Genomic DNA, 57250 nt, shown 5'->3' with positions numbered 1-57250 from the left:
CTTCGTCGCGTCCTTTGCAATGTCGATGGGATTCGCCGTGACACGCGTGGCGACGCGCAGGAAGTTGCCGTCTACGGCGGGGCGCGGCGCACCGTAGGCAAACGATGCGATCGCGCTCGCTGTATAGCGACCGATGCCGGGAAGGGCGAGCAGCGCGTCGAAGTCATTTGGCAGGACGCCGCCATGCTCTGCGACGATCACCTGCGCCGCGCGTTTGAGGTTGCGCGCGCGGCTGTAGTAGCCAAGCCCCTGCCAGAGCTTCATGAGCGCATCGTCATCCACGGCGGCGAGGTCGCGGACGCTCGGCAGTGCATCGAGGAATCGCAGATAGTAGGCGCGCACGACGGCGGCGCGCGTCTGTTGGAGCATGATCTCGGAGATCCAGACGTGATACGGCGTCGGTTCGTCGCGCCACGGCAGGTCGCGCACGTCGGGGGCGGATTTGCGCCACGCAAGCAGTGTATTGCAGAGGGCGGGAAAGATGGAATCACCCGACCACGGTAAAATTTTCATTAAAAAGCTCTCCTTTTCGTCTCGATTTTACTATGTCTGTGTGAAACATGGATGAAGAAGCGGGCTTTTCTTTACAAAAGGCGGGCTTTGTACTATGATAGCAGATAACAAATTATATTGATGGAGTGATTTCACATGTTGGATATGAAATTCGTGCGCGAGAATCTGCCTGCGGTGCAGGAAATGCTGAAGAACCGCTGCAATTCTCTCGATCTCTCGTCGTTCACGGCGCTTGAGGAGAGCCGCCGCACGATTTTGCAGGATGTCGAGGAGAAGAAGGCGCGCCGCAATGCCGTCTCGAAGGAGATCGGCGTGCGCAAGAAGGCGGGTGAGAGTGCAGACGATGTGGTCGCGGAGATGCGCGTTCTCGGCGATGAGATCACGGCGCTCGACGAGGATCTGCGCGAGGTGGAGGCGAAGCTGCGCGACCTCCTGCTGCAGATTCCGAATATGCCGAAAGCCGACGTGCCGATCGGCAAGGATGATACGGAGAATCCCGAGGTGCGCCGCTGGGGCACGCCGCGCACATTTGACTTCGAGCCGCAGGCACATTGGGACATCGGCGAGAGACTCGGCGTGCTCGATGCGGAGCGCGCGGCAAAGGTCACGGGTGCGCGATTCACGTTCTACAAGGGACTCGGAGCGCGCCTTGAGCGCGCGTGCATCAACTTCATGATGGATCTCCACGCGGAGAAGCACGGCTATACGGAGATGCTTGCGCCGTACATCGTCAACGCCGACAGCATGGTCGGGACGGGGCAGCTGCCGAAGTTCGCGGCGGATATGTTCAAGCTCGAAGGGCTCGATTACTACCTCGTGCCGACGGCAGAGGTGCCGACGACGAACTATCACCGCGACGAGATTCTGGACGCGGAGCAGCTGCCCGAATACTATACGTCCTATACAGCGTGCTTCCGCGCAGAGGCGGGGAGTGCGGGACGTGACACGCGCGGGCTGATCCGTCAACATCAGTTCAACAAGGTGGAGCTGATCAAATTTGTCACGCCCGAGACGAGCTGGGACGAGCTCGAGACGATGGTGGAGGCGGCGGAGGATGTGTTGAAAACGCTCGAACTGCCGTATCGCGTTGTGCAGCTCTGCACGGGCGACATGAGCTTTACCTCGGCAAAGACCTATGATATCGAGGTCTGGATGCCTGCGCAGGATAAATACCGTGAGATCTCGTCCTGCTCGAACTGCACGGACTATCAGGCGCGCCGCGCAAATATCAAGTATCGTCCTGAGCGTGGGGCAAAGCCGGCGTTCCTCCACACGCTGAACGGCTCGGGCGTTGCCGTCGGCCGCACGGTTGCGGCAATCCTCGAGAACAATCAGCAGGCAGACGGCTCCGTCCTCGTGCCGAAGGCGCTCGTCCCGTATATGGGCGGCGTCACGGTCATTCGATGAAGCGCCTCGTCGTCGGCATCACGGGCGCGAGCGGCAGTATCTATGCCCTCCGCCTGATCGATGTACTGCGTGCGCAGGGCATTGAGGTGCACGCAGTCGTTACAGCGAGCGGGCTGCGCGTCTTGGACTACGAATGCGGCGTTGCGGAGGCGGAGCTCACGCGGCGCGTTGATGTTCTCTACCCGAATGCGGATGTGGGCGCGGCGATTGCGAGCGGCTCGTTTCGTATGGACGCAATGGTCGTCCTGCCCTGCTCGATGAAGACCGCGGGCGCAATTGCCCACGGCGTGACGGATGATCTCCTCACGCGTGCGGCGGACGTGACGCTGAAGGAGGGGCGGCGGCTCCTCCTCGTGCCGCGCGAGACGCCCATGCACGAGATTCATCTCGAGAACCTGCTGCGGCTTGCACGCGCGGGCGCGGTCATCATGCCCGCAGCACCGGGCTTTTATCATCGTCCTGAGACACTGGACGATCTTGTCAACATGATGGTGGGAAAGATACTCGACCGCCTCGGCATCGAGGCGGAGCTTTTCACACGTTGGAGGTAACGCAATGAGATTCCAAAACAAAACGCTTGCGGCATTTGCGCTCGTCGGCGCACTCGTACTGCCCGCTGCGGTGCATGCAGCGCCGAGCTCAGACGACAATGCGATGGAGATGCACATGGGCTCAGCGGAGGCAAAGGACAAGAAGGCGGAGATCCAGATGGACTATCTGGAGCATCGCGGCGAGCGGCGCTATATCGACCTCTATAACATACACGCCTTCCGCCAGTACAAAGAGATGCATGGGATGTCGCTCCACTGGGGCGTGACCGTCTCGCGTGCCGTCGGCTCATGGGCGGAGAAGGACACGCCCGACGTGCGCCTCGACTCGTCTGCGGTCGGTGCGGGTCCTGCTTACATGATACGTTGGACGAAGCCGCTCGGATCGAAATGGGAGGCATCCCTTGACGCGACGGGCGCTGTCCTCGTCTACAACGACATGCACCCCGCGCATACACGCAACTACGGCTTCATGTGGCGTATCGGCCCGCGTGTGACGTACAAATTCAATGACCGCAACGCGCTCAGCGTCGCCTACCTCGGTCATCACGTCTCGAACGGTCAGCGCACGCGCAACCCCGGCTACAACGGTGTGGGCTTCTCCATCGGCTATCGTTATTCATATTAAAGGGAAAATTTGTGGCAAAGAAATATTACGCCGTAAAGCGTGGGCGCAAAACGGGGCTGTTCACCGTCTGGGGGGAGTGTGCGGCGCAGGTACAGGGCTTTCAGGGCGCAGTCTACAAGGGCTTTATGACGGAAGCAGAGGCTCGTGACTGGCTTGCGGGAGAGGGCGGTGCATCTCGTGCGAACGTGGGCACGCTGTGTATAGGGAAAAAGAGTGCAGCCCCTGCGCCCGCAGAGTCGATTGATGCAGACTATATCATCCACACGGATGGCTCTTGCCTCAGAAATCCCGGGGGCGCGGGCGGCTGGGCTGCCGTCATTGAGACTGTCGCAACGGGCGCGGTCACGGAGAAGAGCGGCGGCGACCCAGAGACGACGAACAACCGCATGGAGCTGACGGCGGCGCTCGAGGCGCTGTCTGCCGTGCCCGAGGGCGCGCGCATCGCGCTCTTTACGGACAGTCAGTATCTGAAGAACGCCTTTACGAAGTTCTGGCTGCCCGCGTGGAAGAAGCGCGGTTGGAAGAAGGCGGACGGCGAACCCGTGCTCAATCAGGATCTTTGGATGCAGCTCGATGCGGCATTTGCCGCGCGCCGCGTCCGGTTCCACTGGGTCAAGGGACACGCGGGCAACGAGCGCAACGAGCGCTGCGATGAACTCGCACGCGCGGAGGCGGAGAAGCTTTCTCGATAAATAAATGAAGGATAGGAGGGAATCAATGCAGCGCATATTTGAGCTGGTGGGGCACATTGTCCTCACGCATCTTGCGAACATCGGCCGCATCACCCTCCTCTACGGGGAGACCATGCGGCAGGTCACCCAGCGCCTGCGCGTGCGCAGCATCGTCTACCAGATGGCGCATCTCGGTGCGGACTCCCTCCTCATCGTCGGACTCACCCTCCTCTTTACGGGCGTCGTGCTGACCCTCCAGATCGCACACGAGTTCATCCGCTACGGCGCGCAGAGCACCATCGGCGCCGTCATCGCCATCGGCATCGGGCGTGAGCTCGGCCCCGTTCTCGTCGGCGTCGTCTGTGCGGGGCGTGTCGGTGCGGCAATCACGGCGGAGGTATCCACCATGAAGGTCACAGAGCAGATCGACGCCCTGCGCGTTATGGCGGTCAGTCCCGTGAACTACCTCATCGTGCCGCGCATGCTCGCGTGCATGATCGTCGTGCCCATCCTCACCGTCTTTGGCGATGTGATCGGCGTTCTCGGCGGCTATATCACAGCCGTGCATTACTCGGGCATCTCGCCCTACACATTCACGCACTCCATCACGCAGTTCGCCGAGATCTACGACATGACGGGCGGGCTCATCAAGGCGATCTTCTTCGGCAATGTCATCGCTGTCCTCGGCTGCCACTACGGACTGAATGCGCCGAATGGCGCGGAGGGCGTCGGCAAAGCTACCATGCAGACCGTCGTCACCTCCATCATCGTCATCTTCATCCTGAACGCCGTCCTGACGTTCTTCCTTTTTTAGACGGAGGGCGCCATGATACGACTGAACAACGTCCACAAGCGATTTGGGGACAAGGAAGCGCTCAAGGGCATCAGCCTGACGATCGAAAAAGGGGAGACCATCGCCATCATCGGCGGTTCCGGCTCGGGCAAATCCACCCTCCTGCGCCTGATGATCGGACTCGATCGACCTAGCGCAGGAGAAATCTACATCGGTGCGGACAATATTGCGGCGATGACGGAGAACGCCCTTGACCGCGTGCGTCTGCGCATGGGCATGGTCTTCCAGTACTCTGCACTCTTTGACTCCATGACCGTCGGCGAGAACGTCGCCTTCGGGCTGCGTGAGCACACAATGAAGACCGACGAGGAGATCGCGCGCATTGTCGCGGAGAAACTTGCGCTTGTCGGCCTGCCCGATGCGGCAGCACTCATGCCGCAGGAACTCTCAGGCGGCATGAAAAAGCGCGTGGGGCTCGCGCGTGCGATTGCAACAGACCCCGAGATCATCTTCTACGACGAGCCAAGCTCGGGGCTTGACCCCATCATGACAGCAAAGATTGACGAACTCATCATCGACATGCAGCGAAAACTCGACGTGACCTCCGTCGTGGTCACACACGATATGGCGAGCGCAAGCCGCATCGCTGACCGCATTGCGATGATTTACGACGGGAAACTCATCGCCGTGGACACGGCAGAGCGCTTTCAGGATATAAAAGACGAGCGCGTACAGGCATTTTTCCGTACGCTGCACCAGCGAAGGGAGGCAGGGGCATGAGTGCTGAGGCAAAGGTCGGCGCATTTACACTCGGAGGCGCGGCGCTCCTCATTGCCGTCGTCATGTTCTTTGGCGGACTGCGGCTCGGCGGCGGGCATGACTATACGATCTATGCGGGCTTCGGGCGCGCCGTCGGGCTGAACCCCGAGGCGCAGGTGCTCCTCTCGGGCGTTCCCGTCGGGCACGTCGAGGAGGTCGTGAACGACGGCACGGGGGTCACCGTCTCCCTCGTCATTCAGGACGGTGTGAAGATTCCGCGTGGCTCCTCCGTCACCATTGGGCAGCCCGGCATCATGGGGGACAAATTCGTCATCATCACGCCGTCTGCGAGCACGGACTTCTACACAGGCGGCGACTACCTCTATGGTACGGACGAGATGGGCATGGACGCCATGTTCACCGAGCTGAACAAGATGATTATTCAGGTCGAGGCAATGCTCACGTCGATCAACAACATCGTCGGCGCACCGGGCTTCCAGACTTCGATGGTACAGCTCGTCGTCAACATGGAGCATATGACGGCACACCTCGACGGGCTGACTGCGACCCTCGAGCAGATGGCGGCGGAGAATCGCGGCAATCTGCACGAAATGCTTGCCAATATGAACACCATGTCGGCAAACCTCGCGCAGACCACGGCGAGCGTCGAGCGCATCATGACGAACCTCGAGACCGTCGGTGCTGACCCCCAAACCGCAGAGAATATGAAAAAGACGCTCACGAATATCACGGAGACCTCCGAGCGTATGCTGCGGATCGCAGAGGGAATAGAGGCGGTCGCGGGAGACAAGCAGACGCAGGAGGATGCACGCGCGCTCATTCACAACGCGCGCACAATGTCGGACAAAGCGAACGGACTCATGGGACGTCTGCAGAACGTCAAGGTCACGCCAAAGGTCGATGCCATGTACAGCGGTAAGGCGGACGACTGGCGCACGAACTTCAACCTCGATGTCGGCGAAAATAAAGGGCTGTATGCGACCTTCGGCGTGGACGACATCGGCGGCGGCGATAAATTCAACGCACAGGTCGGCACGCGCGGTACCTCATTTGGGGCGCGTGCGGGTGTCGTCGCGGGCGCGGCAGGCGTCGGCGTCGACGCCTATGCGGGCGAGAAATTCAAATTCTCCGCCGATGCCTACGACCCGAACGATCCTACCCTCCGTTTGCGCGCGCAGTACCAACTGCGCGGCGGCACCTACCTCTTCGGCGAGTGGAACGACGTGAACAGCTCGAAAAAGCGCGCATTCTATACGGGCGTGCGGCAGGAGTTTTGATTGACGGGCGGTAGAATATATGTATAATATAATGATAGGGATGAACATCACATGGGATGAAGCAAAAAACCTCTCCAATCAAAAGAAACATGGCGTATCTTTTGAAGAAGCGGAGACGGTTTTCTACGATGATGAAGCCCTCTTAAAGTATGATGAAATGCACTCTCAGGAAGAAGAGCGATTCGTCATGATGGGGATGAGTAAAGCAAGCCGTGTACTGGTTGTTTGTCATTGTTATCGTATGGGGGACGTGCTTCGCCTCATATCAGCTCGAAAAGCAACCAAGAGAGAGGAAAGCCAGTATTGGGAACGTCTTTAGGAGGGATATGTTATGAAAGAAGAATATGATTTCTCGGATGCGATAAAAAATCCCTATACCAAACGTCTCAGACAACAGATCACGATCAATATCAATAACGAAGCGGTAGCCTACTTCAAGGCGCAGTCCGCAGAGGTTGGAATTCCCTACCAGACGCTCATCAACCTCTATCTGTCCGATTGTGCGGCTCAGGGACGAAAATTACATATGTCATGGCAGTAAAAAAACCTCATGGAACAATGTGTGTTGTTTCATGAGGTTTTTTCTTTGTTGATTTTCTATGACAGCCTCTCGGCTGTCTTTTTTATTGGTTAAATTTCGGCTTTCGTCCCTCAAGGAACGCCGTCACCGCCTCGCGGTGGTCGGCGGATGCGCCCGCCTTTGCGAGGTTCTCCGCCTCGATGCGGCTGTACGCCATGTAGTCACGGTAGAACACCTCGTAGTAGAGCTGTTTCTGCAGTGCGAGTGCGTTGAGCGGGCGGCGCAGCAGTTTTTCGGCGAACGCCTGCGTCTCTTCCTCGAGCTTGCCGTCGGGGGCAAGCCGCGTCGTCAACCCTAGACGGAATGCCTCCTTGCCGTAGATGCGCGGACTCAGTGCCATCAGCTCGATCGTCTTCGCGAGTCCGACGATCTGTTTCAGATGGTAGATGCAGCCCGTATCGCCCGGCAGCCCGACACTGGAGAACGCTGTGAGCAGACAGCTCTCCTCTGTCATGATGCGGAAATCAGCGCCAAGCGCGATGCCGCAGCCCGCACCCGCCGCTGCGCCGTTCACCATCGCGATGACGGGCTTCGAGCAGCGACGCAGGGCGAGCGATGCCTGGCTCGTCAGGATCGAGAGTTCGTAGCTGATGAAGTCGAATGACGCCATCTCCTTGATGTCACCGCCTGCAGAGAAATTCTTGCCCGCGCCCGTGATGATGATGACTTTGACGGACTCATCCGCCTCACAGTACTCGACCGTTGCAATTAGATCGTGGAACATCGTAGCATCGAGTGCATTGTTCGATGCAGGGCGATCCATCGTGATCCGCGCGATCCCGTCTTGAATATTTAGTTTAATATGCGCATACATTCGGATACCTCCTTTTAGCAAAACTTAGAGGCTGAACCCCACCTAGATTTTTCAAAATGTTATGTCTGCTGTTATGTTACTTCATTTATCCTCGTAATACAAGCAAAATTATTTTTCAGCAACCACCTCGCTGTTGTCGATGGCGAAGTCGAGGAGTAGGCCGATGAGTTCGTTGCGCGAGCGTCCTGTCTCGTCAGCGAGTGCGTCAAGTCGATTGATAATATCTTCCCGAACGCGGATGGACAGGGTCTTGTGCCCGTCCTCTCCGCGTTTTCTTTTGGTTATCATCAGTTTTGTGTTCATATGTATCACCTCATCATTAGTGTATCTATGAGGCACTACAAAATATATGTTGGACGTGATGATGTAAAACCTGTCTATAATTCATTTAAGTTTAGATATAAAACATACGATATAGTGTGTGTAAAAATGTGTTATAAAATATGTTATAAAGTGAAAGGTGAAATGATGGAGATACATCCTGCTGTACAAGGGGGCGCCGAGCAAGGAAGCGCACGCGTCGGCAGGGGACAGGGAACGTCTCTACCCAACCATGTTTTCCAAGAGGTGCTCGATGCGGCTGGCAGCCGCACACGATTTTCCTCACACGCAAAGACGCGCATTGAGCAGCGCGGTGTTCGTCTGACGGCAGACGACCTGACGCGCCTTGATGATGCCATCGACCGCATGGCGGCAAAGGGCGTGCGTGATGCACTCGTCTACTTGAGCCGAGGGCTCGCGATGGTCGTCTCGGTCAAGAACCGCACCGTTATCACCGCGCTCGACGAGGCAAGTGCAAAGGAAAATATCTTTACCAATATTGATAGTGCTGCAATTTTATAGGTTTTCTGAGGGAGAGATTTATTATGATGCGTTCGTTGTTTTCAGGAGTGTCTGGGCTAAAAGGTCATCAGACCCGCATGGATGTCATTGGACACAACATCTCTAATATCAACACGGTTGGTTATAAAGCAAGTCGTGTCACTTTTGCAGATACGCTTTATCAGACGAGCTCTGGTGCATCTGCACCTACCGGCAATCTGGGCGGCATCAATCCAAAGCAGATTGGTCTTGGTATGAACGTTGCCTCCATTGACACAATCTTTTCCGATGCGAGTGCACAGGGAACTGGGAAAAACACCGATGTTGCGCTTTCAGGCAACGGTCTCTTCATCATGAAGAACAGCACGGGGACTTATTATACGCGCGATGGTGCATTTGAGTTCGATGCAGAGGGTAATTATGTTTTGCCCGGCAATGGTTCATTTGTACAGGGGTGGATGGCACGAGAGAACGGCGAACTGGTGACGACGGAGCAGCCTGGAAATATCACCATCAAGGCGGGCAAGAGTATGCAGCCCCAGATGACTACGGCGGCAAGCTACCTGAATAATCTCAATGCGGATACGAAAGGCTATGAGATTGCAAGCATTGTTGCGAAATATAAGGACGGGACGCAGAAGTCTCTCGGAACATATACAGAGAGTTCGGTTGGCGAGATGTCTCTTGGCATGACAGGCACGACGAAACCGATTCCGCTGGAAGATGGTGTTGCAGATTATCCATTTAAGACAACAGATACTGTTACACTCACGGGCACACCTGTGAAGGGGAAAGCGCTGTTTTCGTCGACAGTTACCTCTGTTGAGGCCAATGGGGCGAATGTCAAAGTGACCTATGAGGGCGATAAATCCTCTGTTTATGGGATTACCGACAGCTCGGGGAATCCCATTTCTGTCACACATACAACTGGAACGCATGCAATCGGTGATGTATCTACAATTTCTGGAACGATAGCATCGGCAGGGGTAAAAGCCTCAGGCTCAAACCCGGGAGCAACAGAATTGACGCTTGCTACGGCAACGATTGGCGGACAAACGTTTACGAACGTGAAAATCACTGTTCCAAACCCTAAGGATTTTACATATGCGGATGGACAGACAGTGAACTTTTCACTGGTGAAGAAAAAAATAGAAGCTGACGCTGGAGCGAAAATCCATACGCCCAATACATATAGTGATGGTACGGTGCTGGATGCCAATGAAGCAACGACGGGGGCTCCCTTCACAGTTACGGAGAAGAATCAGCGTTATATCTATAAGGGGCGCGTTAATGGCAGTGAGGGGACGATTCAATCGGTTACTCGAAAATCAAAACAACCGACAGAAGTTACTCTCACCATGAAGGACGGGCAGGTCTTTACGGGCGCGGTCAATGGCGAGTACAAGGTCGGCGGGATGTACTACCCGCCCTCGGTGACAACCTTCACCGTCTACGACAGTCTCGGCGGCGCACACAGCATCCCGCTTGTCTTCCGCAAGGTAGGTGCGAACGAGTGGGATATGAGCCTTGCAGGCAGTGATACGTACAGCTATAAGGAAGCGAATGGGATGGAGGTCAGTGCAAGTCTTACGAAGACGCGCTTGAAATTTGACCAGACGGGACGCTATGTGAGCGGCGATGCGACGGTTTCTCTTACTTACAAGCGTGAGGGGGCGGAGGAGCCGAAGTCGCATAAAGTCACGGTCAGCCTTGGTGCACTTACACAGTACAGCGGCAGCAGCACGATTAAGGCGGAGACAGATGGAAATGCCGAGGGCGTTCTGAAGAACGTCACAATTGACAATACAGGAACCATCACGGGCGTTTATTCGAATGGTAAGATCAAGGCGGAGGCACAGATTGCAATCGCGCAGTTCAACAACGCCTCAGGTCTCACACGCATTGGAGGAAACTTCTATCAGCAGTCGAATAACTCCGGTGCAGCGAATGTGAAAACGGCCTCGGATCTTGGCTGTACGATTACACCGTCGGCGCTCGAAATGTCAAATGTCGATATTGCCGATCAGTTCTCGGATATGATTGTTACGCAGCGTGGATTCCAGGCAAATTCGAAGACCATCACGGTTGGAGACGAAATGCTCGAAACGTTGATTGGTATGAAGCGGTAAAATCTACACTTTGCGAGCCGTCGCCCTCACACGGGCGGCGGCTCTTTTGCACCTAACGATAAATTTATTTGAAAAAAAACAGGGGAACTGATACAATGAGAGAACCTGTCAATACGATTTCATGGTGTTGACTATGTTTGGAGCAGCCCGCCGTTCGGATATATCCCGTCAGCGGTCGAGGAGGAAATGGCTTTGAAGAATAGGGGACGTTTTGCGGCGCGACTGGTACGGACTCTGGCTCTGACCGCCGCCGTCGGACTTTTTACGGGGACGGCATCGGCACAGACAATGCAGGTGGATCTCTCGCGCAGCGTGCAGATGGCGCTCGAGAATAACCGTACGATCAAGCAGGCGCTGACGGATGTGGATGCGGCGCACGCCGCGCTCGCGCAGGCGAACCGATCGATGGGGCCTACGCTGACATGGTCGGCGACGGCGAACCGCATTGGCGGCGAGGCGTACGCGCAGGCGCGCATGACGGGCAAAAATTACGACTATAACTACGGCAATACGGGCACGATCTCGATGCCGGTCTATAACGCGTCGCTGAACGCACAGCGCAAATCTGCGCGCTACGGGCTGAACTCGGCGGACTTTGCGCTCGAGCAGACGAAGCAGTCGATCCGCCTGACGGCGACGACGGATTATTTCAATATCCTGCAGGCGCGTAATCTGGTGAAGGTGCGTGAGGATACGGTGGCGACGCTGCAGGCGCATCTCGCGGATGTGAACGCGCAGTTCCGTGTGGGTACGGTGGCGCGTGCGGACGTGCTCGCCTCGGAGGTGGAGCTGGCGAATGCGCAGCAGAATCTGACGACAGCGCGAAACAACTATGAGGTCGCTGTGGCAACGCTGAACAATGTGATCGGTGTGCCGACGGATACGACGCTCACGATCAACGATGAACTGCGCTATGCGGGCTATACGCTCTCTCTGGATGACTGCACGGACTACGGGCTGCTCTACCGCGCGGATGGTGCGGCGGCGGTCTATGCGGTAAAGCAGGCAGAGGAGGGCGTGCGCGCGGCAAAGGCGGGCTATCATCCGACGGTGAATGCGGCGGCAACGCGCTCGATTGCGGGCGAGCACCCCTTCAAGGACGACCATACGAGCAGCAATACGTGGTCGGCGGGTGTGAGCGCGTCGTGGAATATCTTTGACAACGGTGTGACGGCGGCGCAGGTCGATGCGGCAAAGGCGACGCTCCGCAAGGCGGAGGAGGCGCTCGCAGCGACGGATGAGCAGATTCGTCTTGATGTGCGTACGGCGTATCTGAATCTGCGTGCGGCGGAGCAGAATATCAAGACGACGGAGAAGGCCGTGCAGCAGGCAGAGGAGGACTACAACATCGCACGCGTCCGCTACAATGCGGGCGTGGGGACGAATCTTGAGGTGATGCGTGCCTCAGACAATCTGACGACGGCACGCATGAACTACTCAACGGCGCTCTACAGTTACAATACGGGCAAGGCGAGCCTTGACAATGCGATGGGCGTGCCCGTTGATCTCGATGCTGTGCGGTATCGTGCGGCGGAGGAGGACGGTGCGCGTGCAAAGGAGGCGCGTGCGGCGGCACAGCTGCATGACGATGTGCTCTTTGCAACGCCGGAGGATGCCAAGGTGCGCCCGACTGCAGAACGTGCACCTGCGGATGCCGGTGCTGCTGCGGCGGCACGCGTACAGGCGGCGAATGCCGCATACGAGGCAGAGATGAACAAATAAGAGGTTTGCTATGAGACGGAAGGCGTATATCGGGGCGGCGGTGATCGCCGCGGTCCTCGTCTGCGCAGCAGTTCTCATCCATATCGTACGCGCTCAGGCATTCATGGCTGAGGCGGGACAGATGGCAGAGCGTCTCGTGGCGCAGAAGCTGGGAACGGCTGTGCACATCGGTGCGGTGGAGATCCGTTCTCTGCACGAATTGAAAATGGACGATGTCGTAATCTACGATAAGCAGGCGGAGGTTGTGCTCCGTGCCGATGAGGCACGGGTGACGCTTCGTCTGCTTTCTTTGCTTTCATCGCCCGAAACATCGATTGACGAGATCCTGCTCACGGGCGCGCATGCGGACATTGTGCAGCGCGCGGACGGCTCGTGGAATTATGATGATATCGGCGCGGACGACAGTCAGCCGAGCACGTTCGAGGGGCGCATCCGCACGGAGGGCGGTTCGGCGACCATTGTGACAGATAGTCGCACGTACGAGCTGACGGAGATTGCGGGGGCAGTGGAGATCGACCGCAGCGATGTCTCCTATGAGGCGACGGGAGCCCTTTCGGGGGTACCTCTGCGTGTGCGCGGCGCGTATGTCGGCGGGAACCAGGAGCTCTATCTCAGTTCCTCAGATACGGATTTCATGCAGCTGCGTCACCTCCTGCCGGAAAACTCTCTGTCCGAGGAGTTGCAGCTCTCGTCTCTGCACGCAGATGCCGTGCGGATGGAACTGCATCGCGTGGACGGGGTGCTGACGCTGGACGGCCGCATCGACGGTATGCGCGGCGCGGCAGATGTTTACGGGACGCAGGTGCAGCTGGAGAGCTCAGCACTGCGCTTCAATGAGCGCGCAATTTTCGTTGCTGCGACAGTGGAGGCGGCGGAGCAGCGCGCGCGTGTGGACGGGACGATTCGGCTCGATACGGATGCACCTTATCTTGATCTCACTGTGCGTGCGCAGGATTTCGCCGTTGACCGCATTCTCGCGGACAGCCCCTATCAGGGGGCTGTGACGGCAGATCTTCACGTGAAGGGGACGCTTGCGGCGCCGATTGTCACGGGGAAACTGACGGCGGCGGAAGGGGCGGTGAACGGGGTCTCCTTCCGAAATGCGGCGGCGGATGCTGCCTATGCTGACGGCACAATTTCGTTCGAAAATCTGACGGCGGAGGCGTTCGGCGGGACGCTCTCGGGCACAGGTGTGTTTACTGCGGAGAAAAATACCTACACGGCGCATCTGACGGTCGACAATGTCGCACTTGCGGGGCTGCGCTCCCTCTCAGTGTCCCTGCCCGAGGGGCTGGACGGTACGCTGCACGCCGATCTTGGCATCGACGGGCAGATGGGGGAAGCTCTCACGGTTCTCGGCAGCGCCGCACTCTCGGACGGCGTGTACCGCAACATTCCCGTGGAGCGTGCGAATGTGTCCTTTATGCTGCGCGGGGACGATCTGACGATCGATTTCCTCAGTGCGAAGCTGCCGAATGAAACGGAGCTGGGGGTAGAGGGGCATATTATGCGCGGCTCTGCGCTCAATCTGCGCTTCTACGGCGCGCATGCCGATCTCGCGCTGCTGAACTATCTCGACGAACGCCTCAGCTTCTCTGGGCTTGCGGATTTCTCGGGCGAGGTTCACGGCGATATTCATGATCCGCAGGTCGATATGCAGGTCTCCGCGACGAATGGCGATCTCATGTATCAGCCGTTTGACAGCCTGCTTTTCCGTGCAGATGGCTCGCTCTCGGGCATCGGCATCTATGATTTTTCGATGGAGCGTGGCGGACGTGAGGTCTGGCTCGTGAACGGAACGATCGGCTTTACGGGCGAGCGGCGCATCGATCTTCAGATTGATACGATGGGCGCGCGCATGGAGGACGTGGCGGCGCTTGTTGCGCCCGATCAGCCGATCACGGGCAACATCGACAATATCATCAAGTTCACGGGCACGCTTGACAATCCGCATGCGGTCGGCTATGTTCACTTCTATCGCGGCAGCTATGCGGGCGCGGTGCTCTCAGGTATGGACGGCGACTACTTCCTCGATAACGGCATCATCCGCGTGCAGGTCTTCCACATCTATTCGCCGATGGTGGATATGGTGCTGAACGGCACAATCAGCGCACAGGGCGTGCTTGATTTCGATGCTGAGGTGCGCGATCTCGATATGAAGCGATTCGAGCACAAGCTGCCCTACGAGGTCTCGGGGCATGGCGTCTTCAACGGCAAGGTGGGGGGCACGATCTCCCATCCTATTTTCCGCGGGAAACTGAAGGCGGACGAGATCACGATGAACGGCGTGGAGCTGCGCGAGATTACCAGCTTTGTCCACTATGAGAACGGCATCATCGACATGGAGCGGACGGGCTTCCGTCAGGGGACGGAGGGCTCTGTGTCCGCGCGTCTGCGCTATGATACCGAGACGCGCGCCCTGCGCGGTACGATGAATATTGACAAAATGGATGTTACGGCGCTGCTCGCTCTTGCCAATCAGCAGGAGAGCCGCATTACGGGAACAATCACGAGTGCGGTGCAGCTCGGCGGTACGCTGGACAATCCGTCGATCGATCTGACGGGTGCAATCGAAGAGGGGGCGATTGCCTCCTATCCCGTGCGCGATGTTGCGCTTGACGTCTCGCTCGTGGATCGCGTGCTGACGCTCCGTAAGTTCTCGGGGGCGCAGGGGAGCGGTTCCTTCTCTGCTGTCGGTACGGCAGATTTTGACGGCGCGGCAAATGTGGACATTACGGCGACGGATATTGCGCTTGGGATGTTTACGCGCTTTGCAGGTACAGAGCAGGAGGTGACGGGTACGGTGTCGCTGACGGCGCATATCGGCGGGCAGACGCGGCAGCCGGAGGCGGATCTGAAGCTGACGGCGAAGAACGGCGGCACGAATGGCGCGACGTTCGATGAGCTGGCGGGAGAGGCGCAGCTGCGCGGCTCTGTGATCCGCCTGAATGAGCTGACGGTGACGAAGTATATCGACGGCATTGCCTACACGGCAAGTGCGCACGGCACGCTGCCCCTGCGTGCGCTCACAGCGGATCGCGATGAAACGCTGGATGCCTACGATCAGCTCGATCTGACGATTGCGCTCGACAATGCCGATCTCTCGCTCATTCCTGTGTTTTCCAATCAGGTGGAGTGGGCGCTCGGACGTACGGAGGGCAGTCTGAAGGTGCATGGGACGCTTTCCGCCCCTCGTCTTACGGGCAGTCTGCGCGTGACGGGCGGCGCGGTGAAGCTGCGCTATTTCGAGCATCCGCTGACGGATATGCAGCTGCGGATTGATGCGCTCGGCGAGAGCATTTCTGTGCGTGAGTGCACGGGCAAGATGGGCTCGGGCACCTATATGCTGACGGGGCGTACGGAGCTTTCGGGTACGGAGCTGCGCTCCTATGATTTCACATTCGTGATGAATGCGCTCGAGATCAAGACCTCGTTCTTTGAGGGACCTCTCAGCGGCACGCTGCGTCTGAATGAGGGCGAGTACTGGGGCGAGACCCTGCCAAAGCTCTCGGGAACGATTGACATCAACCGCGCGCTCGTCTCGATCCCGTCGATTCCTGAGACGGACGACGAGCTCCCGCACATCATCCTCGATGTGGGGCTGACGGTGGGTCGCTATGTGCATTTCTTCAGTCCGAACCTCTATGATATTCATCCGTCGGGCTCTGTGCATTTCGGCGGTACGACGCGTCACCCGCATACGACGGGCATGATTGGCGTGCGGCGCGGCGATACGGTGAGCTATCTGCGGACGGTGTTCAAGATCCGCGAGGGGACGGCCACGTTCAACCAGCCGGAGTCGTTCCTGCCGGAGATTGCGTTCTATGCGGAGGCACGTCTTACGCACACGCGCGTCTTCCTCTCGGCGCACGGGCCGCTCGACCATATGGATTTCCGCCTCGGATCGAGCCCGGAGATGTCTGAAGAGGAGATCATCCGCATGCTGACGCTGCGCAGTGCCTATCGGAGCGGCGAGGGAAACATTACAGCGGCGGATGTGCTCTCGATCGGTCTGCAGATGAGCATTCTCTCGGAGGTGGAGGACTCTGTGAAGAACTTCCTCCATCTCGATGTGCTTCGCCTCTCGAGTGGGAGCGGCGCGCTCTTTGAGACAAAGGATGACGAGGCGGTGCGGCAGAACGAGAACGAGTACAATGTCGAGATCGGAAAGTATTTCGGCGACCGCGTGCTCCTGCGCTATGTGCAGGGGCTCGGCGCTGCGTCGGATACGCATCGGATCGGCATTCAGTATGACTTCAATGACCGCTTCGGCATCTCGTATGACCGCGAGGGCTCGGATCAGCTCATCAGCGTCGAGGCACGGTTCAGGTTCTGATCCCGTCGTATTATGTTTTTGAAAAGGAGGTGTGCCCGTGTTTTCGGATTATGTAAAGAAGCTCGCCGACGTGCAGAAACTCACGCTGACAGAGGAGGGGGAACTCTGGCGCGCCTATAAGGAGCGCGGCGATGAGGCGGCGCGGCGGAGGATCATTGAGTCGTATCAGCCGCTCGTCTTCCGTGAGGTCATGCCCTATCGCGCGCTGCCCGCCGTGATGGATGCGGTGCAGGAGGGGACGATTGGTCTGATCGAAGCGGTGGAGCGCTATGATCCCAGGCGCGGCGTAGCGTTCAGCCTCTACGCTGTGCATCGCGTGCGCGGGCGCATTCTGGACTTTCTCCGCCGTGAGGGGCGGGTCGATCTGCCGTGCCTCGAGGCGGAGACGGAGGCGTACGAGACGGCGAAGGAGCTGCTCGTCGACGAGCGTCCATCAGTTGCGGAACTCGCGGAGCATCATGCGCTTGTCGGCGTGCTCGGCGCTGCGATGGAGCGCCTGCCTGCGCGGGAGCGCCTTGTGCTCGAGGGTGTGACGATCGGTGGCGCACGAGCGCAGACAATGGCGGAGTCGCTTGGCGTGACGCCGGCGCAGATCTACCGTCTGCAAAAAAACGGAATTCGTCGCATTCGCGGGATGCTCTCGCGCTTTATGCAGCATTGGTAGTTTCTTAGCACTTAGTACTACGTTTTAATTTTAACATCTTGAATCCATCCTATAGAGTGTAGTATAATTCCGAAAGGAGGTACGGTGATGGCCGCAGACCGCAGAGAGCGCGCGAAATCTATCCGTGCGGCACGGGACTGGCTTACGGGCGCAGAGCATGCGCTCGCGGGCGAAGACGATCTTGCGGGCGACCTGAAACTCATGCTTGCACGCGCAGAGCTTGCGCGTATTGCAGCGGATCGCCGTGCGCGTCTGAGACGCCTTGCCCTTTGGTTGCTGCCGACGGCTGCTGCGGCAGTTGGGCTCGCATACTTCGTGTGGGGCACACCGCCTGCAGAGGAGATGGCGATGCCGCCGCCCGTGCACCGCACGGAGCGGGATGTGCCCGTAGCTGCGGTGGATGCCGTGGAGGATGCAGCGCCGCTAACGAAGACAGCGCCCGCAGAGGCACTGTCGAAGGAGATGCCTGCGGCGGATGCGGAGCGCGTGCAGCCGCAGACACAGCCCGCCACTGCGACCGTGACTGCACAGGCATCTGTGCAGAGCGCAGCGCCCGCGCAGCGTCCGCAGATGCCCGATGCCGATATGCAGCGACTCATGCAGGTCGGCGGAAAAATTTTACGAGAGTAGTCGATCATTTCCCCGCATTGCGGTCGGATTGAAATAGTGCGCCAAGGCGCACATATCTAGGAGGTTTCGCCTTTGAACAGCAAGAGATATCAGAGACTCACACTCGCCGTCGCGCTTGGCGTCGGCGTGTCCGCCGCGGCGTTGCCACATGGCTTTGCCGCAGAGGAGGGGACTGCGCAGGAGAGTGCCGCTGTGGTGACAGAGGCACCCGTGCTGAGCGATGCTGCGCCATCTGCCGTAAGCAACACTGCGGACGCTCCGGTTGCGAATGCACCCGCGCTGACGACCACATCTGCGCCCACGTCCTCGGATGAGCGTGCTGCCGCGTGGGCGGCAAAGCGTCCCGCTGAGGATGAGATCACGAACTACCTTGCAGCGCAGGTGGGCAAGACGATTATGGAGATCAAGTTCAACGGTGCGACGGAGGCGACAGAAGGGGCGGCGCGCGCTGCACTCACGATGCACGTGGGTGACGCTGTGACCGAGGAGGGGCTGGTGAAGGATCGCGATGCGATCTACGCAACGGGCTATTTCTACGATCTCTATCCGACCTTTGAGCAGGTACCCGAGGGCGTTGTCCTGACTTACAATGTGCTCGAGAATCCAGAGCTCAAGGAAGTGAAGATTGAGGGCAACACGGTCGAATCCACGGAGTCTCTGATGGAGCTCATCACGGTCAAGAACGGTGAGCTGCTGAATTCGCGCACGCTGCAGGAGAATGTGCAGGCGATCCAGGAGAAGTACCGTGCGGATGGTTACATTCTTGCAAAGATCACGGATCTCAACATCGCGCAGGACGGCACGCTCACGATCAAGATCAGCGAGGGCACACTCGAGGGCTATAAGGTCAAGGGCAACAAAAAGACGAAGGAATACGTCATCCTGCATGAGATGCGTCAGAAGGTCGGTGAGCCGTTCAATGCAAATCAGGCGCGCCGCAGCATGCAGCGTGTCTACAACCTTGGCTTCTTCGAGGATGTCAATGTCAAGATGAACCCCGGCGTTGAGCCGAATGCGGTCGTCATGGAGATTGATGTCAAGGAGAAGCGCACGGGTTCGTTCGGCATCGGTGCAGGCTACTCAAGCGCTGACGGCATGGTTGGGACGCTGAGCGTCAGTGACACGAATTTCCGCGGGATGGGCGATACGATCAGCATCACCTATGAGATCAGCGGCGATGATACGGATGCGCGCGGCTATACGTTCATGTACCGCCGTCCATGGCTCGACAAGAAGGAGACGGCAGGTACGCTGCGCATCTACAACCGCACATATGAGTACGATGACTACGATGAGGACGGCAACCACAAGGAGTCGTTCATGCGCAAGTACTCGGGCGGTGAGGTGACGATCAGCCGTCCCATGAGCGAGTATTCGACGAATTTCGTCACGCTCCGCAACCGTCAGGACAAGTATGTGAAGCATACGGAGACGGGCAACGCGGGCAACCGCAGCAACAATACGGCTTGGATTAACAGCAATTTCGGCACAACGCGCAGCGTAACGTTCGAGCACGTGACGGATACGCGCGATAATGTCTACGAGCCGACGATGGGGGCGCGTGCCTCTCTCTCGGCAGAGTTCGCAGGTTTTGGTGGTGACTTCAACTACCAGAAGTACATTGCAGGGGATACCCACTACCTCAAGGCGGGGCGTTCGCAGGTCTTTGTTCTGCGCGGGCAGTACGGCATCAGCCGCGGCTCGATCTCGGAGTACAGCCAGTTCCGCATGGGCGGTCAGGATACGATCCGCGGCTACCGCGAGGATCAGTTCCGCGGGACACGCATGGCGCTCGCCTCGATTGAATACCGCTTCCCGATCGTGTCGAAGGTGACGGGCGCACTCTTTGCGGACTACGGTGGCGCATGGAGCGATGGCTTTACGCCGGAGAATATGTACGGGAGCATCGGCATCGGGCTCGGGCTCAACACGCCGATCGGTCCGCTGCGCCTTGACTACGGTCGTGGTTCGCAGGGCGGCCGCGTTCACTTCCGCGTCGGCGGCACGTTCTGATAATGCAGGCTCTTGTGCCTGGGCGCATCTGGGCGATCGCCCTCCTCATTTTTGCAGCTTTCGGGTGTTTTGCCCACACATATGCCGCAGAGTCCTCCCGCGTGGAGGAGACTGCGGCTATTGTTGTAGGTGAGCGGGAGATTCCCTCCATTGTGCGAGCGCGCATGGAGCGCACAGTTGCGGCAATCGCGGCAGAGCGTATGGAGGGGCGCGTGATTACGACGGTCTCTGCGTTGGAGGAGGCGGAGATCATCGGCACGGTCTTTGACCGTCTGCTCGTCGGCTACACGGTAACTGGGGTCGATGTGCGTCCTGCGCAACGGACGGAGGTCATAATCCACCTTGCACCGTGGGCGGATACGATCCAGGGTGTTCATGTACAGATGGCGGTGGAGGGCATGCCAGCCGCCGTTGAGGAGATTGTGCGCGCAGACCTTGCGGGTGTCAGCACGGTCTTTTCGGATGCTCTTGTGGGGCTGCCGCTTGCGGCGACGGACTGGGCGACGGGGGCGCTGAAACGCAGCTTGAACGCCTATATGGACGAACATCTGCCGGAGTTCCGCGCGGACTACGATATCGATGTCGATCAGACGGCACAGGTGCGTCTCACCGTCTATCCACGTCTGCCCGTTGTGCGGATCGTGGATCTCTCGATGCGTTCGGATACGATACCGAACGTGACGCTGCTCACGCAGCGCAGGGCGATGGAGACGGCGGCGAATCGCCTTGTCGGCGTGCCTGTCGCCTTTGTTGCGCGTCACTGTTCCGTGTTTGAACAGCAGCTGGCAGATAGTCTGGATGGCGCGGGAGGACTACGCCGACTCCATCTCACCTCACAGGTGACGATCACGCCGGGGGAGCGCATGGCGGTCATGAGCCGCACGGATACGATGCGCTATCGTCTTCGTCTGACGGGCTGGCTCGATATCGGGCGCACCTCGGAGAATCGCGGCTGGGATCGGCGCGACCTGCACGTGCGCCTGCATGCAGGACAGATGCTGAGTGCGCGCGATGAACTCTATGCGGAGACCGATGCCGCGCCCGAGGATGTGCGCTTTGACTGGCGCGTCGGCTATGCGCGTGAACTATTCCCGCATTTCACGGGTGATCTGCGCTACGATCTGCGCGATGACCGCCTCTCTGTCGCGGGGAGCTATGCGCTCCATCCGCGCTGGCTCGTGCGTTACGAGCAGTGGACGGATACGGGCGCATGGGAGTGGGAGCTGCGGTACAAGATGCATGATTTCCTCAGCGTTGCAGCGCTTGCAGACGGTCATGACAGGTGGCTACGTCTGATTGGAAATTTCTAGGGGGTGAAGTGGTGAAGCGTGTTTCGATTGTGGTTCCGGTCTACAACGAGGAGGACAATATTGCGCACTTTGTGCAGAGCGTGGAAAAGGTGATGGAAACGCTGCCCTATGCGTACGAGATCCTCTTTATCGACGACGGTTCCCGTGACCGCAGCCGCGAGATTCTGCGCGAAATGGGGGAGCGCGACCCGCATGTGCAGTCGATCTTCCTCGCGCGCAATGCGGGGCATCAGGTCGCGCTGACCTGCGGCACGGATCATGCAGACGGGGACGCGGTGATCACGATGGACGGCGATATGCAGCACCCGCCGGAGCTCCTGCCCGTCCTCCTTGCGAAGTGGGAGGCGGGCTATGAGATTGTTCAGACGGTGCGTCTGACGACGGAGGGCGCATCCATATTTAAGCGTCTTACGTCGAAATACTACTACCGCTTGCTCAACGCGATGACCGATGTGGAGATTCAGGAGGGGGGGTCGGATTTCCGCCTGATGGATCGCAAGGCGGTGCTTGCACTGCGCCGCTATCACGAGCACGCGCGCTTCATTCGCGGAATCGTGGGTGCGATGGGATTCCGCAAGACGAGCGTGGAGTTTGTCGCGCCGGAGCGCTTTGCGGGGCAGTCAAAGTTCTCCCTGCACAAGATGATCTCGTTCGCACTCGATGGCATTCTTGCCTACTCGGTGCAGCCGCTGCGCGCTGCCTTCTACGTGGGCATATGCTCGGCACTGCTCGCAGTTCTGCTCTTTCTCCATGTGCTCTATGAGACACTTCGTGGCGAGACAGTGGCGGGCTGGTCGACGATCGTTGTATGCAGTCTCTTCTTCGGCGGCATGCAGATGATGATGCTCGGTGTCTGCGGCGAGTATATTGCGCGCATTCTGCAAGAGGTAAAGAATCGTCCGCTCTATCTGATTTCGTCTGATAATCGGCGTATGGGGGAGCAAAGGGAGGAAGGCAATGAATGAGCGGTTGACGAGCGGCGTTGCGATCCTGTGCCTTGTTGTACTTTATTTCTGGGGCAACGGGGCACTCGCCGTGACGGCACCTGTCGAGGTGAACTACGCACAGACGGCGAAGGAGATGTTGGCAGCGGGAGATTACCTCTCCCCGCAGATCTACGGGAACTATTGGTACGATAAGCCGATCTTCTTCTATTGGGAGCTGATTGCAGCGTTCTCCGTCTTCGGCGTGACGGACTTTGCCGCACGCTTCTTCCCCGCGCTCTTCGCTGCGGCGGGGCTCGTCTTGACCTATGCCTTTGCGCGGCGGCTCTACGATGAGCGGACGGCGTTCTGGTCGGCGATCATCCTCGGGACGGGCGTTCTCTATTCGGTGCTCGCAAAGCTGATCCTCACGGATATGAGCCTCTTTGTTTTCTTTGGCGGGACACTTGCGGCGTTTTTTGTCGGCTACTATGAGCAGGAGCGAAAATATTTCTATATCGCGTATATCTGTGCGGGGCTCGCCGTACTGACGAAGGGACCGATCGGCATCCTTCTGCCTGGGCTTGTGATCCTCGTATTCCTTTTACTGCGGCGCGATCTCTCCGCACTCGGACGTATGTGCATCCCCAGCGGTTTGCTCGTCTTTGCGGCGGTCTGCGCGCCGTGGTACGTCTATATGTATTTCGCACACGGGGCGGATTTCGTGAACACCTTCCTCGGCATTCACAATGTCCTGCGTGCAACGGTGTCCGAGCATGCAAAGTGGGACGTCTGGTACTTCTATCTCGGCATCTACTTTATCGGGATGTTTCCGTGGAGCTTCGCCCTGCCGCTCGCGCTCTATCGTGCGTGGTGCGTGCGTCCTGTAATTGACACGCGCACGCTGTTTCTCCTTGTCTGGGCGATTGTCGTGCCCGTGTTCTTTCAGTTCATGGCGACGAAGTACCCGACGTACAGTTTCCCCGCATTCCTGCCAACGGCGATTCTGACGGCACGCCTCCTCGCAAAGAATACGCGCGTGCTGAAAGCCGGAGCGATCCTCGGCATGGGGCTCTATCTCGCCGTGGTCTTCGTGGTGACGAACTACTCTGAGGGCGACGGACATTTCAGTGGGAAGGAGGCGGCGGCAATCCTCGCGCAGACGATGCGGGCGGATGATCTTCTCGTCTGCTACGGCGACTATACGGCTACGGTGCCGTACTATACGGGGCATACGATGTATGAGCTTGCCTCGCGAGAGGAGATTGCGGCGCGTGCGCCGAAGGAGATGAGCTGGAACAGCAAGAATGTCATGCCTTTCCTGCCGCTGGATGAGCTGCCCCGCGATCGGACGGTGTATCTCGTCGTGGAGCGTCATGCGTTCGATGCGTTTGAGGAGAATCTTGCGGCGCAGGGCTGGGAAGAGCTCGGCGCACTGCCGCACGAGGGGCGGACGAAACTGCGTCTCTATCGACGGGCGGTGCAGCCGTGAGGAGTTCTTTTTTCTTCTTGAATGAACGTCTGGAATAGTGTATGATAAAAAGGTGTTTTGGAGAGTTTTATCGGAAAGAGGGAGTGTTATGATGAACGTCAGCAAACTTTGTCTTGTGGCAGCAGCATTTGCCGCCTCGTCCATGCTCATCGCGGGCTGCGGCGCAAAGACGGCGGAGCGTGCACCGGGACCCGGGGCTCTGCAAGCGGAATTCGATGCACAGAATGTCATCACGAAGGAGAATTTCGACAGCCTCCCGCCGGATCTGACGCTCAGCGATATGGAGGGGATGTACGGCAAGGCGACTCTCGTCCAGCAGAGCATTGTAGACGGTGTCTACAGTTCCACCTATCGCTTTCAGGATGGGCCAAAGACCGTGGATGTGACCTTTACGCATGAGAACTGGCTGAACCATCCGCTGAGCTGCCCAAAAATCACGGATATGGAGTTTTCGGAGATGCCGATGGTTGCATATCGTGCGACAAAATAATATTGAACTGCATGGCGCTCTTTGCTATAATGGGAGCGTTCGGTTGATTGGTTAACCGACAGGTCTGACAGAAAAGGAGATTTATTCATGATCAAATTGCAGCAGAAGCAGGTTAAGATTATCAGCATTCTTATCGCCGTCGTCTTCGTCGGCTCGGTGGTAGCACTCGCACTTACGCAGAGCGGCTCGGGCATCGCCTCGGCGGCAACGTCCTCCGTCGGCGTGGTGGACTATCGTCAGGTCGGCAGCCAGCACCCGCAGCTTGCAGCGGCAAACGCTGAGATGCAGAAGGCGTCGCAGGAGGCACAGGCGGATTTTGAGGCGAAGTCGGCGAATATGAACGACCAGGAGAAGTCGGACTACTACCAGCAGACGATGCAGCGTCTCCAGCAGAAGAATGAGGAGCTGATGGAGCCCATTGAGAAGAGCATCCAGGACGCAGTTAAGGCTGTCGCTGAGAAGAAGGGGCTCTCCGTCGTCATCGAAAAGGGCGCAGTCGTATACGGCGGGCAGGACATCACGCAGGATGTCGTCAAGCAGCTGAGCAAGTAATTCGCAGGGAATGTACATAGGTACCGGGCAGAGCTCTGCTCGGTATATTTTTTAGGAATCACTGAATTTATCAGTGGTTCTATAAACTGGTAAATGTGGACGGAGGTGCGCTGTGGGAAAGCTGTGGCAGTCGAAACGCAGGGAAATTCTAGCGGGCGGCGCGTGCCTCCTCGTCCTCCTCGCAGTCTTTCTCCTTATGCCGGAGCGTGAAGTGCCTATGGAGGAGCGCGAGATCGGTACCGTGCGGATTGCAGAGGTACTTGCTGCACACCCCTCCTATGAACGCCTCACGGCACTGCGCGCCGAGGAGCGAACGCTCACAATGCTCCTGCGCGACCTGCCGAAGACGCCTGAGATCAAGCCGCCAGAGACCGACCCGGCGCCGTTTGAGGACTCCGTCTGGCAGAAGAACGCACAGGTCGTCATCTCGACACGCGTGGAGCTCGAGCGCGAGCAGAAGCGTCTGACCGAGGTCTATCGCAAGCAGACGGAGGCGGACTACGAGGCACGCAAGAAGGCGATTGACGACGAGTATCTGAACGCCATCCTGAATATCAACCTCAAGATCGACAACCAGCGTGCCATGCACGGACCACAGGTCTCGGAGGAGGAGCTTGCACGTGAACGCGCCGTGTGGGATCGTCAGCGTGAGCTGCTGAAAGAGGAACGCGGCGCGCGGCAGATGGCGCTTCACCGTCAGTGGGAGGCAGAGATTCGCGCGCGCGTCGCCGCACGCATCGAGCCGCAGCAGGCGGCGTGGACGAAGCGTGCACAGGAGACCGTGGATGCGCAGAAGGCAGAAGCGGAGCGCATGAAGGCAGAGGTGGAGGAGCGCAGCGCACAGGAGATGGAGCGCGCGCTCGCGGCACAGGAGGGCAAGTCTGCTGTCTCTGCGCGTGCCATGCGCCTTGCCGCCGTGCGTGCGGAGGTGGATGCCCTCGAGGCGGAGGTCATGCGCGACGTGCGTAGCCGTGCGGCGAAGCTCGCCCTGCAGCATCATCTTTCCCTCGTGCTCGCTTCTCCCGAGGCAGATGCGATGACGCTCCTGCCGGATACCGAGGCTTTTTCCCTGCGTAGCTATGCGCCGATCATCGGCACTGCGACAGTGGATCTGACGGCAGAGATGGTGCGTGAGATGGAGCGCATTGAGCCCGCTGCGGCACAATGAAATGCCCCTTTTTAACGATGGAAAGGACTAATTTACAGATGAAGTATACAAGCAAGGCGGCTGCCGCCGTCCTTCTTACCGCGAGTATGTTTGCTGCCGGCTGCGGTCAGGTTCATATCGGCACTATGGATCGCGAGCGCGTGCAGACGGAGGCGCCCCAGATCAAGGCGGTCGTCACCGAGGCGAATGAGAAGCTCATGGAGGCGCAGCAGGAGGCGCAGGCGAAGTTCGAGGCGAACCCGGCTATGACCACCGAGGAGGCGCAGCAGCTCCAGATGGAGACGCAGCGCAAGATGGCGGGGCTCAATCAGATGTATATGACCCAGTACGAGCAGAAGCTGAACGTAGCGGTGCAGGATATTGCCAAAGCGAAGGATCTGGACATTGTACTGGATGCAGGCTCTGAGAAAACACCGACCGTCTTCACGGGCGGTGTGGATATCACCGACGAAGTGATTGGAAAACTCCAATAAAGGAGCATGAGCATGGAAAAGACAGTCAATGAGATTGCAGCGCTCATCGGCGGCACGGTCAGCGGTGACGGCAATCGCGTGATTCGCAGTCTCGCCGCGCTGGATGAGGCGGGGGCGGACGATCTCGCCTTTGCCGTTCCGCCGCATATCGATGCGGCACGCACCGCGGCACAGGCGGGCGCACTCCTCCTGCCGACGGGCACGGAGGGCTTTTCGTGTCCCGTCATTTTTGTTGCAGAGCCAAAGGCGGCGTTTGCAAAGCTGTTGACAATCTTTACTCCGCCCATTGAGCACGCTGTCGGTGTCAGTGACGAGGCGTATATTGGTGCGGACGTTCAGATTGGGGAGGGCGTCACGATCCTGCCCTTTGCCTACATCGACGACCACGCCGTCCTCGGCGCGGGTGTGACCGTCTATCCCCATGCCTATGTCGGGCAGTACTCTGTGATCGGCGATCATACGGTTATCTATCCGAGCGCGACTGTGCGCGAGCACTGCCGCATCGGGGCGCGCTGCACGATTCACAGCGGCGCCGTCATCGGTGCGGACGGCTTCGGCTTTACGACCGAGGCGGGCGTGCATACAAAGGTACCACAGGTCGGCGGCGTCGTCATTGACGACGATGTGGAAATCGGCGCGCACGTCGGCATCGACCGCGCGACCCTCGGTGCAACCGTCATCGGCAAGGGGACGAAGATCGACAACCTCGTGCATATCGGACATAACTGCAGCATCGGCGCGAACTGTCTCATCGTTGCGCAGACGGGTATCTCCGGCTCGACGAAGGTCGGGCACAACGTCACATTCGGCGGGCAGGTCGGCACGGTCGGTCACATCAATATCGGTGCGAATTCGGTCTACGCCGCGCGCTCGGGCATCATCGGCGACATGCCCGAGGGGGTCTTCTGCGCGGGATTCCCTGTGCAGCCGCACGCGGAGTGGCTGCGTGTACAGGCGGCGATCCGGCGTTTGCCCGAGATGGTAAAAAAAATAAAGACCCTCGAAAAGGAGCTCGAGGGTCTGCGCGGGAAGAGCTGAGATGTTCTCCTACTATGTGATGAAGATTCTCAGCCGCCTCATCTGCCTGTTGCCGCACGGCGCTGCGATGGCACTCGGGGAGGGGGTGGCACGGCTCGCATGGATCTTTGTCCCTGCAAAGCGCAAGCGGCTTGCACGCGAGCAGGTCACGCGCTGTCTTCATCTTCCCAAGGCGGAGGCGGAGCGCATTGCGCGCGCGAGTACGCTGCGGTTCGGCCCGATGCTGATGGAGGTGCTGCGCTTTCCTGTCATAAAGCCCCGTATGAGCGAATACGTTACGATGACGGGCGCGGTCGATGAGGTGCGTGCAGCAGCTGCGGCAGGCAAGGGGGCGATCTTTGCCACCTCGCACAGCGGCAACTGGGAGCTGATGGGCGGCGCGTTCGCCTGTGCGGGACTTCCTATCGTTGGGGTGGCAAAAAAGCAGAGCGCTCAGGGCATGGATCGCTTCATCAACGAGTACCGTGCGCTCGTCGGCATGCACATCACCTATCAAACGGGCGTGCGTGAGATGTTCCGCATGATCGATTCGGGGTGGATCATCGGGCTCATCAGCGATCAGGATCCGAGCCTGCGCGACGGTGTCATTGTCGACTTCTTCGGGCAGCCGACGAATGCGTTCACGGGTGCGGCGGCGATTGCCCGCCGCTGTGGGGTACCGATCTTTCCCGTCTTTATCCATCGTGAGCCGAACGGGCATCATATCCTCACCGTCGATCCTCCCATTCTGGTCGAGAAGACGGATGACCGCGCGGCGGATGTCCTGCGCGTGACACAGATTGTCAATACACGTATCGAAGAATGGATCCGGACATATCCCGAGGAGTGGTTCTGGCTGCACGACCGCTGGAAATCCCTGCGGAAGTAACGATCCATTTGAACAACTGAAAAAGAGCAGAGAGTGCAGGAAGTCCTGCGTTCGCTGCTCTTTTTGTATGTCGGTTCAATCGTACCGCATCAGGGAATCGATGGTGATGGTACCGCTGTTCTGTGTCGATTCTGTCGTTTCTGTCGGTTGTGCAGGAGATGGTGTGTCCTGCTGCACGTCCGCCATGCGCGCACTATCCTGCACGTCCGCCATGCGCGCACTATCCTGCACGATGCCTGCGCGTGCCGCGATGCTGCCCAGGATGGCGCTTGCTGCGGGCGTATTCGTGTCCTTTGTCTCCGATGAGGCGTTCAGCGACTCGAGCGGCGTGAATGCTACCTCGAGAGTGTCACCCGTACGGATTGGACTCGTGAAGTCTGCCTTTGCCCCGTTGACGAGGAGGGTGAAGGTGACGCGGCTCGTTGCTGGCGGCGGTGTGAAGCCGACGGCGAGGAGCGCCTCGCTGACGTTTGCGCTGCCCGTACCCTTCTGATAGGTGATGACAGCGCCGTCCTCGACAATGGTGCCGGGAGATGCCTCATGCCCATTGATCGTGAGGGCAAAGCCGGACGCGGGCACATTGTGCTCCCGCCCCTCGTATGTGATCGTCGCATAGGAGGTGGCGGAGAGGTCGAGCACGGATTCGACGGTCGGAATCGCGGTCTCCTCGTACTCGATGATATCGCCCTCGTGCAGCATGGTGGAGAGCGGTGCGGGGACATCGTTCAGTGTGATATGTGGCTGCGTGGAGAAACGGCGCGCCTCGCCGTTGAGCGTATAGGAGATGCGCCGCCCCGTGGGCGGGAGGTTCGCTGCGCGCAGTACCTCGCCGAGCGTGCGCTCACGCCGTGAGACAATCACATCGCCGTCGCGCAGGATTGGGTCGCCTTCGGGAACGCTCTCGTTGACAAGGATGCTTGCAGTGACCGCCGTCTCCTCTCCGTTGAGGACGACAGTATAGCTGTCGATCGTACCGATGATTTCGCTGAGACGTACCTCAGGCTGCGTTCCGTTCTCTCCCGCGACGAGCTTGATGCGGCAGTCGTCGTGGATGGACGAGTCGAGACTCGCACTTTTGCCGTCGATTGTGATCTGCGCGAGCGTACCCATCGTGCCGGGGAAGCTGCGGCGCTCCCCGTTCACGGTAATCATCAGCCCCATGCCGGGACGCCCGTTGTATTTGCGCAGACTGATGCCCGCTGCGAGCAGAGCATCGGAGACGTTGAGCTCGCGGAAGTTGAAGAGACTGTATTCGATGTCGTTGATCCAGACGGCGAGAAAATGCAGGGTGTTGATGGATGCGATCTTCAAAATGCCGAGCGGCGTAACCGCATCGGGGGCGTGGAGTTCTTCGGGCAGCTCTGCAACCCCGTCCACCTCGTCGGGCTGGCGCACGGCAACGCGCGCCTCGGGTATACCGAGCGCCGCTGCAACAAGCTCAGGCATCATGGGGGTGAGCGCACCGCCGCCGACGAGCATGACCGCCTGCGGCGGCTCGCCGTTGAGCTCGAGAATTTGCTTTGCAATTGCGTTTGCAAGGTTCTCCACGCCCGGCTTGATTGCAGCGACAACCTGTTCTGCAGTCAGCGAGAGCTTCATGCCGAGGATGTCCGTGAATGAGACATCCTGCCCGTCCGCTGCCTTGCGCTTGATGTCCTCAGCAATGTTGAAGTCGAGGAGGTACTCGCGTGAAATCGCCTCCGTGATCTCGTCGCCCGCCATCGGCACCATGCCGTAGGCAATGACGGAGCCGCCACGAGTGATGGCGACGTCGGAGGTACCCGCGCCAATGTCCACGAGGACGAGGTTCAGATGGCGCATCGTGGGCGGGATGAGGACGTTGATGCCTGCGATCGGCTCGAGCGTGAGCGCGCGCATCTCGAGATGGGTCTCGCGCAGTGCCGACTGCATGGAGTCGACAACCTGCCGCGGGAGGAATGTCGCAATGACAGTCGCCTGTGCGTGTCTGCCGCGCTGACCGACGAGTGTCTTGAGCTCATTGCCGTCGAGCGTGTAGCGGATCGTGCTGTAGCCAACGCAGTAGTAGCGTGTCGGGTCGTCAACTGTGTGCGAATGGGCGAGCTTCTTCTGTGCCGCCTGTACACCCGCAAAGTCGAGGTCGCGCTGCTGTGCGGGCGTGATCGTGCCCGTAATGTCCTGCTCTGCCTCGGCGGTCATCGTGTAGAGCGCGCGTCCTGCGGCGGCGACGGCGGCGCTGCTGAGTGCCCCCGTGCGCTCGGTGAGGCGGCGCTTGACCTCGCGGATGATGGCGGCGACCTGCGGTACGTCGTGAATCTGTCCGTCGAGCATGGCGCGCGTCTTGTGCTCCATGCGCTCGGTAGCGAGGATGTGGAGCAGGCCGTCGCGTTGCTCGGCGACGATTCCAATGACGCTGCGCGTGCCAATGTCGAGCGCAAAGACAAGCTCTGTGGGGCGCTCGCGGCGTGGTGCAGGATGCATCGCTGCGGTCTCATCCTTTTTTGGGCGGCCGCGCTTTTTGGCAGCGGTATCCTCCGTTTCCTCCTGCACGCGCTTTTTCGGACGCCCGCGTTTCTTTGCGGATGTGTCTGCAGTCATCTCTTCGTTCGTTTTATCCAGATCCGGCATTTCGATCTCCCTCGCAAACTAACGTATACTATCTCTATGTATTCGTTTCTTTTTAAAAAAATCCTGCCAATATGCACGCATGAAGGCATACAAAAAGGTCAGAACAGAGCCGCCGCAAGGGCAGTTCCACTCTGACCACAAGAGAGGGGTCTGAAATGCCGTATGACTTATATGTCTATACCTGCGTAAAGCAGGTGGGTACCCTAAGTCCGACTACCGCGTTCTCCGGAGGAGCGTCGCATTCACCGGAATCAATTCGGATTCCCTAAAAGATCTGTAGGTTAGACATTGCTAAGGCATACGCACACCTAAGGCTCACCTTCTTGTCCATTATGATAGCATAAAAAAAAGTACGTCGCAAGACTTGACAAATACAGGAATAACAATTTGTTGCAACAATTTGAAATCTGTCTTTTCGGAAAGCTTCACCGAAATGTCGGAAGCCTCTTTTCCTATGGAAAATACCGTGCTATAATAATACATATGAGAATATGGAAAACTCTAATTTCGGGAAAGATGGTGCGATGAGATGGCAAATGTTCGCGACGCAGTCAATGTGGTCATCACCGCAATTATGGCGCAGAAGGATTATTTGACGGCGGTGGATGCCAAGACCGGAGATGGGGATCACGGTCTGAACATGGCGCGCGGCTTCACGGCGGCGAGGGAACGCCTGGCGGAGCTGCCTGCAGATGCGCCGGTGAAGGATGTGCTTCATCACATCGGACGCGCGTTCATCGAGAATGTCGGCGGTGCGGCAGGGCCGCTCTACGGCATCGGATTCGTGCGTGCGAGTGAGGCAGTGAACGATAAGACGCGACTCGATGTGCACAGCTTCGAGAAGCTCTTCACTGCGGGAATTGAGGCGATTCAGCGGCGCGGGCGCGCCGAGCGCGGCGACAAGACAATGCTCGATACGCTCATTCCGATCCGCGATGCGTTTCGCGCGGAGAATGCGGACGGGAAGAGTCTGCGGGAGTGCCTTGAGGAGGCGCTCAACGAGGGGCGTGCAGGTGCGGAGTACACGAAGACAATCGCGGCGCGCAGGGGGAGAGCTGCGCTCATAGGTCCGCGCAGCATCGGCATCGAAGACCCCGGTGCGATGAGCTCGCTCATCATGTTCCGCGCTCTGTGCAGCTATCTGCGCGGCTGATTTTTGAAGTTTTGGAGGAACTAGATTGATGACAGAGGTTCGCACGCGTTTCGCACCGAGTCCGACGGGCTATATGCACATTGGCAATCTGCGCACGGCGCTCTATGCGTATCTGTTTGCGCGGGCAAATGACGGGACGTTCATCCTGCGCATAGAGGACACCGACCGCAATCGCTATGTGGCAGATGCGGTGGACTTCATTCGCCGCACGCTGGATGCGGCAGGTATTGTGCCCGACGAAGGACCCGACGATATCGGCGGCGATTACGGTCCCTATGTGCAGAGCGAGCGTATGGAGATCTATAAGAAATATGCGGAACAGCTCGTGGAGAGCGGCCATGCCTACCGTTGCTTCTGTCATCATACGGAGGAAGCGGAGCCCACAGACGGCGAGAAGTCCTTCGGCGGATATCCACGCACCTGCCGCGACCTCAGCCCCGCTGAGGTGGAGGAACATCTAGCGCGCGGCGAGGAATACGTCATTCGTCAGAAAATGCCGCTCGTCGGGGAGACGACGTTCTACGACGTTCTGCACGGCAATGTCACAATTCCGAACACGGAGCTCGAGGATCAGGTACTCCTGAAGCGCGACGGCATGCCAACCTATAATTTTGCAAATGTGATCGACGATCACCTCATGGAGGTATCGCACATCATCCGCGGGACGGAGTTCATCACCTCGACGCCGAAACACGTGCTCCTCTATGAGGCGTTCGGCTGGGAAGCTCCCGTCTTCGTCCATCTCGCGCCCGTCATGGGGCGCGACGATGCGACGGGTAAGACGAGCAAGCTCTCGAAGCGGCACGGCGCGACGAGCTTTGACGATCTCGTGCAGATGGGCTACCCCGCCGAGGCGATTGTGAACTATGTCGCACTCCTCGGGTGGAGTCCGAAGACAACGAATCAGGAAGTCTTCTCGATGGACGAGCTGATCGAAGCATTTTCGCTCGAGGGGCTGTCGAAGTCGCCCGCCGTCTTTGACTATGACAAGCTCGGCTGGATGAGCGGCGAGTACTTCAAGGCGATGACGGATGAGGAGTTTGCCGCAGCCGCGCGTCCATTTGCAGGTGAGTTGCCCGCGCATCTCGAGGAGCAGTGGGGGGCGATTGCCGCCCTGCTGCGCACGCGCGTCACAAAGCTTGGCGACGTGCGCCCCGCGATTGCATTCCTGATCGAGACGCCGCCTTTTGACGTGCATCTCTACGAGAATAAGCGCAACAAGGTGACGCCGGAGGCGGCAAAAGAACTACTGCCCGAACTCATTACGATCCTTGCGGCGCTGCCCGCAGAGCGCTGGGAGAATGATCTCCTCTATGCACTGCTCGAGGAGTGCATAGAGCGTGAGGGCTGGAAGAAGGGCACGGTCATGTGGGTTCTGCGCATTGCGGCTGCGGGTCAGGCGGTGACGCCGGGCGGTGCGACCGAGATCCTTGCCATCCTCGGCAGGGAGGCGGGACTCGCGCGTCTTGAGGCGGCTCTGGCACAGCTTTCCTCATAAAACGGAGCGCGGCGAAAAAATCGCTTGCGTTTTGGTAAATTCTATGATATAGTACCTCCTGTTGACATATGTGGCGCCTTCGTCAAGTGGTTAAGACACCGCCCTCTCACGGCGGGTTCATGGGTTCGAATCCCATAGGCGTCACCAAAATCGGCGCCTTCGTCAAGTGGTTAAGACACCGCCCTCTCACGGCGGGTTCATGGGTTCGAATCCCATAGGCGTCACCATCGCAATGAATGGGAGCTGCTGTGCAGCTCCTTTTATATTATAGGGGCGCAGCTTGCTGTGCCCCCGGTGGAGAATGCTATGCTCTTTCTGTCCATGCTCCTCATGGGGGGGATCATTGGTTTTGTCGGAGCAGGCGGCAGCGGTGTCATCATCACGCTGCTCGTCGTTGGCTTTGGCATTCCCATTCATCAGGCGCTTGCGGTTGCGCTCGGCTCAATGGCGTTTACAACGCTCTCGGGCGCGATCAGTCACTACCGCGAGCGCGAGGTCGTGCCGCTGACGGGTGCAGTGCTTGGCACGGGAGGTCTCGTCGGTGCGCTGATTGGGGCGGTGCTCTCGAACCATATCGAGGCACCGAATCTGAGTCTCTTTACGGGGCTTATGCTCCTCTCAAGTGCATTTCTCCTCTACCTGCGCATCTATCAGGCAGAGTGGCTCGGGCGGCAGATTTCCGTGCGTGAGGAACTCCTGACGGGGCGGCGTCTCTATCTTTACGGTCTGCCTGTCGGCTTTGTCTGCGGCGTGCTCTCAGGCGCGTTTGGCATCGGCTCGGCAGCGTACATTCAGATTGCACTCATGGTCGTCTTCGGCGTGCCGCTCCTGCAGGCAATTGGAACGACGATGATGATCATCGTGCCGATCTCGATCAGCGGCGGCATCGGCTATGTTCTTTACGGACAGCTCGAGCCGTGGCTGTTTATCCAGACGCTCGTCGCACTTTCGGTTGGCTCGTTCGTGGGGGCGAAGCTGACCCATCTCGCACCGCTGCCCGTACTGCGCTTCTGGATCGTTGCTCTGCCGACGATCGGCGGTTCGATTATGATACTCTTTCGATAGATCACCGCTTCTGCGGTGTTTTGGGGGGAAATCTATGAGAAAGATCTTGGCAGTCCTCGTGCTCCTTGCGACGGCACTCTCCATCCTCGGCTGTGACGGAGATGCGGCAGAGGATCGGAAGGAGCAGGCGAAGTATCGCCGCATCACCGCCGATGAGGCGCAGGTGCTCATGCAGCGGGAGCAGGATTATCTGATCCTCGACGTGCGCTCGCCCGAGGAGTATGCGGCAGGGCATATCCCGCATGCGATCAACATCCCGATGGAGCAGTTCGGCGAAGATCCGCCGAAGGAGCTGCCCGATCGTAATCAGATGATCTTCGTGTACTGCGTCAAGGGGATTCGCAGCATGAATATCGCGAACCGTCTCGCGCATATGGGCTACAAGAACATCGTCGAGATCGGCGGCATTCAGGATTGGCACGGGGAAATCGAGAAGTGAATTTATTGGTTGTTTTGTTGTAAGGAAGTTTTAATATGAAATTATTTGTAGCGTTGCTCCTTGGTGTTCTGGCACTCGGTATCTGTGGATGTGGGGGCGCCCAGCCCTCCGAGGCAACTGACGGAAAGGATCATGGCATGGCGGCATTTCAGCGTATAACCTCCGACGAGGCGGCGAAGATGATGGCGGAGGAGAAGAACTATATCATTCTCGACGTGCGGACGGCGGGCGAATACGCGGGCGGGCATATCCCGAACGCAATCAATGTGCCGAATGAGTCCATCAATACGACGCCGCCGAAGGAGCTGCCCGATAAGAATCAGCGCATCTTCGTCTACTGCCGCAGCGGTGCGCGCAGCATGCAGGCTGCGCAGAAGCTCGCGAACATGGGCTATACAAATATTGTAGAGATGGGCGGCATCAAGGACTGGCACGGAGAGGTTGTGAAGTGATTTGTTGAATCGCGGCCTTTTGATAAAATAAAGCGAGGTACACACACCGATGCCTCTGCGCAAAAGCCCCGTTTCCCACTGAGGGAGCGGGGCTTTTGCGCAGAACGCTTGCAGCTCTTCACGGAAGATATTGACGGCGCGCGGAAGGTAACGTTTTTTCGCGCGCGCATGACCGACGTGCTTGCCAAATTCGTGGCGTACACGGGCAAGCGCCTGCCGGATGATGTGCGGGCAAAGATTGCAGAGCTGGCAGCGCAGGAGGATGCACCACTCGCGAAGTCCATCTATGAGACGATGGAGAAGAATCAGGAACTGGCGATGAAGCTGAACCGTCCGAGCTGTCAGGACACGGGTGCAGCGCAATTCCTTCTCAAATGCGGGTCGAACTTCCCATACATGGCTGAGATGGAGGGGATCCTGCACGCGGCGGTCGTGCAGGCGACGGCAGAGGCACCGCTGCGCCACAACGTCGTGGAGACATTTGACGAGTTCAACACGGGCAAGAACGTCGGCAAGCAGATTCCCTCGATTTTCTGGGAGATCGTGCCCGAGCGTGACGACATCGAGATCCATACGTACATGGCGGGCGGCGGCTGCACTGCGTCTTCCCTGCGGGCTGCGCCGTTGTCGCCGCCGAATGCGTCGAGGAGATTGTCGATGCGAACTGGCTCGACCTCGGCATGCCGGAGACACTCTGGACGTGCAAGGTGAAGGAGTTTGGCCCCCTCATCGTCTCCATTGACAGTCACGGGCGCAACATCTTCGAGGAGAACAAGGTGATCTTCAACGAACGCAAGGAAAAAGCCTGCGCAGAGATTTGCAGGCAGGTTGGGTTTATCAAATAAATACGCATAGAAAAAACAGCGACGCATCGGTCGAGATGACTGATGCGTCGCCGTTTTGCACTTTACACGATGAAGTTTTCTATTTCCAAACCAATTCCGCGACCTCTTTGATAAAGCGCAGCTTGTTCCACTGCTCCTCCTCTGTCAGAATGTTGCCCTCCTCGGTTGAGGAGAAACCGCACTGCGGGCTGAGGCAGAGCTGATCGAGCGGGACGTGCTTTTCCGCCTCATGGATGCGTGCGATGATATCCTCCCTCTTTTCGAGTGCGCCCGACTTCGAGGTGACAAGTCCGAGCACGACACGCTGATCCTTGATGTGATCGAGCGGTGCGAATCCACCCGCGCGGTCAGAGTCATACTCGAGGAAGAAGCCGTCGACACGGCAGCCGCCGAAGAGAATCTCCGCGACGGGCTCGTAGCCGCCCGAGGAAAACCATGTCGAGCGGAAATTGCCGCGGCAGATGTGCATGGTGATCGTCATGTCCGCAGGCTTTGCTTCCAGTGCACGGTTGATCATCGCCACGTAGGCACGCTCGATGCGGTCGAGGTTGAAGCCGCGCGCCTCATATGCCGCACGCTTTTCGGGATCGCAGAACTCGCCCCAGGATGTGTCGTCGAGCTGCAGATAGCGGCAGCCTGCCTCGTAGAAAGCACGGATTGCCTTCTGATAGGCAAGGGCGATGTCCTCAAAGAGCGCATCCTCCTTCTCGTAGCGCGGAATCGGTGCGTAGTCCGTCGCACGCACGCAGCAGATAAGGTGCAGCATGCTTGGCGAGGGGATTGTCATCTTTGCGATGGCATCCCCTGCGAGATCGTTCAAAAACTGGAAGTGGTCGAGGAACGGATGCGCTCCGAAGTCCACCTTGTCCACAATTTTTACCGTTGCCGCCTTTGGCTGTGCGCCCTTGAACGCGACCGACCAATGCGCGGCACCGATCTCCTCCACGCCGCCGAGTGCCGCGAGAAAGTCGAGATGCCAGTAGCGGCGGCGGAACTCCCCGTCCGTGACGGCACAGAGCCCGACTTCCTTTTCCTTTGCGACGAGATCGCGAATCGCCGCGTCCTCTGCTTGGCGCAGATCTTCTGCTGTGGCATTCCCGTTTGCAAATGCCTCACGCATCTTCATGAGCGCAACGGGGCGCAGGAAGCTTCCGACGATGTCATAGCGAAATGGTGCCTTTGTATTGTTCATTGAAATTCCCCCTATTGTATTATTGTGCTTGCGTTATTATAACATAGAATCCCACTTTGGAAATGTTTCTCAAGTCACAAATACCACAGAAAAAGCAGCTTGTCCGAAAACAAGCTGCTTTTTGGTGAAACGTAAATATCAGAACTTGGCAACTGGATCGAGCGCCGTGACTTCGCCCTCGGCGGTCATCTCGATGCTCGTGCCCTCGGGCAGTCCTGTGAAGATCACAAGGCAGGCATCGGATTTTGCATTTTCACGAATGTAGTCGATGTCGAACTCCATGAGCTTGTCGCCCTTCTTCACATGCTGTCCCGACTCGACAAAGACTGTGAAGCCCTGCCCGCCGAGCGCGACCGTATCTACACCGATGTGGAGCAGGTACTCCGTACCATCCGCACTCTTCATGCCGATGGCGTGCTTCGTATCGAAGACGAAGACGACCTCGCCGTCGTCGGGTGCAAGCACCTCGCCTTTGCTCGGGTAGATGAAGAAGCCGTCGCCCATCATCTTGCTCGCAAACGCCTCATCCGGTGCCTCCGTGATCGGGTGCACCGTGCCCGTGACGGGGGAGTATAGCGTGCGCTTTGCCGCATTGGCGGGAGCGGCTGCAGGCGTCTCTGCCGGCTTTTCCTCTGCGGGTGCTGCTGCGGGCACATCGTCCTCCGGCTCGACTTCGGGGGCAGTTGCGAGATAGGTCTCGAGGTTCGACTTAATGACGGCGACCTGTGGCCCATAGATGACCTGTACGCCCGTGCCCTTGACGATGACGCCGACCGCGCCCGTCGCCTTGAGCAGCTTTTCATTGACGAGCGATGAGTCCGCGACGGAGCAGCGCAGACGCGTCGCGCAGCAGTCGACGGACGTGATGTTGCGCTTGCTGCCGAGACCGCGCGCAATCGCCGCACTCTTTGCGTCAAATCCTGCATCGCCCGATGCGCCGCCCGCACCCTCGCGTGCCTTGTAGTCCGCCTTTGTATAGAGCTTCGTCTCCTCATCGTCGTCCTCGCGACCTGGCGTCTTGAAGCCGAAGTGCGTAATCATCCAGCGGAAGATGAAATAGTAGAGGAAGAAGTAGATGATGCCGACGGGGATGACGTACATCCAGCTCGTCTTTGCCTCACCCTGCAGAATACCGAAGATGAAGAAGTCGAGGAGACCGCCCGAGAACGTGAGTCCGACGGCGATGTTCAACATGTGTGCGATCATATACGCCGCACCTGCAAGTACAACCTGCACGGCAAAGAGCGCGGGTGCGACAAAGAGGAAGGAGAACTCGATTGGCTCTGTAATACCCGTGAGCATACAGGTGAGCGCTGCCGAGAGGAGAAGTCCCCCTGCGATCTTCTTCTTTTCGGGACGCGCACAGTGGTACATCGCGAGCGCCGCACCCGGCAGACCGAAGATCATGAAGATGAACTCACCGGAGAAGTAGCGCGTTGCGTCTGCGCTGAAATGCGCGACGTTTGGCGAGGCGAGCTGTGCGAAGAAGATGTTCTGACCGCCCTGGATGAGCTGACCGTCGATCATCATCGAGCCGCCGACGCCCGTCTGCCAGAACGGCAGGTAGAAGACGTGATGCAGACCGAAGGGGATGAGTGCACGCTTGATGATGCCGAAGATGAGCGTGCCGATGTAGCCCGTGCCCGTGACGAGGCTGCCGAGGGCGAAGATGCCCTGCTGTGCGAGCGGCCAGAGGAAGTACATTGCAATGCCGACGAAGAGGAAGACGATCGTCGAGATGATCGGAACGAAGCGCGAGCCGCCGAAGAAGGAGAGTGCATTCGGCAGAACAATCTTGTGATATTTGTTGTGCAGCCATGCGACGCCAATGCCGACGATGATGCCGCCGAAGACACCCATCTGGAACGACATGATGCCGCAGGAGGCAGCAATCGTGCCCTCGAGCACGTGCGGCGCAATCGAGCCGTCCGGCAGGATCTGCCCGCCGATTTTCAGCATCGCATTGCAGGCGGTGTGCATGACGAAGAAGGCAATCATCGCCGAGAGCGCCGCGACCTCCTTCTCCGCCTTTGCCATACCGATGGCGACGCCGACCGCAAAGATGATCGGCAGATTGCCGAAGATCGTGCTGCCCGCGCTCGCCATGATCGAGAGCAGCGAGTGCAGTGCCGTGCCCGCGCCGAGCACGCCGCCGAGACCGTACGTCTCGATCGTCGTGGGGTTGGTGAACGATGCGCCAATGCCGAGCAGAATACCTGCAATCGGCAGAATCGCGACGGGCAGCATGAAGCTGCGCCCAACCCGCTGGAGCACACTAAAAATTTCATCTTTCATCTCTGTGACCCCTTTCCCCTCCGCATCCATCCGTTGTACGCCCTCCCCTTTTGGACAATACAAACAAAAAGGCATCAGGAAGATTGTGAAGCTCCTTGATGCTGCTTGTGTGTGATGAAACGCGGAAACTATAACATAATATATGGTAATTATACCGTAGATGGGGAAGGTCTGTAAAGGGGAAGTTTGCGCGGGGAAAACGAGGAAAAATTTTTGTGAGGCGTGGAAATATGTGATTTGTTTATCTGTTCCTGTACGTAAAACTATGCTATAATAGAAACGATCGTATATTCTGAAAACCAATAGGTGAGATAGGTCATGCATGTCGGAGATGTCGGTCGAAGAAATTCGCGAGATTGGACGCATGCACAGCTTGCTCTAATTCGTTGGCCTATGGTATAATACGAGTGCAACTGTGTATAAATCAGAGGAGAGTGCGCACATATGAGAGGTGCGGAGGCGGTCTTGGCATGTCTGCGCGAGCAGGGCGTGGACACGTTGTTTGGATACCCCGGCGGGATGATCCTGCCGCTTTATGATGCGCTCTATGCACAGGATGCGATCCGTCAGGTTCTCGTAACGCATGAGCAGAATGCCGCGCATGCGGCGGACGGCTATGCGCGTGCGACGGGACGTGTCGGTGTCTGCATCGCCACGTCAGGGCCGGGCGCGACGAATCTCGTGACGGGTCTTGCGACGGCGTACATGGACTCGATTCCCGTGGTCGCGATCACGGGGCAGGTCGACATCGCCATGCTCGGACGCGATGCCTTTCAGGAGACAGATATCCTCGATGTGACGATGCCCGTAACGAAACACAACTATAAGATCAAGAATGCTGCCGACCTCGTGCCGACGATCCGTCAGGCATTCGACCTTGCGCGCAGCGGGCGTCCCGGCCCCGTACTCCTCGATGTTCCGCGCAATCTCTTCTTCGAGGAGGTAGCCTATACACCCGAGAAGCCGCAGGAGCGTACACCGGGGAAGCCCGACGCGGACTTTATCATCTGCGCGGCGGAGGCGGCAGCGGAGATTATAGCTGCCGAGCGTCCGCTCGTGATTGTGGGCGGCGGCGTGATCTCGGCGGGTACCTCGGAAGAGGTCACCGCATTCATCGAAAAATACCATCTGCCCGTCGTGCATACGCTCATGGGCATGGGTGCCGTTTCAAGCACGCATCCGCAGATGCTTGGTTTCGCTGGGATGCACGGGGAAAAGGTGGCGAACTATGCCATTGGTGCCGCCGATCTCGTTATTGCGATCGGCAGCCGCTTTGCTGACCGTCAGACGGGCAACCTCAGTAAGTATACGGCGAACCGCAAATTTATTCACATCGACATTGACCCCGCTGAGATTGACAAGAACATCGAGAACAGCCTCGGTCTCGCGGGCGATATGCGGACGATCCTAAAGCTGCTCATGCGGCAGACGCCGAAGGGCGATCTCGGTGCGTGGTGGGAGCAGATCCGCACGTGGCAGGAGGAATACGACTACGACTACCATGTCGGTCGCCTGACCGTGCCGTGGGCGCTGAATCAGGTCGCGCAGAATACGCGTGGCAAGGCATATGCCTATGCGACCGATGTGGGGCAGCACCAGATGTGGGCGGCACTCCACCTGCGCGTGGAGGAGCCGCGAACGTGGCTGACCTCGGGCGGTCTCGGTACAATGGGCTACGGACTGCCCGCCGCGATGGGTGCACAGCTCGCGTGGGGAAATCAGCGGCGTGTCATCCACATCGCGGGTGACGGCGGCATCAAGATGACGGGCAACGAGTACTACACGATCGCGCGTCTCGGTCTCCCCGTGCTCTCGATCATTGTCGACAACCGTGGGCTTGGCATGATCCGTCAGCTGCAGAAGGTGCTCTACGACGAGCGCTATATTGCCTGTGAGCTGGATCACGAGATGGACTACGTGAAATACGTGGAGAGTTTCGGCATCAAGGCGGTGCGCGTCTCCACGCAGGAGGAGTTCGCGGCGGCGCTGAAGGATGCACTTGAGGACGTTGCGCACCCGCGTGTCATCGTGATGGATGTATGGCGCAGTTTCGTGGAACCGATGGCGAAGGGCGGTGCGCGCATTGACGAGTTTGTCGACTTTAAGTAAACGCATGCAGTCCGCACATACGCAACGCGGATTTTCCCTGCTTTCGACACTGCTTGCCGTGATGATCTTGGCGGTGATCCTCGCGATTGCCGTGCCGCGTTTCACGTCTGCGATTGCGACGGCGAACACGGTGAAGGTGCAGGCGGATCTTACGGCGCTCGACACGGCAATCGTGCTGTATCAGACGGCAAAGGGGAAAAATCCCTCGAATCTTGACGATCTGGCAGAGTATGTAACCGATCTCAAGAATCTCAAGCCGCCCTCAGGCAATGTGCTCGTCGGCGGAAAGGAAGAGTCCATGGAAAAGGCGACGTACAAGATCGAGCAGAAGAACAATGTCTGGCGTGCGACTTGTGCGGGACGGACAGCGGAGGAATATCGTACGAAGGAGTAAGGGAGGCATGAGGATGCAGGAAGAGCTGCATGAGCTTTTTCCCGCACGAACTGCCCTCGTGCCGCTTGCTGTTCTTTGGCTGCTTTCCGTGATTGGCATTCTGTTCTTCGGCGGTGTCACGCTGCGCAGCCTCTGCGGCAGTCTTTTTTCTGCGGTGCTCCTCTGGCTCTCCTATCTTGACCTCAGAGATGGTATGCTCTATGATGTGATTACATTGCCCTTTGCTGTCTTCGGCTTTGTTCCGGTGCTGGCGGGGCTGCTTTCCCTGCGGGAGGCTCTCATCGGTGGGACGCTTTGCGGCGTCTTATTTTATTGCCTATATATTGCCGCACGCGACGGCCTTGGCGGCGGTGATGTAAAACTTGCTGCGACGCTCGGCGTTTGGCTGGGATGGGAATCGGCGCTGATTGCCGTCTGGATCGCCTTTATGCTCGGCGGAATTGCGGCGGTGTTCCTCCTTGCGACGGGGAGAAAAAAGCGCCGTGATGGGATTCCCTTCGGTCCCTTCCTCGCAGCTGGCGGCTATGTCGCCTTTGTCGCGGGCGCGCAGATCTGGCAGCTCTATTGGGGAGGTGTCTTGTGAGGCGCGTCGAAATGCAGGGCATGGCGCTTCTCAACGTGCTCGTTGCAGTCTCTGTACTCGGCATCGTATTTGCGGCGGCGCTTCCGGCAGCGCTTTCACTCTATGCACGTGCGGCGGTTGAGTACGAGGCTGTGCATCTCGCCGCCGAAATTCGGCGTGTGCAGGCAATCAGCCGTGTGACGGCGATGGAGCTCTATATGCTAGAGGGAAGACGCTCATGGAAACGCGATCCGCGTCTTGAAATTTACACTGATGGCTATGCACTTCATCGACCGTTTGATGGGACTGTTCGCGTGCATGAGCCGCTGCCGCTTGTGCGATTCGAGCAGGAGACGGCGCATGGAAAGCGCGTGGCATTTGACCGCAACGGGGACATTGCAAGAGATTGGAGCAGCAATATGACGATTCGGGTCTATGCTGTGGGGCATGAGCAGGATGCGCTGCGCGTTGTGATTGACCAGGCAGCGCGGATCCGCTTGCACCGAGGAGCACCTCATGACGATGAGGCGGAATAAGGCGGAGGCCGGCTGGGTTCTCATCGAGACTGTTGTACTCGGGATCATTGTCCTTGCTGTTGTGGCTGCGCTCACGCTCTTTGCACGAACGGCATTACTCGAGGAGCGCGCTGCCGGACGCATGGAGGCGGCGTTTGTCGCACGTGCACAGCTTTCGATGATGGAGGCGGAGCTGGATCAGGGAATACCGCCGCTATCTGCGCTGACAGCGGTCACCTCGAATGATCGGCTCTATCAGGTCGAGACATTCGTTGCGCGTCAGGATGAGTTCTACGATGTGCATCTGCAGATTTCGTGGGAACATTTGGGGCATGAGGAGCATGCAGATTTTGTGCGGAGGATGAGGCATCATGGAGCGGCGTCAAGCAATCCCTAAGGACACGAACGGCGCAAGGGGCTTCCTGTTGATGGAGCTTGCCGTCAGCCTGCCGATCTTTGTGCTCCTGCTGAGTTTTCTCGCCTTTGCGGTTGTATGGTCATGGCGCAGCTATCAGAACGAGATCGCGGATGCGGAGCTGCGGCAGGAAATGCAGATTGCAGCTGCGCGCATTGTGGAGTCAGCGCTGCTCTCCGACCACATAGGGGAGCGGCAGCGTGGGGTATACGAGATGGAGCAGGAGACGTATGGTGCGCAGATTTCCAGAGGCGCGCGCGAGCGCTATTGGCTCTCAGATGGCCGCCTGGTGCTCAATGCGGTGACATCCCCCATCACGGGAGCGTTCAGCGGGGCGGGCGTCCATATCAAGGCGTTCTCTGTACGGGAGGATGCGCTGCACCCGCGCCTCTACCACATCGAGATGAGAGGCATGAGCATGGTGACGGGGCGTACGTACAGCCTCGCAACCTCTGTCTATCTGCGGGAGGATATTGGTGGCAAATAGGGATGAGCGCGGCACGGTCTCTGCCGTCGGGCTCGCTGTACTGACGGTAATTCTCCTGCTCGGTCTGGCCGCCACTGCGTTCATGCGCGGCGGTGCCGATGTGACAGTGGAATATGAGCGGGAAATGCAGCTGCGCCTTGCTGCTGAGAGCGCGGTGGAGACGGCTGCAGCAAAACTTGAGCGGAATGCCAACGCATACGGCGACCTGCCGGATGCGGGTGAGACCAAGGAAGTGAACAAGGATGTGGGCGTGATTCCAACAGCGGAGAAGATCGAGCTCCACGTCTTCATCGAGACACCAAGAGAGCGGGTACCTTTCCTCACGGTGGGGGCGGCTGCCATCGATGAGAGCGAGACGCGTGTCCCCGATGGAGAGAAGTGGCTGCGGGCAAAGATCGTTCGTGCGTGGATGGAGAAGAAGGGGGATCACTATGTCTGGCGGCGCTGGTATTAGACTCTTGTGGCGCACGCGCGAGGCAGTTGGCCTCTATCCTGGGGGAAAGGGACTTGTGCTCGCGCACCTATGTGCAGCCGAGGAGAATGGGGGCGCGTGGATGGTGACGGAATCGCGCACGTCGGAGACCTCCTGCCCCGCACCTTCGGATGCAGCAGCACTCGCTGCATTTATTGGTACTGCGCTGCAGAGCGCAGGATGGGAGAAGCTGCCGCTGGCATTGGCGCTCCCCGCTACCGAGGCGGAGACGGCGGAATGGGAGCTGCCCATTCGTCTCAGCGGCAGAGAGCTGCGGGAGGCACTCCTCTGGTCGCTGCGCGCCGAGGCAGACGAGGCGGGGGCACCTCTATCCGATGATGTTGAGCTTGTGTGCACAACGCTGTCCGAGACTGAGCCGCAGCGCTATTGGGCGGCATGGATGGACAAGCATCGCATCCGTGCATATTTTACTGCATTCTCTGCTGAGGGGCTGCGATTGCAGATGATTACCGTCTATCCGCCGGGTGGCGGTGTGTTCGCGGATGAGATCGAGGCGGCGCGTGAGCCGCGTATGCCGTGGGAGATGGAAAGCGCGGAGGATGGGATTGCGTCTGCTGTCTATGCGGGGCTGCTCATGCGTGCGGGCACGCCCGAGCATCTGTATTGGACGGCGCGGCAGCCGATCTCTGCTTTCTTGCGTGCACATGCGGCGCAGCTGATCGCCGTTCTTGCCGCTGCACTTTTTCTCGCGGGCGTTGGTGCGGATGTTGCTTCTTACATGGCGGTGCGTCAGGTGCGTGACCCTACTGCAGAAGAACTTGCGCTCCGGGGCTCGGAGCTGGCGCGGATGGAGGAGTTCTCTGCTTTGCGCGCCGATGTGGCACAGCGTGAGCAGCTGCTCTCTGCGTTTTCAGCAGAATCTCTGCCGTTGCCTGCGCTCCTCGTGCATCTTGGCTCGATGACAGTCGATGGCGTGCATATTTCGGGGGTGCAGGCAGAGGGGCATGCGATTCGAATCGACGGGGAAGCCGCAGACTATGCGGCACTTGCCGCGCTTATGGGCGCGATGGAGGAGGACGCATTTTTCTCTGCGGAGGTCACGCTCGAACAGGCGGGGCAGGGGGAGCGCACGACCAATGTACCGGGGCGCATCCACTTCATTCTGCACAGCAGCTGGTAGGGGGGCATGATGGAACGACTTTCCAAGCGACAGCGCATCGAGATTGTGCTGATCTTCGCGCTTGCATTGCTTCTGCTCTATGTGCTCCTCATAGGACCGTATATCGCTGTGCAGCGCGATGCGGCACGCGCCGAACGGGCAGCGGCAGAGACGCTGCTTATGCGTGCAGATGCATATCAGAGAGCTCTGCTTGCAGATGGTGAGGCCGCGTCAAAGCTGCGGGCGCGGCAGAGGCGTCTTGCGGATGCCCTGCCCGAGGTGCAGGGGCAGGGCAGGTTCATTCATGAGGTGGAGAGCCTTGCTCGGCGCAGCGGCGTGTCGATTATCGGCGTTGCGCCGCAGGCGTCCGAGACTGCGGGCGAGATTGCAGTGCAGCCGATCGAATTCAAATTTCACGGGAATTACTTTGATGTCCTTTCCTTTCTGCGCGCGCTGCAGGAGGGGGCGCGCTGCGTGCAGTTCTCTTCCTTCTCGCTCACGGCAGAGGGAAATGAACTGCATGGAGTCCTTCTTGTCAACATCGCTGCGTATGCGGGCGCGGCGAAATAATGTATACGGAATGCCTTGCTGCGCAACAAAGGCGGATACGCTTGCAGGAAAAGGCGGGCTTGTATCGAATCTATTTCAAGATGAATAGATTTAGCACGGGGGAATTGGAATGAGCCATTTGCGTTTTATCACGGGCGGCGAGTCCCACGGCGCGGCGCTGACGGCGATTCTCGATGGAATGCCGGCAGGGCTGCGTGTGACGCGTGAGGCGATTGATGCGCAGCTCGCGCGCCGCCAGCAGGGCTATGGGCGCGGCGACCGCATGAAGATCGAGACGGATCGCGTCGAGGTGCTTTCGGGGCTGCGTTTTGGGGAGACACTGGGATCGCCGATCACACTGCAGGTTGTGAACCGCGATTTTGCAAACTGGACGGAGCGCATGGATCCATTTGGAGTGCCCGCAGGGTCAAAGGTCACAGCCGTGCGCCCCGGGCATGCCGATCTCACGGGCGTGCTGAAATATGATAGGCTGGACGCACGCGACATCCTCGAGCGATCGAGTGCGCGCGAGACGACAATGCGTGTCGCCGTCGGTGCCGTCTGTCGTCAGCTCCTCGCAGCCGTGGGGGTGACTGTTGCTTCGCATGTGACAGAGATCGGCGGCGTGACAGTTGACCGTGCGGCAATCCGTGACGAAGATATCGGCATGACGAACAGTGATGATTTGAACTGCTGCGATCCTGCGGCAGAGATACGGATGAAAGACCGCATCGACGAGGCACAGGCGGCGGGCGACACGCTCGGCGGCGTCTTTGAGGTCGTTGTACGCGGTCTGTCTGTCGGTCTCGGCTCGCATACGCAGTGGGATGCGCGTCTCGATGGAAAGCTTGCGGGCGCTCTCATGTCCATTCAGGCGATCAAGGGCGTGGAAATCGGCGCGGGCTTTGCGTGTGCGCATCTGCCCGGCAGCGAGATCCACGATGAACTCTATATGGGGACAGACGGACGCCCCTATCGCAGGACGAATCGTGCGGGCGGCCTCGAGGGTGGCATGACAAACGGAGAGACACTTATCGTTCGCGCGGCGATGAAGCCCATCCCGACGCTGATGGCACCGCTGAAGACGGTCGATCTTGCAACGGGCAAGGAGGTCTCGGCGAGCAAGGAGCGCAGCGACACCTGCGCCGTTCCTGCCGCTTCTGTGGTGGGTGAGGCGATGGCCTCCTATGTTCTCGCGGATGCCATCTGTACGCAGTTCCATGCGGATTCGATGACTGATCTCAAAGAATCCCTTGCCGCCTATCGTGCGCGGCTCGAGAGGGTGTGGAAGAAGGCATGAAGAATGTCGTATTGATCGGATTTATGGGCACAGGAAAGACGAGTGTCGGGCGACTGCTCGCCGCGCGTCTGGGCTGTGCATTTCACGATCTCGACCGCAAGATCGAGGAGAAGCATGGCATGTCCATTCCTGCAATGTTTCGGGAACATGGTGAGCCATATTTCCGTGCACGCGAAAAGGATGCTGTGCGCGAGGCGGCTGGGCGTACAAACCTCGTCATTGCAACGGGCGGCGGTACGGTAAAGGATGCGGAGAACGTCGCGATCCTGCGTCAAAATGGCATCCTCGTCGCGCTGACCGCCGATGTCGACACGATCCTCCAGCGCACATCGGCGCGCGGCGCACGTCCCGTGCTCGATCATGCGGATGCAGGGGATCGCCGCGCTGCTGTTGTGCAGCTCCTTGATGAGCGACGCAGCCTCTATGACGGGGCGGACATTACGGTCGATACGAGCGGACGCGCGCCGCTTGAGGTGGCAGAACACATCCTGCAGGCACTTCGGATATGGAGAAAATAATATGATACGCAGAGTGGCAGTCGAGCTTGGGGAGCGCAGCTATCCCATTGTGATCGGGAATTCCATTGACGATGAAATGATTGGATTCGTGCGTCAGGCGGGATACTCCGCGCATGGCATGATCGTCACGGATACGAATGTCGGAGAGCTCCATGCCGGACGCATTGCAGAGGCACTCGAACGCGCCGGGCTGCAGGCGGAGATTGCAGTGATTCCTGCGGGGGAGTCCTCGAAGAGTCTGGACACGGCGAACGATCTCTTTACGCGTGCAATAGAGCTCGGACTAGATCGTAGATCGCCGATCTTTGCACTCGGCGGAGGCGTGGTCGGCGACCTCGCTGGCTTTGTCGCGGCGACCTATATGCGCGGCGTGCCCTTTATCCAGCTGCCGACGAGCCTGCTCGCACAGGTGGACTCGAGCGTCGGCGGCAAGGTTGCCGTCAACCATCCGCTCGGCAAGAATCTCATCGGTGCATTCTACCAACCAGATGCAGTCTTTATGGATCTCGATCTGCTCAAGACATTGCCTGCGCGAGAGATTGCAACGGGACTCGGCGAGATCATCAAATACGGTATCATCTGCGATGCGGATTTCTTTGCATGGCTCGAGGAGCACTGCGCACAGGTGCTTGCGCTCGCCCCACCCGCAGCGGCGCATATGATTGCGCGTTCCTGTGAGATCAAGGCGGATGTTGTGCGGCAGGATGAGCGCGAGGGCGGTCTCAGGCGCATCTTGAACTTCGGGCATACGATTGCGCATGCAATCGAGAAGGAGACGGGGTATGTGCGCTACCGTCATGGAGAGGCGGTTGCCATTGGCATGGTGGGAGCGGCACAAATCAGCGAAGAGATGGGGCTCCTCTCCGCCGCAGATCGCCTCCGCATGGAGTCTCTGATTCGCGCGATGGGGCTGCCGCTCACCGCTGCGGGTGTGACGGCAGAGGCGATGTATGAGGATCTCTTCCACGACAAGAAAACCGTGGGCGGCCGCATTCATTGGGTGCTCGCCGAGGGCATTGGCAAGGTCTCTGTGCACAGCGATGTGCCGGAGGAGATTGTACGTAAAACATTGCTAGGACTTTCTTCCTGAAAATCCTTAAGTATACTTCATTTTCCAACGAACATGTTTGAAAGGAGGTGAGCGGAGCATGAATCGGAGATGGTGCAAATTTGTGCAGATGCTTTTCTTTGCGCTGCTCGTTTGCACGGGACACATAGCTTCCGCTGAAACCTCCGAACTCTCATGGGAATATTGGCAGACGGATTCGCCGGAGTTCAGCATCCGTGGAGCGAAGACCGTCCCTGCATTTCCAAAGGATGAGGGGCGTTGGAGAAAATTCAATCCGCAGTTTGGTGTTGCTGTTCCGGAGGGGACGCACCATGTCTGGATTCGTGTCTACATTCCGCCGGATACGGGCGTGGATGAGAGCCTCTTCTTCTCCACAACAGATCAGTCCGTACAGATCTTTTTGGACGGGGTCTCCATCTATCGCTATGGCGATCTCGGTCAGCACGCCTTCTCCTATGGTCGGAAGTGGCATCTCGTTGATTTGCCGGCGTGGGCGGTCGGGCGTCAACTTTACTTTCAGGTTCATTCGGACAATATCTGGGTGCTTGGGCAGTTTGACCGCATTCGACTGGATCGCCCTGCGCACCAGATCGAGGATGTCTTCCTCTACGACTTTCCCTATGTCAGCGGCATTACAGCGCTCCTCATCTTCATCATGCTGCTCGGCGTCTACTTCTTTACGGAGAAGGAGCTGCGGGATATCTATCTGCGTCTGATCGTCGTCCTTTTCATCTTCTTTGTATGGATGCTCAGTGCGTCGAGTCTCGTGCTCCTCTGGCTCGACTGGCCTGTATTCTGGCGGATCGTAGAGCTGGTGTCGTCCTACCTGATTCCGCTGAGTGCCAACTTACTGATCTATAGCATCATTGACGAGCAGTATAAAAAAAACATCTTGTGCCTTTCCTCCATCTATGGAATCATCTTTGTTCTTGCCGTTTTGCTTGAGATTCTAGGGCAGAATGGCCTCTATCTCATGCGGTTCTGCTTCTATCCCGCCCTTGCTCTCTGCGGACTCGTGACCGGGTACTGGCTTTGGTTATGCTACAAACGCGGGAATCAGCGCTGCCGTTCGCTGCTCGTTGCGTTTGGAACACTCTCTGTACTTGCCGTGGTCGATGGGCTCTCGTCCCAATACCGCATATTCGGTTGGCACACCTATTTTGTTCCGTTCGGCATCTATACGATCGGCTTCTTCATCGTACAGCTGATCTTGGAGCGTGCCGCGCATGAACGTTACCTCGCAGAGCTCTCTGCGAGCCTTGAGAACGAGGTCAGCGTCGTGACGAAACGCATGGAGGTTGATCCGCTCACAGGCGCGTTCAATCGCAATAAATTCCCTGCGGCGACGCGCGACTTCATGCGCATCTCTCTTGAAATCAAGGAACCGTTTGCGCTCATCATGTTTGACATCGACCACTTTAAAAGCATCAATGACACCTATGGACACGATGTCGGCGACGTGGTGCTTGTGGGCTTTGCACAGACGATCAGCGCCTTCCTCGACCGCCGGCACGTTCTCATACGCTGGGGCGGTGAGGAGTTCATCCTGCTCTGTCTGCACTATGACGGTGCACAGGCAGAGGCTTTTGCCAACGTAATTCGCGAGGCGGTTTCAGAGGCGCACATCCACCCATCGGATCAGGTGACGTGCAGCGGTGGTGTTGCCATCTGGTACGGTACAGCCGAGGATACGGTGGATCATATGGTAAAGCGCGCTGACACGGCGCTCTATCAGTCGAAGGAGAACGGACGCAATCGCATCACCTGCGAGCCGGACTGGCGGGAACATATGCCGCCGCGCCGCGCAAAGAAGCCGGAGTCAAAAAAGCCCTGTTCGACGGGACGTTCCTAGGAAAGTGAGAGGGGCGGACGGGAACGCAATACATAGCGGCCGCGGCTTTACTGCTGCGGAAAAATTTTTCTTGCGTCAGCGTCGATCTTATGCTATAGTCACTAGGTATGTGTGTGGATGGTCCGCTGGGCGGCATGAGCCGGCTATGAACGTCCGAGCGAAGGAGGAAAACATATGAATATCATCGAGGTTCTTGAGAAGGAGCAGCTCCGTTCCGACATCCCCGCATTTGCACCGGGCGATACGGTTCGCGTCCATGCGCGCATCGTCGAGGGCACGCGCGAGCGCATTCAGGTGTTCGAGGGCGTTGTCATCGCGCGTCAGGGTTCGGGCGTGCGCGAGACCTTCACCGTGCGCCGCATTGCATCGGGTGTCGGCGTCGAGCGACTCTTCCCCGTGCATTCCCCGCGCATTGCAAAGATCGAGGTGACGCGTCGCGGCATTGTCCGCCGTGCGAAGCTCTACTATCTGCGCGGACTTACGGGCAAGGCGGCTCGCATTCGGGAAAAGCGCTAATTCGGCATGGATGGGGACTGCTGCGGCAGTCCCTATTTTTGCTTATTTTTTCCTGTTTGAGAGGAGAATTTTATGGAAAAGGAAACATCGACTGCAGCGGAGATCAAGGATTGGATCGTATCCATCGTCGTTGCCGTTGCACTCGCCATGTTCATCCGCACGTTTATCGTGGAACTCTACGTTGTCGATGGTCCGTCGATGCGCCCGACACTCGAGTCGGAGGAGCGCCTCGTCGTCAATAAATTCATCTATCGCTTCCGCGTACCGGAGAAGGGCGAAGTGCTCGTCTTTCAGTACCCGCGCGATCCGAGCCGCGACTTCATCAAGCGCGTGATCGCGACGCCCGGTGACACAATCGAGATTCGCGAGGGGCGCGTGCTCGTCAACGATCAGCTGCTGACCGAGGACTACATCCTCGAGAAGACGCGCAGCGAGTACCCGAAGACGACAGTGCCCGAGGGGCGCATCTTCGTCATGGGCGACAACCGCAACAACTCCGAGGACAGCCGGTTTGCCGACGTCGGCTTCGTGCCGTACGACCTCATCAAGGGCAAGGCGATCCTCGTATTCTGGCCGATTTCTGCGTATAAGACGCTCTGACGGAGGAACGCGATGCGCTTTGTATCATGGAATGTCAACGGACTGCGTGCGGCTCTGAAGAAGGGCTTTATGGAGTCCTTCAAGGAACTCAACGCTGACGCATTCTGCTTACAGGAAACGAAGATGCAGGAGGGGCAGGCGATCCTCGATCTGCCCGGCTACGAGCAGTATTTTTACAGTGCGGAGAAAAAGGGCTACTCCGGCACGGCAATCTTTACGCGCCTAAAGCCTCTCTCGGTCAGCTATGGCATCGGCATAGAGGAGCACGACAACGAGGGGCGCGTCATCACGATGGAGTTCGAGGATGTCTACCTCGTCACCGTCTACACACCGAACTCGAAGAACGGGCTCCTGCGTCTCGACTACCGCATGGTCTGGGAGGATGCGTTCCGCGCGTTCCTGCTTGACCTGCGTGCGAAAAAGCCCGTCGTCGTCTGCGGCGACCTCAACGTCGCGCATACGGAGATTGACCTCAAGAATCCGAAGAGCAACCGCCGCAATGCGGGCTTTACGGACGAGGAGCGCGGCAAGTTCACGGAGCTGCTCGCAGCGGGCTTTGTCGATACCTTTCGCGCGCTCTACCCCGATCTGACGGGCGCGTACACGTGGTGGTCGTACCTGCGCCATGCGCGCGAGACGAACGCGGGGTGGCGCATCGACTACTTCCTCGTCTCCGAGGAGCTGCGTGACCGCATCGCAGCGGCGGAGATCCACGCGGATGTATTCGGGAGCGACCACTGCCCCGTATCATTGACCTTGAAATAAAATCGAAGTAAGGGAGATTCATGGCAACGCTAAAAGAAGAACTCGCGCGCGAAATCGAAAAGCGCCGCACATTCGCCATCATCTCGCATCCTGACGCGGGCAAGACCACGCTCACGGAGAAGCTGCTGCTCTACGGGGGCGCGATCCATCTCGCCGGCTCGATCAAGTCGCGCAAGACACAGCGCCACGCCGTCTCCGACTGGATGGAGATCGAGAAGCAGCGCGGCATCTCCGTCACATCCTCTGTCCTGCAGTTCGACTATGACGGCTATCGCATCAACATCCTCGATACCCCCGGGCATCAGGACTTCAGCGAGGACACCTACCGCACGCTGATGGCGGTGGACAGCGCCGTCATGATTATCGATGCGGCAAAGGGCGTGGAGGCGCAAACGCGCAAGCTGTTCCGCGTCTGCCGTCAGCGCGGCATTCCCATCTTCACCTTCGTCAACAAGCTCGACCGCTTCGGCAAGGCGCCGCTCGACCTGATGGATGAACTCGAGAACGTGCTCGGCATCCGCTCCTATCCGATGAATTGGCCCATTGGAATAGATGGCACGTATCGCGGTGTCTACGACCGCGAGAAGAACCGCATCGAGCTGTTCGCCGAGGATGTCACGCACGGGCAGGAGACGCGTGTCTCCGAGGTGTTCGAGATGGATGATCCCGCGTGGGTGGAGCGCGTCGGAGAGGAGGCTGCCGCCGCACTCTTTGACGACATCGAGCTGCTGCGCGATGCGGGCGAGGAGTTCGACCGTGCAACGGTGGATGCGGGCGAGCTCACGCCGATGTTCTTCGGCTCGGCAATGACGAACTTCGGCGTGCAGAACTTCCTCGAGGAGTACATCCGCCTTGCACCGACACCTGCACCGCGCATCTCCTCGGACGGTTTGATCGAACCCGACGATGAGAAATTCTCGGGCTTCGTCTTCAAGATCCAGGCGAATATGAACCCCGCGCACCGCGACCGCCTTGCCTTTATCCGCATCTCCTCGGGCAAGTTCGACCGCAATATGAGCGTCTGGCACGCGCCCTCGGGCAAGCTCATCAAGCTCGCACAGCCGCAGCAGTTCCTCGCGCAGGATCGCCAGATCATCGACACGGCATATCCCGGCGACATCGTGGGGCTCTTCGACCCCGGCGTGTTTGGTATCGGCGACACGCTCTGCGATCCCTCGCATAAATTCAAATTCGAGGACTTCCCCGTGTTTCCGCCCGAGCGCTTCGCGCGCGTCGCCGCAAAGGACACGATGAAGCGCAAGCAGTTCGTCAAGGGCATCGAGCAGCTCACGCAGGAGGGGGCGATCCAGCTCTTCGAGCAGGTCGGCGCGGGACTTGACAGCTACATCGTCGGCACCGTCGGCACGCTCCAGTTCGAGGTGCTCGAGTACCGTCTGAAGAACGAGTACAACACGGAGATCACGATGCAGATGCAGCCGTTCGAGACGGCGCGCTGGCTCGCGTTCCCCGATGGGCGCACAATCACGCCCGCCGACCTGCGCGGCGCGGATCGCGGCATGTTCGTCCACGACAGGAGCGGCAACCCCGTCCTCCTTGTGAGCAACGAGTGGGCGCTCGGCTGGATCCGCGAGAACAACCCGGATCTGCAGTTGGGGCAGGTACCGTTCGACCGCAGAGAAGCATAATAGAGAAACGACAAGCGGGAGATTTTGCTCATGTGGCGAAATCTCCCGCTTTCGTATGATTATGGTAGGTCGTTCATATACCGATTCACAAAGTCCCGCATCTCCTCCAGTGCAGTGAAACTTTCTGCGAGTTTGGGCAGGACGAGCGGGAAGACGTGGGGCATCTCGGGGTAGACGCTGAGCGTCACAGGAGTACCGTCTGCAGCCGCCTTTTCCGCAAGCTGTTCGTCCTCTGTCAGGAGAAGATCGTAGCCGCCCGTCTGGATCAGCATCGGCGGCAGTCCGCTGAGATCGGCGTGAATAAGAGAGAGGCGCGGATCGTCGAGCGGGAGACTGCCCGCGTAGGGCGGTGCTTTGCGAACAGCGTCTGCAAATGGGGTTCCGGCACCGAGCATTTTGTCTTTTTCAAAATTCTCCGTGCGTGATGTGCCGTCCTTGTGCTCGAAATCCACCCATGGCGAGAGCAGAAGCAGCAGGGCGGGCTGCGGAAGCCCCTGCTCTTTTAGCCGGAGCGCAAGTGCGAGGGCGAGATTGCCGCCCGAAGAATCTCCGAAAACAATAATGTTTGACGGAGCGATTCCACGTGTGAGCAGCCCGCGATAGACAGCTTCCGCATCCTCCAGCGCGGCCGGATAGACGTGCGCGGGGGCAAGCCGATAGTCTACGTTGTAGACCTCCGCCGCATCCATATATGTTGCCTGACGAACAGACAGCGCACGGTAGCGATCGGTTATGCCGCCCATATAGCCGCCGCCGTGCAGCAGCAGGATGATCCTCTGTGCGGCCGATTTTGTCGGCGCAATCCGCTCGACGGGCACATCTCCGATCGTAAGTTTTTCATGGATCCAACCATTGGGCGGGGACCATGGTTTTGCCGCAGTATTCTTGGTGGGGTGGTAGAGTGCATCCATCTCTTTTTGAATGTAGTCCTGTTTCACCTCCCCTGACAATACAATGCCTTGCTCCTGTGAAGCGGGCGCACCAAATGCGGATGGGGACAGAACGGCAAGACCAAACGCAAACACTGCGCGGCTGATGTATTTCACCCAGTTCTTCATGGAATCTCCTTTTCTTACTTTCCTTTCGCCGCGAACGCTTCGTCGCACCATGTGAGCAGGATGTCCTCGATGATTGCCTCGTGTTCGTTTACGGTCTGCCCCTCGGAGGTGATGTAGAGGCTGTGACCGTCCTTGTAGGAGAGGACGATGTTATAGGCGGGATTCGTGACTGTCTCCGCGCGTGCGCCGTAGTCATTCTCAGCGGTGAGGTTCCGCTCTGCAATGAGTGCGTGGAGGCTAGCCTCGAGCTCCGGTGTCCACGGGACGTAGCGCTCGCGGATGTCCTGATTGCGCCCGTCTGTGTACTCCTTGCCGACGAACTCGCCGAGGCAGGGGATGAAGCTGTTTGGATCGATTCCTCTTGTCGTGAGCTCTTCCGATGAAAGAGCGTTCTTTGCGGGCGCATCGACGAGCCAGATCATGCGCATGAGTGTACCGTCTGCGACGGGATGCCGGAACTCCATCGATAGGAGCTGAATGCTGCTCGTAGCAGGAGCACGCTCGGACACCTGTTGTACGGGCGCTGCTTCAGGCACGGCTTGCGCGCATACCGCGCCAAATAGCAGGAATGGGGCGGTCAGGAGGGCGATGCGGGCTCGGGTGCTTCTGCGTGAGATGTGCATGATGTTCTCCTTTTCATCCAAAGAGGTCGTTCAGTGCCTCGGTCATGGTCGGGTGCGTGTAGATGGCAGAGCCGAGCGCGCGGGCGGTAATGCCATGGTCGATTGCCGCCTTCATGAGGTTGATCATCTCCTGCGACTCGGGGCAGAAGAAATGCGCGCCGAGAATTGTGTCGGTCTTTGCATCTACGATTGCCTTCAGGATGCCTGCTGGTTTCTTGTAAACCTGCGCCTTTGGAATGGCTGCAACCTCGAGGCGGAGGACGCGCACGTCAAAGCCTGCCGACTGTGCCTCTGCCTCGGTCATGCCGACGCGCGAGAGCGGCGGGTCGAGGAAGACGGAGTAGGGGACTGCGCCGCGATTCGCCGTCGTACGCTCGGAGGAACCTGCGAGCTGATCCTTTACGATGCGGAAATCGTCGAGGGAGATGTAGGTGAACTGCAGTCCGCCTGTGACATCGCCCATCGCCCAGATATGCGGGACATTCGTGCGGAG

At 58.6% G+C, this 57250-nt stretch carries 58 protein-coding genes, 2 tRNA genes and 1 other RNA gene (2 of these 61 cut by a window edge); 51 read left to right on the top strand and 10 right to left on the bottom strand.

What is annotated here, in order from left to right; genetic code table 11:
* On the bottom strand, positions 1 to 513 hold the beginning of the coding sequence (locus H1B31_RS01075; protein ID WP_185980553.1) for an A/G-specific adenine glycosylase. The gene continues 594 nt to the left of window position 1, outside the view; the window shows 513 of its 1107 coding nt (coding positions 1-513); the start codon lies at positions 511 to 513; its stop codon lies beyond the left edge, outside the window.
* A gap of 135 nt (positions 514 to 648) precedes the next feature.
* Between H1B31_RS01075 and serS the strand changes: the two genes are divergently transcribed.
* Genes serS through H1B31_RS01030 form a run of 9 tightly spaced genes read left to right on the top strand, consistent with a single transcriptional unit; the run spans position 649 to position 7158 of the window.
* The gene (gene serS / locus H1B31_RS01070) at positions 649 to 1920 is read left to right on the top strand and encodes a serine--tRNA ligase (RefSeq protein WP_185980552.1); all 1272 of its coding nucleotides are present in this window, start codon (positions 649 to 651) and stop codon (positions 1918 to 1920) included.
* On the top strand, positions 1917 to 2471 hold the full coding sequence (locus H1B31_RS01065; protein ID WP_185980551.1) for a UbiX family flavin prenyltransferase: 555 nt from the start codon (positions 1917 to 1919) through the stop codon (positions 2469 to 2471). Before serS ends, H1B31_RS01065 begins: the two co-directional genes overlap by 4 nt.
* 4 nt (positions 2472 to 2475) lie before the next feature.
* Positions 2476 to 3096, top strand: coding sequence for an acyloxyacyl hydrolase (locus H1B31_RS01060; protein ID WP_185980550.1), 621 nt, complete (start codon positions 2476 to 2478; stop codon positions 3094 to 3096).
* A gap of 11 nt (positions 3097 to 3107) precedes the next feature.
* Positions 3108 to 3788 (top strand): ribonuclease HI, encoded by a 681-nt coding sequence (gene rnhA, locus H1B31_RS01055; protein WP_185980549.1) that lies wholly within the window; start codon positions 3108 to 3110, stop codon positions 3786 to 3788.
* Positions 3789 to 3813: 25 nt separating this feature from the next.
* Entirely contained in the window at positions 3814 to 4581 is a 768-nt protein-coding gene (locus H1B31_RS01050) for an MlaE family ABC transporter permease (RefSeq protein ID WP_185980548.1), read from the top strand.
* A gap of 12 nt (positions 4582 to 4593) precedes the next feature.
* A complete protein-coding gene (locus H1B31_RS01045; protein WP_185980547.1) occupies positions 4594 to 5340 on the top strand; it encodes an ABC transporter ATP-binding protein in 747 nt (248 codons plus the stop codon).
* A complete protein-coding gene (locus H1B31_RS01040) occupies positions 5337 to 6617 on the top strand; it encodes an MlaD family protein (protein ID WP_185980546.1) in 1281 nt (426 codons plus the stop codon). The genes H1B31_RS01045 and H1B31_RS01040 overlap by 4 nt, the downstream gene beginning before the upstream one ends.
* A gap of 19 nt (positions 6618 to 6636) precedes the next feature.
* On the top strand, positions 6637 to 6936 hold the full coding sequence (locus H1B31_RS01035) for a BrnT family toxin (protein WP_221933447.1): 300 nt from the start codon (positions 6637 to 6639) through the stop codon (positions 6934 to 6936).
* A gap of 12 nt (positions 6937 to 6948) precedes the next feature.
* The gene (locus H1B31_RS01030; RefSeq protein WP_066844021.1) at positions 6949 to 7158 is read left to right on the top strand and encodes an antitoxin; all 210 of its coding nucleotides are present in this window, start codon (positions 6949 to 6951) and stop codon (positions 7156 to 7158) included.
* Between the two features lie 82 nt (positions 7159 to 7240).
* Here the strand turns inward: H1B31_RS01030 and H1B31_RS01025 are convergent, their stop codons facing one another.
* The gene (locus tag H1B31_RS01025; RefSeq protein WP_185980545.1) at positions 7241 to 8011 is read right to left on the bottom strand and encodes an enoyl-CoA hydratase/isomerase family protein; all 771 of its coding nucleotides are present in this window, start codon (positions 8009 to 8011) and stop codon (positions 7241 to 7243) included.
* Between the two features lie 108 nt (positions 8012 to 8119).
* Entirely contained in the window at positions 8120 to 8314 is a 195-nt protein-coding gene (locus H1B31_RS01020; protein ID WP_185980544.1) for a ribbon-helix-helix protein, CopG family, read from the bottom strand.
* A gap of 165 nt (positions 8315 to 8479) precedes the next feature.
* On the opposite strand from H1B31_RS01020, the gene H1B31_RS01015 reads away from it, so the two are divergent.
* From H1B31_RS01015 to H1B31_RS00940, 16 genes are all read left to right on the top strand, one after another.
* Positions 8480 to 8854 (top strand): TIGR02530 family flagellar biosynthesis protein, encoded by a 375-nt coding sequence (locus tag H1B31_RS01015; RefSeq protein ID WP_185981194.1) that lies wholly within the window; start codon positions 8480 to 8482, stop codon positions 8852 to 8854.
* 23 nt (positions 8855 to 8877) lie between these two features.
* Positions 8878 to 10962 carry a flagellar hook-basal body complex protein gene (locus tag H1B31_RS01010; RefSeq protein WP_185980543.1) on the top strand — a complete coding sequence of 695 codons (2085 nt, stop codon included), beginning with the start codon at positions 8878 to 8880 and terminating at the stop codon, positions 10960 to 10962.
* Positions 10963 to 11148: 186 nt separating this feature from the next.
* Positions 11149 to 12684 carry a TolC family protein gene (locus H1B31_RS01005; RefSeq protein WP_185980542.1) on the top strand — a complete coding sequence of 512 codons (1536 nt, stop codon included), beginning with the start codon at positions 11149 to 11151 and terminating at the stop codon, positions 12682 to 12684.
* Positions 12685 to 12694: 10 nt separating this feature from the next.
* Positions 12695 to 17020 carry a translocation/assembly module TamB domain-containing protein gene (locus H1B31_RS01000; RefSeq protein ID WP_185980541.1) on the top strand — a complete coding sequence of 1442 codons (4326 nt, stop codon included), beginning with the start codon at positions 12695 to 12697 and terminating at the stop codon, positions 17018 to 17020.
* Between the two features lie 37 nt (positions 17021 to 17057).
* Positions 17058 to 17684, top strand: coding sequence for a sigma-70 family RNA polymerase sigma factor (locus H1B31_RS00995; RefSeq protein ID WP_185980540.1), 627 nt, complete (start codon positions 17058 to 17060; stop codon positions 17682 to 17684).
* 87 nt (positions 17685 to 17771) lie between these two features.
* On the top strand, positions 17772 to 18314 hold the full coding sequence (locus tag H1B31_RS00990) for a preprotein translocase subunit SecG (protein ID WP_185981193.1): 543 nt from the start codon (positions 17772 to 17774) through the stop codon (positions 18312 to 18314).
* A gap of 72 nt (positions 18315 to 18386) precedes the next feature.
* On the top strand, positions 18387 to 20327 hold the full coding sequence (locus H1B31_RS00985; protein WP_185980539.1) for a BamA/OMP85 family outer membrane protein: 1941 nt from the start codon (positions 18387 to 18389) through the stop codon (positions 20325 to 20327).
* A gap of 2 nt (positions 20328 to 20329) precedes the next feature.
* A complete protein-coding gene (locus H1B31_RS00980) occupies positions 20330 to 21637 on the top strand; it encodes an acylphosphatase (RefSeq protein WP_185980538.1) in 1308 nt (435 codons plus the stop codon).
* A gap of 11 nt (positions 21638 to 21648) precedes the next feature.
* On the top strand, positions 21649 to 22602 hold the full coding sequence (locus H1B31_RS00975; protein WP_185980537.1) for a glycosyltransferase family 2 protein: 954 nt from the start codon (positions 21649 to 21651) through the stop codon (positions 22600 to 22602).
* Entirely contained in the window at positions 22595 to 24052 is a 1458-nt protein-coding gene (locus tag H1B31_RS00970) for an ArnT family glycosyltransferase (RefSeq protein ID WP_185980536.1), read from the top strand. Before H1B31_RS00975 ends, H1B31_RS00970 begins: the two co-directional genes overlap by 8 nt.
* A gap of 88 nt (positions 24053 to 24140) precedes the next feature.
* Positions 24141 to 24542 carry a hypothetical protein gene (locus H1B31_RS00965; RefSeq protein ID WP_185980535.1) on the top strand — a complete coding sequence of 134 codons (402 nt, stop codon included), beginning with the start codon at positions 24141 to 24143 and terminating at the stop codon, positions 24540 to 24542.
* Between the two features lie 87 nt (positions 24543 to 24629).
* Positions 24630 to 25094 carry an OmpH/Skp family outer membrane protein gene (locus H1B31_RS00960; protein WP_185980534.1) on the top strand — a complete coding sequence of 155 codons (465 nt, stop codon included), beginning with the start codon at positions 24630 to 24632 and terminating at the stop codon, positions 25092 to 25094.
* Positions 25095 to 25206: 112 nt separating this feature from the next.
* The gene (locus H1B31_RS00955; protein ID WP_185980533.1) at positions 25207 to 26262 is read left to right on the top strand and encodes a hypothetical protein; all 1056 of its coding nucleotides are present in this window, start codon (positions 25207 to 25209) and stop codon (positions 26260 to 26262) included.
* A gap of 38 nt (positions 26263 to 26300) precedes the next feature.
* Complete coding sequence (locus H1B31_RS00950) at positions 26301 to 26735, top strand: OmpH/Skp family outer membrane protein (RefSeq protein WP_037345688.1); 435 nt, start codon at positions 26301 to 26303, stop codon at positions 26733 to 26735.
* A 12-nt stretch (positions 26736 to 26747) separates the two neighbouring features.
* The gene (gene lpxD, locus H1B31_RS00945) at positions 26748 to 27773 is read left to right on the top strand and encodes a UDP-3-O-(3-hydroxymyristoyl)glucosamine N-acyltransferase (RefSeq protein ID WP_185980532.1); all 1026 of its coding nucleotides are present in this window, start codon (positions 26748 to 26750) and stop codon (positions 27771 to 27773) included.
* Between the two features lies 1 nt (position 27774).
* Complete coding sequence (locus tag H1B31_RS00940) at positions 27775 to 28641, top strand: lysophospholipid acyltransferase family protein (protein ID WP_185980531.1); 867 nt, start codon at positions 27775 to 27777, stop codon at positions 28639 to 28641.
* Between the two features lie 75 nt (positions 28642 to 28716).
* On the opposite strand, the gene H1B31_RS00935 is transcribed toward H1B31_RS00940, so the two are convergent.
* On the bottom strand, positions 28717 to 31248 hold the full coding sequence (locus tag H1B31_RS00935) for a cell division FtsA domain-containing protein (protein WP_185980530.1): 2532 nt from the start codon (positions 31246 to 31248) through the stop codon (positions 28717 to 28719).
* Between the two features lie 143 nt (positions 31249 to 31391).
* A non-coding RNA gene (ssrS, locus tag H1B31_RS00930) (6S RNA) lies at positions 31392 to 31567 on the bottom strand.
* Between the two features lie 210 nt (positions 31568 to 31777).
* Between ssrS and dhaL the strand changes: the two genes are divergently transcribed.
* The 9 genes from dhaL to H1B31_RS00885 all read left to right on the top strand — a co-directional run bounded on the left by dhaL (position 31778) and on the right by H1B31_RS00885 (position 36700).
* On the top strand, positions 31778 to 32401 hold the full coding sequence (gene dhaL / locus H1B31_RS00925; RefSeq protein ID WP_185980529.1) for a dihydroxyacetone kinase subunit DhaL: 624 nt from the start codon (positions 31778 to 31780) through the stop codon (positions 32399 to 32401).
* A gap of 28 nt (positions 32402 to 32429) precedes the next feature.
* Positions 32430 to 33899 (top strand): glutamate--tRNA ligase, encoded by a 1470-nt coding sequence (gene gltX, locus H1B31_RS00920; RefSeq protein WP_185981192.1) that lies wholly within the window; start codon positions 32430 to 32432, stop codon positions 33897 to 33899.
* Positions 33900 to 33971: 72 nt separating this feature from the next.
* Positions 33972 to 34046 (top strand) — tRNA-Glu (locus H1B31_RS00915).
* Between the two features lie 5 nt (positions 34047 to 34051).
* Positions 34052 to 34126, top strand: a tRNA-Glu gene (locus tag H1B31_RS00910).
* 79 nt (positions 34127 to 34205) lie between these two features.
* Positions 34206 to 34964 carry a sulfite exporter TauE/SafE family protein gene (locus tag H1B31_RS00905; protein ID WP_185980528.1) on the top strand — a complete coding sequence of 253 codons (759 nt, stop codon included), beginning with the start codon at positions 34206 to 34208 and terminating at the stop codon, positions 34962 to 34964.
* A 34-nt stretch (positions 34965 to 34998) separates the two neighbouring features.
* Positions 34999 to 35403 carry a rhodanese-like domain-containing protein gene (locus tag H1B31_RS00900; RefSeq protein WP_185980527.1) on the top strand — a complete coding sequence of 135 codons (405 nt, stop codon included), beginning with the start codon at positions 34999 to 35001 and terminating at the stop codon, positions 35401 to 35403.
* 35 nt (positions 35404 to 35438) lie between these two features.
* Positions 35439 to 35855: a rhodanese-like domain-containing protein gene (locus H1B31_RS00895; protein ID WP_185980526.1), complete on the top strand. Its 417-nt coding sequence runs from the start codon at positions 35439 to 35441 to the stop codon at positions 35853 to 35855.
* Positions 35856 to 35963: 108 nt separating this feature from the next.
* Entirely contained in the window at positions 35964 to 36566 is a 603-nt protein-coding gene (locus tag H1B31_RS00890; RefSeq protein ID WP_226372115.1) for a fumarate hydratase, read from the top strand.
* The gene (locus H1B31_RS00885) at positions 36449 to 36700 is read left to right on the top strand and encodes a fumarate hydratase C-terminal domain-containing protein (protein ID WP_226372171.1); all 252 of its coding nucleotides are present in this window, start codon (positions 36449 to 36451) and stop codon (positions 36698 to 36700) included. The genes H1B31_RS00890 and H1B31_RS00885 overlap by 118 nt, the downstream gene beginning before the upstream one ends.
* Before the next feature lie 79 nt (positions 36701 to 36779).
* Here the strand turns inward: H1B31_RS00885 and H1B31_RS00880 are convergent, their stop codons facing one another.
* Positions 36780 to 37892: a 5-methyltetrahydropteroyltriglutamate--homocysteine S-methyltransferase gene (locus H1B31_RS00880; RefSeq protein WP_185980525.1), complete on the bottom strand. Its 1113-nt coding sequence runs from the start codon at positions 37890 to 37892 to the stop codon at positions 36780 to 36782.
* A 138-nt stretch (positions 37893 to 38030) separates the two neighbouring features.
* Positions 38031 to 40187: a PTS sugar transporter subunit IIABC gene (locus H1B31_RS00875; RefSeq protein ID WP_185980524.1), complete on the bottom strand. Its 2157-nt coding sequence runs from the start codon at positions 40185 to 40187 to the stop codon at positions 38031 to 38033.
* 444 nt (positions 40188 to 40631) lie between these two features.
* On the opposite strand from H1B31_RS00875, the gene ilvB reads away from it, so the two are divergent.
* The 17 genes from ilvB to H1B31_RS00790 all read left to right on the top strand — a co-directional run bounded on the left by ilvB (position 40632) and on the right by H1B31_RS00790 (position 55076).
* Positions 40632 to 42296, top strand: coding sequence for a biosynthetic-type acetolactate synthase large subunit (gene ilvB / locus H1B31_RS00870; protein ID WP_185980523.1), 1665 nt, complete (start codon positions 40632 to 40634; stop codon positions 42294 to 42296).
* A 4-nt stretch (positions 42297 to 42300) separates the two neighbouring features.
* Complete coding sequence (locus H1B31_RS00865) at positions 42301 to 42690, top strand: competence type IV pilus major pilin ComGC (RefSeq protein WP_009439924.1); 390 nt, start codon at positions 42301 to 42303, stop codon at positions 42688 to 42690.
* A gap of 13 nt (positions 42691 to 42703) precedes the next feature.
* The gene (locus H1B31_RS00860; protein WP_185981191.1) at positions 42704 to 43273 is read left to right on the top strand and encodes a prepilin peptidase; all 570 of its coding nucleotides are present in this window, start codon (positions 42704 to 42706) and stop codon (positions 43271 to 43273) included.
* Between the two features lie 11 nt (positions 43274 to 43284).
* A complete protein-coding gene (locus H1B31_RS00855; RefSeq protein ID WP_185981189.1) occupies positions 43285 to 43788 on the top strand; it encodes a prepilin-type cleavage/methylation domain-containing protein in 504 nt (167 codons plus the stop codon).
* A complete protein-coding gene (locus tag H1B31_RS00850) occupies positions 43769 to 44164 on the top strand; it encodes a type II secretion system protein (RefSeq protein WP_404828665.1) in 396 nt (131 codons plus the stop codon). The genes H1B31_RS00855 and H1B31_RS00850 overlap by 20 nt, the downstream gene beginning before the upstream one ends.
* Complete coding sequence (locus tag H1B31_RS00845; RefSeq protein ID WP_185980522.1) at positions 44139 to 44669, top strand: prepilin-type cleavage/methylation protein; 531 nt, start codon at positions 44139 to 44141, stop codon at positions 44667 to 44669. The genes H1B31_RS00850 and H1B31_RS00845 overlap by 26 nt, the downstream gene beginning before the upstream one ends.
* Positions 44659 to 45123, top strand: coding sequence for a hypothetical protein (locus H1B31_RS00840; RefSeq protein ID WP_185980521.1), 465 nt, complete (start codon positions 44659 to 44661; stop codon positions 45121 to 45123). Before H1B31_RS00845 ends, H1B31_RS00840 begins: the two co-directional genes overlap by 11 nt.
* Complete coding sequence (locus H1B31_RS00835) at positions 45101 to 46282, top strand: PilN domain-containing protein (protein WP_185980520.1); 1182 nt, start codon at positions 45101 to 45103, stop codon at positions 46280 to 46282. Before H1B31_RS00840 ends, H1B31_RS00835 begins: the two co-directional genes overlap by 23 nt.
* Before the next feature lie 6 nt (positions 46283 to 46288).
* Positions 46289 to 46831, top strand: coding sequence for a type 4a pilus biogenesis protein PilO (gene pilO / locus H1B31_RS00830; protein ID WP_226372114.1), 543 nt, complete (start codon positions 46289 to 46291; stop codon positions 46829 to 46831).
* A 109-nt stretch (positions 46832 to 46940) separates the two neighbouring features.
* Entirely contained in the window at positions 46941 to 48110 is a 1170-nt protein-coding gene (aroC, locus tag H1B31_RS00825; protein WP_185980519.1) for a chorismate synthase, read from the top strand.
* Entirely contained in the window at positions 48107 to 48628 is a 522-nt protein-coding gene (locus H1B31_RS00820) for a shikimate kinase (RefSeq protein WP_009439915.1), read from the top strand. Before aroC ends, H1B31_RS00820 begins: the two co-directional genes overlap by 4 nt.
* Before the next feature lies 1 nt (position 48629).
* Positions 48630 to 49718, top strand: coding sequence for a 3-dehydroquinate synthase (gene aroB, locus H1B31_RS00815; RefSeq protein WP_185980518.1), 1089 nt, complete (start codon positions 48630 to 48632; stop codon positions 49716 to 49718).
* 58 nt (positions 49719 to 49776) lie between these two features.
* A complete protein-coding gene (locus tag H1B31_RS00810; RefSeq protein WP_185980517.1) occupies positions 49777 to 51549 on the top strand; it encodes a GGDEF domain-containing protein in 1773 nt (590 codons plus the stop codon).
* A 174-nt stretch (positions 51550 to 51723) separates the two neighbouring features.
* Positions 51724 to 52065, top strand: coding sequence for a 50S ribosomal protein L19 (gene rplS, locus H1B31_RS00805; RefSeq protein WP_009439912.1), 342 nt, complete (start codon positions 51724 to 51726; stop codon positions 52063 to 52065).
* Between the two features lie 72 nt (positions 52066 to 52137).
* Complete coding sequence (gene lepB / locus H1B31_RS00800) at positions 52138 to 52665, top strand: signal peptidase I (RefSeq protein ID WP_009439911.1); 528 nt, start codon at positions 52138 to 52140, stop codon at positions 52663 to 52665.
* A 12-nt stretch (positions 52666 to 52677) separates the two neighbouring features.
* Positions 52678 to 53430: an exodeoxyribonuclease III gene (locus H1B31_RS00795; RefSeq protein ID WP_009439910.1), complete on the top strand. Its 753-nt coding sequence runs from the start codon at positions 52678 to 52680 to the stop codon at positions 53428 to 53430.
* Between the two features lie 20 nt (positions 53431 to 53450).
* Positions 53451 to 55076: a peptide chain release factor 3 gene (locus tag H1B31_RS00790; protein ID WP_185980516.1), complete on the top strand. Its 1626-nt coding sequence runs from the start codon at positions 53451 to 53453 to the stop codon at positions 55074 to 55076.
* A 59-nt stretch (positions 55077 to 55135) separates the two neighbouring features.
* Here H1B31_RS00790 and H1B31_RS00785 read toward each other — a convergent pair whose 3' ends face one another.
* The 3 genes in view from H1B31_RS00785 to H1B31_RS00775 are tightly spaced (at most 14 nt apart) and all read right to left on the bottom strand, a layout consistent with a single transcriptional unit that may run on beyond the window.
* Positions 55136 to 56134 (bottom strand): alpha/beta hydrolase, encoded by a 999-nt coding sequence (locus tag H1B31_RS00785; RefSeq protein WP_185980515.1) that lies wholly within the window; start codon positions 56132 to 56134, stop codon positions 55136 to 55138.
* A 14-nt stretch (positions 56135 to 56148) separates the two neighbouring features.
* On the bottom strand, positions 56149 to 56757 hold the full coding sequence (locus H1B31_RS00780; protein WP_185980514.1) for a hypothetical protein: 609 nt from the start codon (positions 56755 to 56757) through the stop codon (positions 56149 to 56151).
* 13 nt (positions 56758 to 56770) lie between these two features.
* Positions 56771 to 57250, bottom strand: the final stretch of a protein-coding gene (locus tag H1B31_RS00775; RefSeq protein ID WP_185980513.1) for an FAD-dependent oxidoreductase. It continues 885 nt past the right edge of the window; only the last 480 of its 1365 coding nucleotides appear in the window; its start codon lies off the right edge, out of view — the gene reads right to left on this strand; its stop codon occupies positions 56771 to 56773.

This window comes from Selenomonas timonae, from assembly GCF_014250475.1.
GTDB lineage: Bacteria > Bacillota > Negativicutes > Selenomonadales > Selenomonadaceae > Centipeda > Centipeda timonae.
Note: the sequence above shows the minus strand (reverse complement) of the source record. Positions and strands in the feature narration are given on the sequence as shown.

Coding starts and splice junctions, on each gene's coding strand:
- serS (WP_185980552.1), top strand. CDS start 649: ATGTTGGATATGAAATTCGTGCGCGAGAATCTGCCTGCGGTGCAGGAA.
- H1B31_RS01065 (WP_185980551.1), top strand. CDS start 1,917: ATGAAGCGCCTCGTCGTCGGCATCACGGGCGCGAGCGGCAGTATCTAT.
- H1B31_RS01060 (WP_185980550.1), top strand. CDS start 2,476: ATGAGATTCCAAAACAAAACGCTTGCGGCATTTGCGCTCGTCGGCGCA.
- H1B31_RS01050 (WP_185980548.1), top strand. CDS start 3,814: ATGCAGCGCATATTTGAGCTGGTGGGGCACATTGTCCTCACGCATCTT.
- H1B31_RS01045 (WP_185980547.1), top strand. CDS start 4,594: ATGATACGACTGAACAACGTCCACAAGCGATTTGGGGACAAGGAAGCG.
- H1B31_RS01040 (WP_185980546.1), top strand. CDS start 5,337: ATGAGTGCTGAGGCAAAGGTCGGCGCATTTACACTCGGAGGCGCGGCG.
- H1B31_RS01035 (WP_221933447.1), top strand. CDS start 6,637: ATGTATAATATAATGATAGGGATGAACATCACATGGGATGAAGCAAAA.
- H1B31_RS01030 (WP_066844021.1), top strand. CDS start 6,949: ATGAAAGAAGAATATGATTTCTCGGATGCGATAAAAAATCCCTATACC.
- H1B31_RS01025 (WP_185980545.1), bottom strand. CDS start 8,011: ATGTATGCGCATATTAAACTAAATATTCAAGACGGGATCGCGCGGATC.
- H1B31_RS01020 (WP_185980544.1), bottom strand. CDS start 8,314: ATGAACACAAAACTGATGATAACCAAAAGAAAACGCGGAGAGGACGGG.
- H1B31_RS01015 (WP_185981194.1), top strand. CDS start 8,480: ATGGAGATACATCCTGCTGTACAAGGGGGCGCCGAGCAAGGAAGCGCA.
- H1B31_RS01010 (WP_185980543.1), top strand. CDS start 8,878: ATGATGCGTTCGTTGTTTTCAGGAGTGTCTGGGCTAAAAGGTCATCAG.
- H1B31_RS01005 (WP_185980542.1), top strand. CDS start 11,149: ATGGCTTTGAAGAATAGGGGACGTTTTGCGGCGCGACTGGTACGGACT.
- H1B31_RS01000 (WP_185980541.1), top strand. CDS start 12,695: ATGAGACGGAAGGCGTATATCGGGGCGGCGGTGATCGCCGCGGTCCTC.
- H1B31_RS00990 (WP_185981193.1), top strand. CDS start 17,772: ATGGCCGCAGACCGCAGAGAGCGCGCGAAATCTATCCGTGCGGCACGG.
- H1B31_RS00980 (WP_185980538.1), top strand. CDS start 20,330: ATGCAGGCTCTTGTGCCTGGGCGCATCTGGGCGATCGCCCTCCTCATT.
- H1B31_RS00970 (WP_185980536.1), top strand. CDS start 22,595: ATGAATGAGCGGTTGACGAGCGGCGTTGCGATCCTGTGCCTTGTTGTA.
- H1B31_RS00965 (WP_185980535.1), top strand. CDS start 24,141: ATGATGAACGTCAGCAAACTTTGTCTTGTGGCAGCAGCATTTGCCGCC.
- H1B31_RS00960 (WP_185980534.1), top strand. CDS start 24,630: ATGATCAAATTGCAGCAGAAGCAGGTTAAGATTATCAGCATTCTTATC.
- H1B31_RS00950 (WP_037345688.1), top strand. CDS start 26,301: ATGAAGTATACAAGCAAGGCGGCTGCCGCCGTCCTTCTTACCGCGAGT.
- lpxD (WP_185980532.1), top strand. CDS start 26,748: ATGGAAAAGACAGTCAATGAGATTGCAGCGCTCATCGGCGGCACGGTC.
- H1B31_RS00940 (WP_185980531.1), top strand. CDS start 27,775: ATGTTCTCCTACTATGTGATGAAGATTCTCAGCCGCCTCATCTGCCTG.
- H1B31_RS00935 (WP_185980530.1), bottom strand. CDS start 31,248: ATGCCGGATCTGGATAAAACGAACGAAGAGATGACTGCAGACACATCC.
- dhaL (WP_185980529.1), top strand. CDS start 31,778: ATGGCAAATGTTCGCGACGCAGTCAATGTGGTCATCACCGCAATTATG.
- gltX (WP_185981192.1), top strand. CDS start 32,430: ATGACAGAGGTTCGCACGCGTTTCGCACCGAGTCCGACGGGCTATATG.
- H1B31_RS00905 (WP_185980528.1), top strand. CDS start 34,206: ATGCTCTTTCTGTCCATGCTCCTCATGGGGGGGATCATTGGTTTTGTC.
- H1B31_RS00900 (WP_185980527.1), top strand. CDS start 34,999: ATGAGAAAGATCTTGGCAGTCCTCGTGCTCCTTGCGACGGCACTCTCC.
- H1B31_RS00895 (WP_185980526.1), top strand. CDS start 35,439: ATGAAATTATTTGTAGCGTTGCTCCTTGGTGTTCTGGCACTCGGTATC.
- H1B31_RS00880 (WP_185980525.1), bottom strand. CDS start 37,892: ATGAACAATACAAAGGCACCATTTCGCTATGACATCGTCGGAAGCTTC.
- H1B31_RS00875 (WP_185980524.1), bottom strand. CDS start 40,187: ATGAAAGATGAAATTTTTAGTGTGCTCCAGCGGGTTGGGCGCAGCTTC.
- ilvB (WP_185980523.1), top strand. CDS start 40,632: ATGAGAGGTGCGGAGGCGGTCTTGGCATGTCTGCGCGAGCAGGGCGTG.
- H1B31_RS00865 (WP_009439924.1), top strand. CDS start 42,301: ATGCAGTCCGCACATACGCAACGCGGATTTTCCCTGCTTTCGACACTG.
- H1B31_RS00860 (WP_185981191.1), top strand. CDS start 42,704: ATGCAGGAAGAGCTGCATGAGCTTTTTCCCGCACGAACTGCCCTCGTG.
- H1B31_RS00855 (WP_185981189.1), top strand. CDS start 43,285: ATGCAGGGCATGGCGCTTCTCAACGTGCTCGTTGCAGTCTCTGTACTC.
- H1B31_RS00850 (WP_404828665.1), top strand. CDS start 43,769: ATGACGATGAGGCGGAATAAGGCGGAGGCCGGCTGGGTTCTCATCGAG.
- H1B31_RS00845 (WP_185980522.1), top strand. CDS start 44,139: ATGGAGCGGCGTCAAGCAATCCCTAAGGACACGAACGGCGCAAGGGGC.
- H1B31_RS00835 (WP_185980520.1), top strand. CDS start 45,101: ATGTCTGGCGGCGCTGGTATTAGACTCTTGTGGCGCACGCGCGAGGCA.
- pilO (WP_226372114.1), top strand. CDS start 46,289: ATGATGGAACGACTTTCCAAGCGACAGCGCATCGAGATTGTGCTGATC.
- aroC (WP_185980519.1), top strand. CDS start 46,941: ATGAGCCATTTGCGTTTTATCACGGGCGGCGAGTCCCACGGCGCGGCG.
- H1B31_RS00820 (WP_009439915.1), top strand. CDS start 48,107: ATGAAGAATGTCGTATTGATCGGATTTATGGGCACAGGAAAGACGAGT.
- aroB (WP_185980518.1), top strand. CDS start 48,630: ATGATACGCAGAGTGGCAGTCGAGCTTGGGGAGCGCAGCTATCCCATT.
- H1B31_RS00810 (WP_185980517.1), top strand. CDS start 49,777: ATGAATCGGAGATGGTGCAAATTTGTGCAGATGCTTTTCTTTGCGCTG.
- rplS (WP_009439912.1), top strand. CDS start 51,724: ATGAATATCATCGAGGTTCTTGAGAAGGAGCAGCTCCGTTCCGACATC.
- lepB (WP_009439911.1), top strand. CDS start 52,138: ATGGAAAAGGAAACATCGACTGCAGCGGAGATCAAGGATTGGATCGTA.
- H1B31_RS00795 (WP_009439910.1), top strand. CDS start 52,678: ATGCGCTTTGTATCATGGAATGTCAACGGACTGCGTGCGGCTCTGAAG.
- H1B31_RS00790 (WP_185980516.1), top strand. CDS start 53,451: ATGGCAACGCTAAAAGAAGAACTCGCGCGCGAAATCGAAAAGCGCCGC.
- H1B31_RS00785 (WP_185980515.1), bottom strand. CDS start 56,134: ATGAAGAACTGGGTGAAATACATCAGCCGCGCAGTGTTTGCGTTTGGT.
- H1B31_RS00780 (WP_185980514.1), bottom strand. CDS start 56,757: ATGCACATCTCACGCAGAAGCACCCGAGCCCGCATCGCCCTCCTGACC.